The 46,967-nt window shown below is 63.1% G+C and carries 42 protein-coding genes and 3 pseudogenes; 17 read left to right on the top strand and 28 right to left on the bottom strand.

Annotated elements, in window-relative coordinates; genetic code table 11:
* Positions 1 to 277: pseudogene (locus NKJ94_RS28195) on the top strand (IS110 family RNA-guided transposase); the annotation flags it as partial.
* Between the two features lie 95 nt (positions 278 to 372).
* Here NKJ94_RS28195 and NKJ94_RS28190 read toward each other — a convergent pair.
* The 3 genes and pseudogenes from NKJ94_RS28190 to NKJ94_RS28180 form a co-directional block, all read right to left on the bottom strand.
* Positions 373 to 1,098, bottom strand: a pseudogene (locus tag NKJ94_RS28190) (DDE-type integrase/transposase/recombinase); the annotation flags it as partial.
* A gap of 429 nt (positions 1,099 to 1,527) precedes the next feature.
* Positions 1,528 to 2,412 (bottom strand): 3-hydroxyisobutyrate dehydrogenase, encoded by an 885-nt coding sequence (gene mmsB / locus NKJ94_RS28185; protein WP_352529795.1) that lies wholly within the window; start codon positions 2,410 to 2,412, stop codon positions 1,528 to 1,530.
* 25 nt (positions 2,413 to 2,437) lie between these two features.
* On the bottom strand, positions 2,438 to 3,604 hold the full coding sequence (locus tag NKJ94_RS28180; RefSeq protein ID WP_352529793.1) for an isobutyryl-CoA dehydrogenase: 1,167 nt from the start codon (positions 3,602 to 3,604) through the stop codon (positions 2,438 to 2,440).
* 137 nt (positions 3,605 to 3,741) lie between these two features.
* Here NKJ94_RS28180 and NKJ94_RS28175 point away from each other — a divergent pair, with 137 nt between their 5' ends.
* Both NKJ94_RS28175 and NKJ94_RS28170 read left to right on the top strand, forming a co-directional pair.
* Complete coding sequence (locus NKJ94_RS28175) at positions 3,742 to 4,356, top strand: dimethylsulfonioproprionate lyase family protein (RefSeq protein WP_352529791.1); 615 nt, start codon at positions 3,742 to 3,744, stop codon at positions 4,354 to 4,356.
* 1 nt (position 4,357) lies between these two features.
* Positions 4,358 to 5,827 (top strand): cobyric acid synthase, encoded by a 1,470-nt coding sequence (locus tag NKJ94_RS28170; RefSeq protein WP_352529789.1) that lies wholly within the window; start codon positions 4,358 to 4,360, stop codon positions 5,825 to 5,827.
* On the opposite strand, the pseudogene NKJ94_RS28165 reads toward NKJ94_RS28170, so the two are convergent.
* The 3 genes and pseudogenes from NKJ94_RS28165 to NKJ94_RS28155 form a co-directional block, all read right to left on the bottom strand.
* Positions 5,824 to 6,244, bottom strand: a pseudogene (locus tag NKJ94_RS28165) (VOC family protein). The gene NKJ94_RS28170 and the pseudogene NKJ94_RS28165 sit on opposite strands and share 4 nt — an antisense overlap.
* A gap of 73 nt (positions 6,245 to 6,317) precedes the next feature.
* Positions 6,318 to 7,169: a helix-turn-helix domain-containing protein gene (locus NKJ94_RS28160; protein WP_502904220.1), complete on the bottom strand. Its 852-nt coding sequence runs from the start codon at positions 7,167 to 7,169 to the stop codon at positions 6,318 to 6,320.
* 111 nt (positions 7,170 to 7,280) lie between these two features.
* Positions 7,281 to 7,451 (bottom strand): hypothetical protein, encoded by a 171-nt coding sequence (locus NKJ94_RS28155; protein WP_352451984.1) that lies wholly within the window; start codon positions 7,449 to 7,451, stop codon positions 7,281 to 7,283.
* Between the two features lie 200 nt (positions 7,452 to 7,651).
* Here NKJ94_RS28155 and NKJ94_RS28150 point away from each other — a divergent pair, with 200 nt between their 5' ends.
* Both NKJ94_RS28150 and NKJ94_RS28145 read left to right on the top strand, forming a co-directional pair.
* Positions 7,652 to 8,083 (top strand): TerB family tellurite resistance protein, encoded by a 432-nt coding sequence (locus tag NKJ94_RS28150; RefSeq protein ID WP_352529787.1) that lies wholly within the window; start codon positions 7,652 to 7,654, stop codon positions 8,081 to 8,083.
* 81 nt (positions 8,084 to 8,164) lie between these two features.
* The gene (locus tag NKJ94_RS28145) at positions 8,165 to 8,587 is read left to right on the top strand and encodes an NUDIX domain-containing protein (RefSeq protein WP_352529801.1); all 423 of its coding nucleotides are present in this window, start codon (positions 8,165 to 8,167) and stop codon (positions 8,585 to 8,587) included.
* Positions 8,588 to 8,644: 57 nt separating this feature from the next.
* On the opposite strand, the gene NKJ94_RS28140 is transcribed toward NKJ94_RS28145, so the two are convergent.
* The 6 genes from NKJ94_RS28140 to NKJ94_RS28115 form a co-directional block, all read right to left on the bottom strand.
* On the bottom strand, positions 8,645 to 9,397 hold the full coding sequence (locus tag NKJ94_RS28140) for a CPBP family intramembrane glutamic endopeptidase (protein WP_352529785.1): 753 nt from the start codon (positions 9,395 to 9,397) through the stop codon (positions 8,645 to 8,647).
* A gap of 52 nt (positions 9,398 to 9,449) precedes the next feature.
* A complete protein-coding gene (locus tag NKJ94_RS28135; RefSeq protein ID WP_352529783.1) occupies positions 9,450 to 11,072 on the bottom strand; it encodes an ABC transporter ATP-binding protein in 1,623 nt (540 codons plus the stop codon).
* Positions 11,069 to 11,938 carry an ABC transporter permease gene (locus NKJ94_RS28130; protein WP_352529781.1) on the bottom strand — a complete coding sequence of 290 codons (870 nt, stop codon included), beginning with the start codon at positions 11,936 to 11,938 and terminating at the stop codon, positions 11,069 to 11,071. Before NKJ94_RS28130 ends, NKJ94_RS28135 begins: the two co-directional genes overlap by 4 nt.
* Positions 11,935 to 12,882, bottom strand: a complete 948-nt coding sequence (locus tag NKJ94_RS28125) for an ABC transporter permease (RefSeq protein ID WP_352529779.1) — start codon at positions 12,880 to 12,882, stop codon at positions 11,935 to 11,937. Before NKJ94_RS28125 ends, NKJ94_RS28130 begins: the two co-directional genes overlap by 4 nt.
* A gap of 424 nt (positions 12,883 to 13,306) precedes the next feature.
* Positions 13,307 to 14,785 (bottom strand): ABC transporter substrate-binding protein, encoded by a 1,479-nt coding sequence (locus tag NKJ94_RS28120; protein WP_352529777.1) that lies wholly within the window; start codon positions 14,783 to 14,785, stop codon positions 13,307 to 13,309.
* A 130-nt stretch (positions 14,786 to 14,915) separates the two neighbouring features.
* Complete coding sequence (locus NKJ94_RS28115; RefSeq protein WP_352529775.1) at positions 14,916 to 16,205, bottom strand: acetylornithine deacetylase/succinyl-diaminopimelate desuccinylase family protein; 1,290 nt, start codon at positions 16,203 to 16,205, stop codon at positions 14,916 to 14,918.
* Between the two features lie 222 nt (positions 16,206 to 16,427).
* On the opposite strand from NKJ94_RS28115, the gene NKJ94_RS28110 reads away from it, so the two are divergent.
* Complete coding sequence (locus NKJ94_RS28110) at positions 16,428 to 16,856, top strand: L,D-transpeptidase (RefSeq protein ID WP_023676467.1); 429 nt, start codon at positions 16,428 to 16,430, stop codon at positions 16,854 to 16,856.
* A 143-nt stretch (positions 16,857 to 16,999) separates the two neighbouring features.
* Here NKJ94_RS28110 and NKJ94_RS28105 read toward each other — a convergent pair whose 3' ends face one another.
* The 8 genes from NKJ94_RS28105 to NKJ94_RS28070 form a co-directional block, all read right to left on the bottom strand.
* On the bottom strand, positions 17,000 to 17,992 hold the full coding sequence (locus NKJ94_RS28105) for a lipid A biosynthesis lauroyl acyltransferase (RefSeq protein WP_352529773.1): 993 nt from the start codon (positions 17,990 to 17,992) through the stop codon (positions 17,000 to 17,002).
* Between the two features lie 2 nt (positions 17,993 to 17,994).
* Positions 17,995 to 19,023, bottom strand: a complete 1,029-nt coding sequence (locus tag NKJ94_RS28100; RefSeq protein ID WP_352529771.1) for a zinc-binding dehydrogenase — start codon at positions 19,021 to 19,023, stop codon at positions 17,995 to 17,997.
* A gap of 84 nt (positions 19,024 to 19,107) precedes the next feature.
* Positions 19,108 to 20,397, bottom strand: a complete 1,290-nt coding sequence (locus tag NKJ94_RS28095) for a beta-ketoacyl-ACP synthase (RefSeq protein WP_352529769.1) — start codon at positions 20,395 to 20,397, stop codon at positions 19,108 to 19,110.
* A gap of 75 nt (positions 20,398 to 20,472) precedes the next feature.
* A complete protein-coding gene (locus NKJ94_RS28090; RefSeq protein WP_352529767.1) occupies positions 20,473 to 21,660 on the bottom strand; it encodes a beta-ketoacyl-ACP synthase in 1,188 nt (395 codons plus the stop codon).
* A 38-nt stretch (positions 21,661 to 21,698) separates the two neighbouring features.
* Positions 21,699 to 21,983, bottom strand: coding sequence for an acyl carrier protein (locus NKJ94_RS28085; protein ID WP_023719977.1), 285 nt, complete (start codon positions 21,981 to 21,983; stop codon positions 21,699 to 21,701).
* Between the two features lie 212 nt (positions 21,984 to 22,195).
* On the bottom strand, positions 22,196 to 22,744 hold the full coding sequence (locus tag NKJ94_RS28080) for a histidine phosphatase family protein (protein WP_352529765.1): 549 nt from the start codon (positions 22,742 to 22,744) through the stop codon (positions 22,196 to 22,198).
* A 106-nt stretch (positions 22,745 to 22,850) separates the two neighbouring features.
* Complete coding sequence (locus NKJ94_RS28075; protein WP_352529763.1) at positions 22,851 to 24,770, bottom strand: tetratricopeptide repeat protein; 1,920 nt, start codon at positions 24,768 to 24,770, stop codon at positions 22,851 to 22,853.
* Positions 24,664 to 25,860, bottom strand: a complete 1,197-nt coding sequence (locus tag NKJ94_RS28070; RefSeq protein ID WP_352529761.1) for a caspase family protein — start codon at positions 25,858 to 25,860, stop codon at positions 24,664 to 24,666. Before NKJ94_RS28070 ends, NKJ94_RS28075 begins: the two co-directional genes overlap by 107 nt.
* 151 nt (positions 25,861 to 26,011) lie before the next feature.
* On the opposite strand from NKJ94_RS28070, the gene NKJ94_RS28065 reads away from it, so the two are divergent.
* The 3 genes from NKJ94_RS28065 to NKJ94_RS28055 all read left to right on the top strand — a co-directional run bounded on the left by NKJ94_RS28065 (position 26,012) and on the right by NKJ94_RS28055 (position 29,852).
* A complete protein-coding gene (locus NKJ94_RS28065; protein ID WP_352529759.1) occupies positions 26,012 to 26,962 on the top strand; it encodes an AEC family transporter in 951 nt (316 codons plus the stop codon).
* A 326-nt stretch (positions 26,963 to 27,288) separates the two neighbouring features.
* Complete coding sequence (locus NKJ94_RS28060) at positions 27,289 to 28,746, top strand: NAD-dependent succinate-semialdehyde dehydrogenase (RefSeq protein ID WP_352529757.1); 1,458 nt, start codon at positions 27,289 to 27,291, stop codon at positions 28,744 to 28,746.
* An 80-nt stretch (positions 28,747 to 28,826) separates the two neighbouring features.
* On the top strand, positions 28,827 to 29,852 hold the full coding sequence (locus NKJ94_RS28055; RefSeq protein ID WP_352529755.1) for an aldose epimerase family protein: 1,026 nt from the start codon (positions 28,827 to 28,829) through the stop codon (positions 29,850 to 29,852).
* A gap of 117 nt (positions 29,853 to 29,969) precedes the next feature.
* On the opposite strand, the gene NKJ94_RS28050 is transcribed toward NKJ94_RS28055, so the two are convergent.
* The 5 genes from NKJ94_RS28050 to NKJ94_RS28030 form a co-directional block, all read right to left on the bottom strand.
* Positions 29,970 to 30,890 (bottom strand): phosphorylase family protein, encoded by a 921-nt coding sequence (locus NKJ94_RS28050; protein WP_352529753.1) that lies wholly within the window; start codon positions 30,888 to 30,890, stop codon positions 29,970 to 29,972.
* A gap of 14 nt (positions 30,891 to 30,904) precedes the next feature.
* The gene (locus NKJ94_RS28045) at positions 30,905 to 31,696 is read right to left on the bottom strand and encodes an ABC transporter permease (RefSeq protein ID WP_352529751.1); all 792 of its coding nucleotides are present in this window, start codon (positions 31,694 to 31,696) and stop codon (positions 30,905 to 30,907) included.
* Complete coding sequence (locus NKJ94_RS28040; protein ID WP_352529749.1) at positions 31,689 to 32,576, bottom strand: ABC transporter permease; 888 nt, start codon at positions 32,574 to 32,576, stop codon at positions 31,689 to 31,691. The genes NKJ94_RS28045 and NKJ94_RS28040 overlap by 8 nt, the downstream gene beginning before the upstream one ends.
* The gene (locus NKJ94_RS28035) at positions 32,573 to 33,610 is read right to left on the bottom strand and encodes an ABC transporter ATP-binding protein (RefSeq protein WP_352529799.1); all 1,038 of its coding nucleotides are present in this window, start codon (positions 33,608 to 33,610) and stop codon (positions 32,573 to 32,575) included. Before NKJ94_RS28035 ends, NKJ94_RS28040 begins: the two co-directional genes overlap by 4 nt.
* Before the next feature lie 131 nt (positions 33,611 to 33,741).
* Entirely contained in the window at positions 33,742 to 34,782 is a 1,041-nt protein-coding gene (locus tag NKJ94_RS28030) for an ABC transporter substrate-binding protein (RefSeq protein WP_352529747.1), read from the bottom strand.
* 147 nt (positions 34,783 to 34,929) lie between these two features.
* Here NKJ94_RS28030 and NKJ94_RS28025 point away from each other — a divergent pair, with 147 nt between their 5' ends.
* Entirely contained in the window at positions 34,930 to 35,979 is a 1,050-nt protein-coding gene (locus NKJ94_RS28025) for a LacI family DNA-binding transcriptional regulator (protein ID WP_352529745.1), read from the top strand.
* Between the two features lie 12 nt (positions 35,980 to 35,991).
* Here the strand turns inward: NKJ94_RS28025 and NKJ94_RS28020 are convergent, their stop codons facing one another.
* On the bottom strand, positions 35,992 to 36,576 hold the full coding sequence (locus NKJ94_RS28020) for a TetR/AcrR family transcriptional regulator (RefSeq protein ID WP_352529743.1): 585 nt from the start codon (positions 36,574 to 36,576) through the stop codon (positions 35,992 to 35,994).
* Positions 36,577 to 36,681: 105 nt separating this feature from the next.
* Here NKJ94_RS28020 and NKJ94_RS28015 point away from each other — a divergent pair, with 105 nt between their 5' ends.
* From NKJ94_RS28015 to NKJ94_RS28005, 3 genes are all read left to right on the top strand, one after another.
* The gene (locus NKJ94_RS28015) at positions 36,682 to 37,497 is read left to right on the top strand and encodes an oxidoreductase (RefSeq protein ID WP_352529741.1); all 816 of its coding nucleotides are present in this window, start codon (positions 36,682 to 36,684) and stop codon (positions 37,495 to 37,497) included.
* Between the two features lie 86 nt (positions 37,498 to 37,583).
* On the top strand, positions 37,584 to 38,450 hold the full coding sequence (locus NKJ94_RS28010; protein WP_352529739.1) for an alpha/beta fold hydrolase: 867 nt from the start codon (positions 37,584 to 37,586) through the stop codon (positions 38,448 to 38,450).
* Positions 38,451 to 38,538: 88 nt separating this feature from the next.
* Positions 38,539 to 39,540, top strand: coding sequence for an NADP-dependent oxidoreductase (locus NKJ94_RS28005; RefSeq protein WP_352529737.1), 1,002 nt, complete (start codon positions 38,539 to 38,541; stop codon positions 39,538 to 39,540).
* On the opposite strand, the gene NKJ94_RS28000 is transcribed toward NKJ94_RS28005, so the two are convergent.
* On the bottom strand, positions 39,533 to 40,462 hold the full coding sequence (locus NKJ94_RS28000) for a sugar kinase (RefSeq protein WP_352529735.1): 930 nt from the start codon (positions 40,460 to 40,462) through the stop codon (positions 39,533 to 39,535). The genes NKJ94_RS28005 and NKJ94_RS28000 overlap by 8 nt on opposite strands.
* Before the next feature lie 158 nt (positions 40,463 to 40,620).
* Here NKJ94_RS28000 and NKJ94_RS27995 point away from each other — a divergent pair, with 158 nt between their 5' ends.
* The 3 genes from NKJ94_RS27995 (at position 40,621) to NKJ94_RS27985 (ending at position 43,140) form a co-directional block, all read left to right on the top strand.
* Positions 40,621 to 41,067 carry a FixH family protein gene (locus NKJ94_RS27995; protein ID WP_352529797.1) on the top strand — a complete coding sequence of 149 codons (447 nt, stop codon included), beginning with the start codon at positions 40,621 to 40,623 and terminating at the stop codon, positions 41,065 to 41,067.
* A 7-nt stretch (positions 41,068 to 41,074) separates the two neighbouring features.
* Positions 41,075 to 42,274: a cytochrome-c peroxidase gene (locus NKJ94_RS27990; protein ID WP_352529733.1), complete on the top strand. Its 1,200-nt coding sequence runs from the start codon at positions 41,075 to 41,077 to the stop codon at positions 42,272 to 42,274.
* Positions 42,275 to 42,408: 134 nt separating this feature from the next.
* Positions 42,409 to 43,140: a cysteine hydrolase family protein gene (locus NKJ94_RS27985; RefSeq protein WP_352529731.1), complete on the top strand. Its 732-nt coding sequence runs from the start codon at positions 42,409 to 42,411 to the stop codon at positions 43,138 to 43,140.
* 21 nt (positions 43,141 to 43,161) lie between these two features.
* Here NKJ94_RS27985 and NKJ94_RS27980 read toward each other — a convergent pair whose 3' ends face one another.
* On the bottom strand, positions 43,162 to 43,614 hold the full coding sequence (locus NKJ94_RS27980; RefSeq protein WP_352529729.1) for an Lrp/AsnC family transcriptional regulator: 453 nt from the start codon (positions 43,612 to 43,614) through the stop codon (positions 43,162 to 43,164).
* A 162-nt stretch (positions 43,615 to 43,776) separates the two neighbouring features.
* Between NKJ94_RS27980 and putA the strand changes: the two genes are divergently transcribed.
* A partial coding sequence (gene putA / locus NKJ94_RS27975; protein WP_352529727.1) for a bifunctional proline dehydrogenase/L-glutamate gamma-semialdehyde dehydrogenase PutA occupies positions 43,777 to 46,967 on the top strand: 3,191 nt, incomplete at its 3' end.

The raw sequence follows: 46,967 nt of genomic DNA, 5'->3' as shown, positions 1-46,967 counted from the left end.
CGTGATCTGGCATCTGTTGATGAAGGGCGAGAGTTACGCGTGGGCTCGACCCTCCCTGCATGCCAAGAAGCTGCGCGATGTGGAACTCAAGGCCGGGAGCAAGGCCGTGCGCGGCCAAAAGGGGGCCGCGCACGCCTACAACATCAAGAGCCACCGGGAAGAAGAGCGCCGGTGGGTGGAGCAGGCCGAGAGCGCCTATGCACGCTTCGTCGCCGGTTGGAACCCGCGAGGCCCGAGAAAGGCGCGCACGGATGCCGCAAACGAGGTGCGACGATAGAAGCTGCGCGGCAGGGCTCTCACCTCGGACCCTGCTCTTCGCCACGCGGTCGTCCGTGCGCGACAGGAGAATAGCGCAGATTTATCAAAAAGGCTCTTGTCGATCACATCAGTGGTCCAGGGATGGTTGATCTTTGTGAGCCTGTGCTCGATGCCATGTTCGTCGCAGACGCCGTCGAAGATGTGCTCGAAGGCGTGCCGATCGCAGCTCCGGTTGGTGAACTGGATGCCGTTGTCGGTCAGAATGGTATGGATGGCATAGGGCACGGCCGCGATCAGATCCCGAAGGAACTGGGCCATCGCCATTTTGCCCGCCGTCTCGTGCAATTGCACATAAGCGAACTTGGACGTTCGATCGATGGCAACGAAGAGACGCAGCTTGCCCTCGGCGGTCTGCACCTCGGCGATGTCGATGTGGAAATAGCCGATCGGATAGGCTTTGAACTTGTTCTTGGCCGGCTTGTCAGCATCCAGCTGCGGCAGCCTCGAAATGCCATGACGCTGAAGGCAACGATGCAATGACGAGCGCGTCAGATGCGGGATCGTCGGCTGAAGCGCATGCAGACAATCATCCAGCGCCAGCAGCGTGTGCTTGCGAAAGGCGACGATGGCCGCTTCCTCTTCGAGGGACAGCACTGTCGACCTCGGCTCCTTCGGGCCGGTCGGAAGATCGGCGGTCGACGGCCGCTTCCGCCACTTCGCAACCGTCTTCTGATCGATGCCATAGCGCTTGGCCAGTGCCCTCAGGCTCTCTTGACTATGCTGTATTGCTCGACGGACCGCCTCTGTCGTCGTGGCGCGGCCGTGTAGAATCTGTCCCATAGCGCGTCCTTTGATTCGGACGACAATGGTGCGCCATCAAAGCCTGAGATCAAACACCTAGGCACTGCCGTCTATCCAGCTTTGGCGCACTAAGCCTGCCCTCACTCTCCCGGCCGGCAAAGCTCGTCCCTGCCGAGCGTGGCAAGACGCGCCAGGGCGATCGCCTCATTGTCCTTGAAGAACGCGAAACGCAAAAACCGCGCTCCATCGGAACGCGGCTTTGCCAGATACGCATGGCGCTTCGCCAACTAAACACTTGCGAAACTTAAGGGCTCCGGTACGCGAGACCTGATCCGGAGCGCCGGGCGGGTGTCCGCCTCGCCATCCGTTTTAAACGCACATCGTTACTGCAGGGTTAGCAAGAGCTTAAGCAAACCTAAATTTGTCGACTTTCCGCTTTGGGCAGATCGAAAACTACGAAATTGGAGCTTACGCCGGGTCACCACGGAGGAAATTGATGATGCCGGAAAAATCCGCACCAGCATTGCCTTGTGCGTTAAACAGCGCATAGAGCTGGGCTGCCTCGGCGCCGAGCGGCGTTACCGCACCGGCGCTCTGCGCGGCCTCCTGCGACAGTTTCAGGTCCTTCAGCATCAGCGCTGCGGCAAACCCCGGCTTGTAGCCGTTGTTGGCGGGCGATGTCGGCACCGGGCCGGGCACCGGGCAGTAGGTGGTCAGCGACCAGCACTGGCCGGACGAGGTCGAGGCGACGTCGAACAGCGCCTGGTGCGACAGGCCGAGCTTTTCCGCCAGCACGAAGGCCTCGGCAACGCCGATCATCGAAATGCCCAAAATCATGTTGTTGCAGATCTTCGCCGCCTGTCCGGCGCCGTCGTCGCCGCAATGAACGATGCGGCCGGCCATCGGCTTGAGGATTGGTTCGGCCTTGGCGAAGGCTTCCTTCGAACCGCCGGCCATGAAGGTCAGCGTGCCGGCCGCCGCACCGCCGGTGCCGCCGGAGACCGGCGCGTCGATCGTCAGCAACCCGTGCTTGGCGGCGATGGCATGGGCTTTTCGGGCCGACTCGACATCGATGGTCGAGGAATCGATGAACAGCGCGCCTTTTTTCGCCTTGGGCGCGATGTCTGCGTAAACCGACAGAACATGCTTGCCGGCCGGCAACATGGTGATGACCGCATCGGCATCCCTCACCGCCGCAACGGCATTGGCCATGATGACGACGCCGTGCTCCCTGGCGATGACGAGGTTCTCCGGCACCAGGTCGAAGCCGTGCACGGCATATCCGGCCTTGACCAGGTTGGCGGCCATCGGATTTCCCATATTGCCGAGGCCGATGAAGGCGATGGTGGTCATCGTTTTCTCCCGGTGTTTGCTGGCCTCAGCGGCCGATCAGGGCGCGAGCGATGATGACGCGCATGATCTCGTTGGTGCCTTCGAGGATCTGGTGGACGCGCAGGTCCCGCACCAGCTTCTCGATGCCGTAATCGTGCAGGTAACCATAGCCGCCATGCAGCTGCAGGGCATCGTTGGCGACGTTGAAGCCGGTGTCGGTGACGAAGCGCTTGGCCATCGCCGACCATTTTCCGGCATCCGGCGCCTTGCGGTCCAGCTTTGAGGCGGCGGTGTAGAGGAATATGCGTGCTGCCTGCAGTTCGGTCTCCATGTCGGCGAGCTTGAACTGCAGCGCCTGGAACTGATTGATCTTCGACCCGAAAGCCTTGCGCTCGGCCGTGTAGGCGAGCGCCTTGTCGAGCGCCGATTGCGCGCCGCCGAGCGAACAGGCGGCGATGTTCAACCGGCCGCCGTCGAGCCCGGCCATGGCGATGCCGAAGCCGGCGCCTTCGGCCGACAAAAGGTTTCCGGCCGGCACCTTGCAATCCTCGAAGACGACCTGGCGGGTCGACTGCATGTGCCAGCCCATCTTGTGCTCGTTGGCGCCGAAAGAAAGGCCGGGCGCATCGTTCGGCACGACGAAGGTGGAAATTCCCTTCGGCCCGTCGGCGCCGGTGCGCGCCATGACGACATAAAGGTCGCTGTCGCCGGCACCGGAGATGAACTGCTTGGCGCCGTTCAGCACATAATCGCCGCCGGTCCTTGTCGCGCGCGTCTTCAGCGCCGCCGCATCCGAGCCCGAGCCCGGCTCGGTCAGGCAGTAGCTTGCCAGCCATTCCATTGAGGTCAGTTTGGGCAGGAAGCGCCGGCGCTGTTCGTCGCTGCCGAAGCGGTCGATCATCGATGCCACCATGTTGTGGATCGAGATGAAGGCGGAAAACGCCGGATCGGCACGCGAAAGCGCCTCGAAGATCAGCACGGCGTCGAGCCGGCCGAGCCCCGAGCCGCCGACATCGTCGCGGACATAGATGCCGCCAAGACCGAGCGGACCTGTCTCGCGGATCACGTCGGCCGGGAAATGCTTGTTGCGGTCCCAGTCGAGTGCGTTCGGCGCGACACGGTCGGCGGCGAAGGCCTCGGCCATCTCCTGTATGGCGCGCTGGTCCTCGTTGAGTTCGAACTGGCTGGTGCTCGCATCGACAGCGGCGTCCATGGCGTGCTCCCTGACGTTTCCGGCCTGCTGGCCTGTCGTTTTTGGCTTTGCGCGCCGTCCAATCTAGACCAATGATGCCGCCGCGCAACCCGACCGTCTGCGCAGCCGCTGTGCGCGAATGCGCTTTGGAGAAAAGTGTGACGACAAATTTCGACGAACTGCTTGGGCGCTTCCATGCCTATCTCGAAACGGTCGATGATGGGCTGGTGCGCGACGCCGTGGCCCGGATCGGCTGGGACATGCCGGGCCGGCCGCTCGAACCGCATGCACTGCCTTGTCTCGTCCAGCTCGACCGTATCGTCGAACTCGCTCCCGCTGTCGCCAAGCCGCTGGCGCGGCTGGTTGCGGAGCGGCGAGGCGATCTGCGCTGGGGCCAGACCTATAGCGAGGCGGATTTCGGCGCGACATTCATGGAGAATTATGGCTGGCTGGAGGTGTTCGGCACGCGTGGCCATTTCGTCAACGATGAGGTCGCGGCCGGCTTGCTGATCCTCGGACCCGACATCGTCTACCCCGATCATCATCACGTCGCCGAGGAGATCTACATTCCGCTGACCGGCGCTACCGAATGGCGCATGGGTGACGGCGGCTTCCGCGTTCGAGCGGCGGGCGAGGTGATCCACCATGCCCCTGATGTCAGCCACGCCATGCGCACCGGCAAAGAGCCGCTGCTGGCGCTCTATCTGTGGCGCGGCGGGCCGCTGGCAGCCAAGTCGACGATCACCGGAACCGTTGCGCAGGGCAGGAGCTGATATGGCCAAAGCGATCATGCTGCAGGGCACGGGTTCGGATGTCGGCAAGACGGTGCTCGTTGCCGGTCTCTGCCGCGCGGCGACGAAGCGCGGCTTGAAAGTGCGGCCGTTCAAGCCGCAGAACATGTCGAACAACGCCGCCGTCGCCGATATTCCCGGCGATTCAGGCGGCGGCGAGATCGGCCGCGCGCAATGGCTGCAGGCGATCGCCTGCGGCGTGGCGCCGACCATCCATATGAACCCGGTGCTGCTCAAACCGCAGACCGATGTCGGCGCGCAGGTCATCGTGCAGGGCAAGGTGTTCGGCGAAGCGCGGGCACGCGACTACCAGGCGCTGAAGGGTCGGCTGATGGACGCGGTGCTGGACTCCTGGGCGAAGGTCGGCGAGGGCGCCGATCTGGTCATCGTCGAGGGCGCCGGCTCGCCGGCCGAGATCAATCTCAGGAGCCGCGACATTGCCAATATGGGCTTTGCGACGCGCGCCGGCGTGCCGGTGATCCTGGTCGGCGACATCGATCGCGGCGGCGTCATCGCCTCGGTCGCCGGCACGCATCTGATCCTGCCGGATGAGGACCGGCGCATGATTGCCGGCTATCTCATCAACAAGTTCCGCGGCGACGTCTCGCTGTTCGACGACGGCATCAAGGCGATCGAAAAATTTACCGGCTGGCGCTGTTTTGGCGTCGTGCCGTGGTTGAAGGCGGCGGCGCGGCTGCCGTCGGAAGATTCCGTCGTGCTCGAACGATTGGCGTCCGGCGAGAAGCGCGCGCTGAAGGTCGCCGTGCCGGTGCTCTCGCGCATCGCCAATTTCGACGACCTCGACCCGCTCAAGGCCGAACCGCAGGTCGAGGTGGTGTTCGTGCCGCCTGGCCAACGCTTGCCGCAGGATGCAGGTCTGGTGGTCATTCCCGGCTCCAAGTCGACGATCGGCGACCTCCTGAAATTCCGCGAGAACGGCTGGGATCGCGACCTTGCCGCGCATAGGAAACGAGGTGGCCATATTGTCGGCATCTGCGGCGGCTTCCAGATGCTCGGCCATATAGTGCGCGATCCTGACGGCATTGAGGGCAGCGTTACCGAGACACAGGGCCTCGGCCTGCTCGACGTCGAAACGGTGATGGAGCCGGAAAAGACGGTGCGCAATGTCAGTGCGCGCTCGGTGCCGTTCGCCCTGCCGCTCGAGGGCTACGAGATCCATCTCGGCCGCACCACCGGTCCGGACACGCTGCGGCCATCCGCAATCATCAACGGTGCCGACGATGGCGCCATCTCCGCCGACGGCAAGGTATCAGGCACCTATATGCACGGGCTGTTTTCCGCTGACGCCTTCCGGGCGAAATTCCTGGAAAGCCTCGGCGTCAAAGGCGGCGGCATCGACTACCGCGCCGAGGTCGAACGGGCACTGGACGAGATCGCAGCCGAACTGGAAACCCACCTCGACTGCGACGCGATTTTTGGGCAGGCGCGCTAGCCGGCGGGCTCGTCAGCCTTCGGCCAGTAGGTGCCGAGCGACCAGACATTGCCTTCCGGATCGCGGCAGATGAACTCGCGGCTGCCATAATCGCGGTCGGTGAGTTCTTCCAGAATCTCGGCGCCGGCCGCTTTTGCGCGAGCGTATGCCGCGTCGGCGTCAGCGACGGCGACATAGATCGACCTGCCGCCGCCCGAGCCGGGCGCGCCGACCATCTTGCCATAGGTGTCATCGCGTGCCGTGCCGAGCATGATGATCGAGGAGCCGAATGCGAGTTCGGCGTGGTGCACCACGTCGCCTTCGCCATAGCGGGCGCGGACGCTGAAGCCGAAGGCCCCGCAGCCAATCGATCATCTTGCCGGCATTCCTGTAGCGCAGCGCCGGATAGAGCCGCGGTGGTTCGGTGGTGTTCGGCATGGCTGATCTCCTTTAATGGGTTGGTCGATTAACCCAGTCTGGGCGAAGGCCGGTCGCGCGTCTTGAAGAAATGTTACCTCGCGCCAAGCGCCGTCGGCGTTGTGCCGGCAAGGTCGCGGAACTCGCGCACCAGATGCGCCTGGTCGGCATAGCCGCAGTCGGCGGCGATGTCGGCCCAATCGCTGTTGGCCTGCCTCGACAGGCCAAGCGCATGGTTGAAGCGGACAATTCGCGACAGCGTTTTTGGGCCGGTTCCGATCGCGTCCGAAAATTTTCCGGCAAGATGCTTGCGGCTCCAGCCAAGTTTTTCGGCCAGTGTCGAGATGCGGGTCCGGCCGCCCGTCGTGACGATCGTCTCATAGGCCCAGGCTATTTCGGCTTGAGTGCGGTCCGCGGTTGCCAACCGGTCCGCGACGAATGCCTCGGCGATGGCAAAGCGTGTGCTCCAATCCGGCGCATTGCCAAGCCTTTCGCGAAGCGCGATGCCTTCAACGCCAAGCACATCGTCCAGGCCGACCATGCGGTCGGTCAGCTCGCTCATCGGCCGGCCGAAGAACCGACGGGCGCCGAGCGGGGTGAAATTGATCTGCACACAGCAGGCGCCGCCGAAGGATTCGATCACCACCGGCCCGGCATAAAGGCCGGCGGCAAAACTGGCGAAGCGGTCGTTGTCGCTGGGGTTTTTGCCGAGCCCAATGGCAAAGGGTTCCGCAAAGCTGATGACCAGTGGCACGGTCAGGGAGGCATATTCGACGGCGCGGAAATGGCCTGGCATGGTTTCGCGAAAGCCGCATATGTCGGTGACGGCGCCCTGAAGCCGATGGCTGGGCGCGCGCCGCACCATCTCGAAGCGATCGAGGCCTGGCTCGAACCGATCGAGGCCTGGACTGTCGTGGCGGCTGCCGTCGTCGCTGTCGGCGGGCATGCGCTTTCCTTCCGCCAGGCGACTTTAACAGACCATCCTTCAGAATCAAAAGCGCCCGGCTTTTGGCCGGGCGCTCCGAGTTGCCTGAGATTCTGAGTTCTCTGGTTGTGTTTAAGCGCCGCGCATCAGACAGCCGGCGGCCAGCACGATGTAGGCGATGACGACAATCCACACGGCAGCCAAAGGGATGAACGCAAGAACGCCAAGCGCGGCGAGAACGCCGATGATGGCGATAACAAGGGATATGATGAAAATAAGCTGGGTAGGCGCACTGAGATTCATGTTCGGTCCCTCCTCAACATGATTCGTACAGCGGCATACTATCAGGCGCGTGGTCACACACCAATGAGCACACGCAGCGGGTCGCCGGATTGGCCAGCAGTTTTCCGGCGAGAAAATATGGCGGGTTCCACCACGCGCACCCCGTTTGCGCCAGGCCGATTCCGCGCTACCTATCTCCGGACGAATCGGAGGGGACGCTGATGGCGATGGGATTGCTGGACCAGATACGCTCGATCTTCGACGGCGACCCCGGCGTGCGCAAGGTGGCGGACGATCCGGTGCTGTCGGCGGAGTTGCTGATGCTGTTCCGCATGATCCTGGCCGACGGTTCGGTCAGCGAAAGCGAGATGACCGCCTTCAGGCGTATCTGCCGTGAAGCTTTCGGCATTCCCGAAACCAGCATCGACAGCGTCATCGAATACCTCAACGAGTTCGGCTACGAGACCAACGGCTCGCAGGCCATTGCGCAGTTCCGCGACCTCGACGTCGAGCGGCGCAAGCTGCTCGCCCGCCACATGGCGGAAGTCGCCAAGGCCGACTCGCAGCTTGCCGGGAACGAGATGCGGCTTCTTCGCCGCACGCTCGACCTGCTCGACATCAGCCCGGTCGATTTGGTCAAGCCACAAGACTGAGACATCGTGTGCTAACGATTTGCTGACGCCGACAGCTATCCGGGACGACTGCGGGAGCTGATCGGCGATCGTCTGGTGCTGATGCCCGATGCGCGGATCGCCATCGAGGGCGCCGATGGTCGCATCCTGCTGCAGAAACGGACCGATTTTGGTGTTTGGGGTCTGCCGGGCGGCAATGCTGAGGAAGGGGAGAACCTGGAAACGGTGGTAAGCCGGGAGGTAGCCGAGGAAACCGGGCTGATCGTCAGCGGCATCGAGCCGTTCGGGTTTGGCTGCGACCCGCAATATGAAACATTCCTGTTTCCGAATGGTGATCGAGCCCAGTTCTTCGCGCTGATCTTGCATACGCGCTCCTTTGAAGGCGAGCCGGCCGTTATCGATAACGAGAGCAGCGCCGTCGGCTGGTTCGCGGTCGACGGCTTGCCCGAAATGCTGCCCAATATGGCGCGCAGCATCGACGCCTATCTCCGGTTCAAGGCCACCGGGCAATTCCAGATGATCTGAGGGGCCTCAAACCTGTTCCTGCACCGCCGTACAATCGCGCGGTGCAGGTCTGGGGCGCTAGGCAAGCCCGAATGCTAGGACCAGGAAGCCCATTGCACCGAACCCGGCGTGGATAACGATCCCGGCCCATGTGCTGCGACGCCGCTGGACAATGTAGGGCAGGAGCAACGTGATCGGCACAAGGGTCAACAGGACTTGCCAAGGGAAGGCAGCGTGGAACAACAACCACAGGGTCCCATTGACCAGCCAAGCCCGCCTCCCGAAGGCAACCTCTTGCCGCGGCAGTGCGACACCCCGCCAGACAAACTCTTCCCCAACGATGTTCAGCACAAAAAACGGCAGCCACGCGCCGAGAATCCAGTACCGGCCGGGACCTAGCGGCTCGAAAGCCATGAACGAGGGATGAATATTCTTCCCGTCTTGCAGCATCCGGAGCGCGGTGCCGATGCCGCCGGTCAGCGCGCTGACAGCCGCCAGCCCGCCAACAGCCCAGAGCCAGTCGCCGCCATTCATCGGGCGAAGCCACAGCCGCGCGCCCAACGAACCCAGCCTTCCTGGACGCCGTTCTCGATACAACAGCAGGGCAGCCGTGAGGAGCAGGGGGCCAAAAAGGATGATGCTTGCGGCCAAGAACCACATCACCACAGTCTCAGCCCCGGTGGCGGAGACGAACGCTGGGACTGCTACCCGCGTTGTCAGGAACAGCAGCAGAGCACCCGCCCCGAACAGCTCAGCAGAGCCGCCCAGGCCCAGCGGCGGAACCCGATTGGGCTCGGGCCCTTCGCACCTTTCAAAACTGTTGGCTGTCAATGGCCATTCTCCCGCCCGTACGCCGACGAATAAGCCGTGCCACAAAGCTGCTCTAACCCTGCTCCTGCATCTTTTTCGCAATGGCCCGATGCAAATCGGGAGCGGCGGCGACCAGCGCCTTGGCCGCCTCGGACTGCGGGTGGTCGAGCACTTCGCTCGTCCTGCCGCGCTCGACGATCTTGCCGTCATGCATGACCATCACTTCGTCGGTGATGGCGCGGACGACGGTCAGATCATGGGTGATGAACAGATAGGCGATGCCGAGCTTCTGGTTGAGCTCGGCGAACAGGTCGAGGATCTGGGCGCGGATCGAGACGTCGAGCGCCGAGACCGGCTCGTCGGCGACGACCAGCTTCGGCCGGGTGATGATGGCGCGGGCGATCGACAGGCGCTGGCGCTGGCCACCCGAAAACTCGTGCGGATACTTGTCCATGTCGCTTGGTGAGAGGCCGACCTCGTGCAGCGCATGCGCCACCATCTCGCGCCGCGCGGCGGGCGGCGGCTTCTTCTCCAGCACATGCAGCGGCTCGGCCACCAATCTTTCGACCTTCTGGCGTGGGTCGAACGAGCCATACGGGTCCTGGAACACGACCTGCATGTCGCGCCGTGCCGGCTTCAGCTCCGCCTCGCTCTTGCCGGTGAGGGTGTCGCCGCGGAAGCGGATCGTTCCGGCGGTCGGCTTGTCCAGTGCCAGAACCATGCGGGCGAGGGTCGACTTGCCGCAGCCGGAACGGCCGACGAGCGCCACCGACTGACCGGGCGCCATCGAGAAGGAGACATCGTCGACGGCACGGATGGGAGCAGCGCGTTTCAACAGCGATATGCGGCGTCCCGGATAATCGCGCGTCAAATTGTCGACTTGGAGCAGGGGTTTGCCTTGGCCGACCTCATGTGTTCGGGCGCGCGCCGGCACATGCATCGAGGCCTGCGCCAGTTGGCGCGTGTAGGGATGGAGTTGTTCGGACAGCGTGCGCGCCGTGTCGCCGGCCTCCATCACCTCGCCGTGGCGCAGGATGGTGATGCGGTCCGCCATCTCGGTCACCACAGCGAGGTCATGTGAGATCAGCAGCAGGCCCATGCGGTTTTCCGCTACGAGGTCGCGCAGCAGGTCGAGGATCTGCGCCTGCAGCACCACGTCGAGCGCGGTCGTCGGCTCATCGGCGATCAGCAGCTTGGGTTTTAGCGCACAGGCGATGGCGATGACGACGCGCTGGCGCTGGCCCCCGGAAAGCTCGTGCGGATAGCGCGACAAAGGGAACTGCGCCGCCGGCAAGCCGACCCGGTCGAGCATTTTTCGCGCCCGTTCCTCTGCGTACGCGCGGCTCGCCCTGGTGTGCCAGCGAATACCCTCGGCAACCTGCTCGCCGATGGTCTTAACCGGGTTGAGCGCCGTCATCGGCTCCTGGAACACCATGCCGATGTCGTCGCCGCGCAGCGCGCACATCTGATCCTCGCTCGCCGCCAGGATATCGATGCCGTCGAAGGTGACGCGTCCGGTGGCGTGCGCCGTCCAGGGCAGTAGCTGCATCACGGTGAGCGCCGTCATCGACTTGCCGGAGCCGGATTCGCCGACCAGCCCCATCACTTCGCCCGGCGCGACGGAAAGCTCGACGTCTCTGAGGATACGGGTGCCGCCGATGGTCAGCGACAGCTTGTCGATTTCGAGCAGGCTCATCGCTGCCGCCGCGATTTCGGATCGAGAATGTCGGCAATGCCGTCACCAAGGAGGTTCAAGCCAAGCACGGTGATGACGATCGCCATGCCGGGAAAGATCGCCATCCACGGCGCCACCACCATGCGGGTCTGGGCGTCGAACAGCATGCGGCCCCAGCTCGGCATCGGCGGCTGCGTGCCCAGCCCGACATAGGAAAGCCCGGCTTCGGCCAATATGCCCAGCGCGAACTGGATGGTGCCTTGTACCAGGAGCAGCGTGGCGATGTTGGGTAGCACATGTTCGATGCTGATCAGCGTCCTGCTCTTGCCGGCGGCGCGGGCGGCGAGGATGAATTCGCGGGGCCAGATCGCCAGGGCGCCGGCCCGGGCGACGCGCGCGAATACCGGGATGTTGAAGATGCCGATGGCAATGATGGCGTTGAACGCGCCCGGCCCGAAGATGGCGGTGATCATAATTGCCGAAAGCAGCGCCGGAAAGGCGAAGACCAGGTCGTTCAGCCGCATCAGCACGTCGTCGGCGGTGCCGCCGCGCGCCGCGGCAAAGGCGCCGAGCGGCACGCCGATGCCCATGCCGATGCCGACCGCCACCAGCGCCACGGCAATCGAGTTGCGGGCGCCGACCATGATCATCGACAGGATGTCGCGACCGAAATGGTCGGTGCCGAACCAGTGCGCCAGCGATGGCGCCTGGGTCTTGTCGGAAATGACCAGCTTGGTGACGTCGTAAGGCGTCCAGAAGAAGGAAAGGATGGCGACCGCGGCCACCAGTGCGGTGATGACGAAGCCGGCAAGGAACGAACGGTTTTTGAACGCCTTGGCCAGGATGCCGGCAAGGTTCTCGTCGGGGATGTCGATGTGCAGCGTCATTGCCGGCCTCTCAGGCGCGGATCGACCACCGCATAGGAGAGATCGACAACGAAATTGACGACGATGACGGCGGCGACCAGCAACATGACGACGCTCTCGACCACGATCAGGTCACGCTGGTTGATCGCCTGGAACACCAGCCGCCCGAGGCCGGGCAAATAGAAGACGTTTTCGATGATGATGGTGCCGGCAAGCAGGAAGGCGAATTGCAGGCCTAAAATGGTGACCACCGGGATCATGGCGTTGCGCAGTGCGTGCCGCCATAAGACAAGACGATAGGGCAGGCCCTTGGCGCGGGCGGTGCGGATGTAGTCCTCGTTCAGCACTTCGATCAGCGCCGAGCGGGTGACCCGGGCAAGGATCGCCGCCTGCGGCAGAGCGAGGGCGATTGCCGGCAGGAGTAGCGATTTCAGCGCCGGCCAGACGCCGGCGCTCCAGCCGGGAAAACCGCCCGCCGGCACCAACCGCAGCCAGACGGCGAAGAAATAGATCAGCATCAGCGCGAACCAGAAATTGGGCACGGCGACGCCAAGCTGTGCGGCACCCATCGCGATCGTGTCGCCGGCGCGGCCGCTTCGGCTGGCGGAAAACAGTCCGACCGGAATGGCAATGGCGGTGGACAACGCCAGCGCCATCAGCGTCAGCGGCAGCGAGACGACGAGGCGCTCGCGGACCAGATCGATGACCGGCACCGAATAGGTGTAGGAACGGCCGAAATCGAGGCTCATCAAGCCGCCGGCCCAATGCAGGTAGCGCAGCACGACGGGAGCGTTGAGGCCCATCTGGTTGCGCAGCAATTCGACCTGATCGGCGCTCGCGTTCAGGCCAAGCATCAGCCGCGCCGGGTCGCCGGGAATGATCTCCAGCACGGCAAAAACTACCATCGAGGCCAGAACCAGCGTGACGACGGCGATGACGAGGCGCTTGAAGAGGTAGGCGGTCATCGCACACGGACCGCTGCGTTGCCTGTCGCGGAGACCAGGTGACAGTGCTCTTTCACGCCCGTCTCTGTCCTACCGGACGCTACGGGTCTCGGCAGGGCAGTCGCTTCAGACAAAAGGTAGCGCTCGACCGGCCAATAGTCGAAGTCGGCGCCGCCCCTCATCTGCCTGCCGGCATCTTCTCCCCGTATAGAGACGGGGAGAAGGGGGCTGGCCGCAACCTCAGCACCCTTTCTGCACCGCTGAAGATTGGCGAAATCCTTTGCGAGGGCGTTCTTCTCCCCGTCACTATACGGGGAGAAGATGCCAGCAGGCAGATGAGGGGCAGCGCAGACCTGAAGCGATTGCCCTGCGGCTCGGGCCAAGCAGCCCGGCAGGGCAGAGGGGGGCGCGAAGGAGTGCAACTTTCGCCTATCTGCCCAGCGGCTCAATCCGTCCACTTCACCTTGGTCAGGTCGTTGGCCTGGATCGGGGCGTTTTCCCACAGGCCCTGCAGTTTAGCGTCCCAGACGCCGACCTTCGGCAGTTCGTAGAGGAAGCCGACCACGGCGTCATCGGCCAGGACCTTCTGCGCCTCGCCGAGCAGTGTCGTGCGCTTGGCTTCATCCGAGGTAAGGTTCAACTCGTCGATGATCTTGTCGAAGGCCGGGTTGTCGTAGTTGAAGTAATAGTCCTTGCGCGAATAGATATCGATGTCGTTGGGCTCGGTGTGGGAAACGATGGTCAGGTCGTAATCCTTCTTGGTGAAGACCTGGTCCAGCCATTGCGCCCATTCGACCGGGATGATCTCGAGATCGATGCCGATTTCGCGAAGCTCGGAGGCGATGATCTCGCCGCCAAGCCGCGCATAGGAGGGCGGCGGCAGCTTCAGCGTCGCCTTGAAGCCATTCTCCAGGCCGGCTTCCTTCAGCAACTCCTTGGCCTTCGCCACATTGTGCGGGTAGAGGCCGGTGAGGTCGACATAGGCCTTGCTGGCGGGCGACATGTGCGAGCCGATCGGCACGCCGAGGCCGGCCGAGGCGCCGTCGATGATCGCCTTGCGATCGAGTGCAAAGGAAATAGCCTGCCTTACCTGCAGCTTGTCGAAGGGCGGCTTCTTGTTGTTGATCGACAGGATGGTTTCACCTTCGGTCGAGCCGATCACCACCTTGAAGCGTGGGTCGTCCTTGACCTGGGCGACGCTGTCGGGATCGAAGAACGGAAAGGCCTGGATGTCGCCCGACAGCAATGCCGGAACGGCGGCGGCGGCATCCGGAACGATGCGGAACTCGGCCTTGTCGAGGAATACCGGTGCGCCCCAGTAATTGTCCGACTTGACCAGCGTGATCGACGAACCCTTGGCCCAGTTCTGGAACTTGAACGGGCCGGTGCCAACAGGTTTTTCCTTGTTGGTGTCGGCTGTCTCAGGCGCGACGATCACCGCGTCGCCCCAGCCCATATTGTAGAGGAAGGAGCCTTGCGGTTTCTTCAGCGTGACCTTCACCGTGGCGGGATCGACGACCTCGACCTTGTCGATAGCGGCGAACAGGCCCTTTTGCGCGTTGACGGAATTGTCGGCGCGGGCACGGTCGAGCGAGAATTTCACATCGTCGGCGTTGAAGTCGGTGCCGTCATGGAATTTCACACCGGTATGCAGCTTGAAGGTGTAGACCTTGCCGTCGTCGGAAATACTCCAGCTTTCGGCGAGATCAGGCAGCACTTCGCCGTTCGGGCCGATGCGGGTCAGGCCCTCGAAGACATTGGCATAGAGCACCTCGTCGATCGCCGCCGCGGCACCCGCTGTCGGATCGAGATGCGGGGGTTCGAGCGGAATGCCGATGACCAGATCGGTGCGCGCGGCCATCGCCGAGGTCCCGGCGGCCAAGGCCAACGCCGCAGCGGCCAGAATGGTTTTCCACAATTTCATCGTGCAACTCCCCATATGCTAAAACAGGTGCTCAAACCCGGCGGATAGAAGCGTGAATTTGCCGCCGAGTAAATTGCGTTTCGTACCGTCCGCCGACGCCGGGAGGAATGTTTTTCCGCCCGCGCCCGGATCATCGCGGGCCGGCGCCCCTCAGCAGAACGCCGAGGCCGATCGCCATCACCTTTGCCGAGTCCAGCATATCGGCAATGCCGACCCATTCGTCGGGCCGGTGGGCGAGGTCGAGAATGCCGGGGCCATAGGCGATGCAGTCATAGATGTGGCCGATGCGGGCGATGTGCTTCTGGTCGTAGGTGCCGGGCGAAATCACGTAATCCGGTTCGCGGTCGAATATCTCCATGATGCCTTGCGCGACCGCCTTAACCACCGGCGCGTCGCGCTCGGTCATCAGCGGCAGCACCTCCATCAGGTCGCGGATTTCGTAGTCGAACTTTTTGCGCTCGCGCTTCAGCCGTTCGAGGATATCGGTCACCTCGCTCTTGACCGTAGCGAGATCCTCTTCGAGCAGGAAGCGGCGGTCGATGGTCAGCCGGCAGGAATCGGGCACGTTGGGCGAGGGCAGGCCGGGCCGGAAATCCTCGGTCTGGCCGCCATGGATCGAGTTGATGTTCATGGTCGAGCGTTTTGCGCCTTCGGGCACGACCGGCATGCGCGTCATTTTGCGGTCGAGCGCCGGAAACAATTCGTCCTCGAAGGCCCGCAGCACGGCGCCCATATGGCGCACCGCATTGTCGCCGAGGAACGGCATCGAGCCGTGCGCGATCTCGCCCTTGGTCTCGATCTCCGCCCACCAGACGCCGCGATGGCCAAGGCAGATGCGATCCTTGTTGAGCGGCTCGGGAATGATGACGTGGTCGACCTTCGGCCTGGAGAAATAGCCGAGCTTGGCCAGATGCGCGACGCCGCCAAAGCCGCCGGACTCCTCGTCGACCGTGCCTGAAATCTCGATGGCGCCGGGAAAATCGGGAAAGACCTCCATGAAGGCTTCAGCGGCGATGATCGAGGCGGCAAGCCCGCCTTTCATGTCGCAAGCGCCGCGGCCGTAGACCTTGCCATCCCTGACGATGCCGGCGAACGGATCGAGGCTCCAGCCGTCGCCGGGCTCGACGACGTCGATATGCGAATTGAAGTGCACGCAAGCACCCGGCGCCCGGCCATCGAAGCGGGCGACGACGTTGACGCGCGGGTAACGGTCAGTGTCGCCAGGCGTGCCCTCGGCACGGATGAATTCGATCTCAAAACCACGCTTCTTCAGCCGCGCGCCGATATATTCGGCACATGGCCGATAGGCTTCGCCGGGCGGATTGATGGTCGGAAAGCGGATCAGATCCGCAGTCAGTGCAACCAGATCATCGGCTCGGTCATCGATAGCCTTGAGGAGCCGTTCGTTCGGTTCGTTCATTCGGCGAATTGAGCAGCGGATGAGGGGGTTTTGCAAGCCCGATGGCGAATTGCCAGGCGATTGCGTGTCGTTACGGCAACTATTGCGGGAAATCGTTCAAATTCGCTGCTTTGGATTGGTGAAATCGTCAGGGAGTAGGTGTTAGCTCGCTGGCTTGCCATCAAAACACTGGAGAACAGCGTGAGGGCAGGCAGGCAAGGGGCATCAAAGGGGTTTGATTGCATGAAAAACACTGTTCTCATGGCAGCGGCATTGATGGCGATGCTGTTCGGTTCGTCGTTCGAGAGCCGCGCGGCCAGCCTGGTCGCGAACATCGATATTTCCTCACAGACGATGACGGTAAGATACGGGCTTTCGTATTACCGGTGGAGCGTTTCCACCGCCCGCAAAGGCTACATCACGCCACGCGGCAGCTATCGTCCACAGCGGACGGCCCGGATGTGGTATTCGCGCAAATACGACATGTCGCCGATGCCCTATTCGGTGTTCTTCCGCGGCGGCTATGCCATCCACGGCACCGGCGCGATCCGGCAATTGGGGCGCCCGGCATCGCATGGCTGTGTGCGCCTCCACCCCAGCAACGCCGCCGCGTTCTATTCGATGGTGCGCAAGGCCGGCTTCGGCAATACGCGGATCCTCGTGACGAATTAGGGCCTGCTCCTCGATCCGCAACAAAAAACCCGCCGGAGCGGCGGGTTCGTCGGGGCCAAATAGCACCATAGCGAAATTAGTAGCATAGCTGCCGGCACAAAGCAAGAACAAAATAAGGCTTGCGCCCAAAAAAGATGGTGCGCTCAGGCGGCTTTGTCGCGCATTGTCGCCGGCCGACGCTTTTTGCGGCCGCTGATCTCCCAGCGCTTGTGGAACCACATCCACTGGCCGGGGTCTTCGCGCACCCAGCGCTCGACCACGTCGTTGAGAAGCTGGGTGGTGGCGGGGACGTCGACACTGCCGCCGGCGGTGCGCGGCAAGGTGAGCTTGTCCTCGATCTCGAGCCGGAAACGATTGTTCGGCAGGCGCACGCAGCGCGCCGGATAGACATCGCAGTCATAGTGCCGCGCCAGGGTGCCGAGAACCCGGTTGCTCTCGCAGGGGCGGCCGAAGAACGTCGTTTCGAGCCCGCCCGTGAATTTCTGGTCGACCAGCACGCCGATATTGCCGCCTTTCTCGAGGACGGCCGCAAGCGCGAACGAGGCGCCGGTCGAAGACGGCAGCAGCGATCCCATGCTCGAGCGGCGGGTCGAGAGGATGTAGTCGGCTAGGTAAGGATTGTTGGGCGGGCGAAACAGTGCCGTGATGTTCATGCCGAAAGTGGCGGCCGCGACAGGCAGCAGCTCGAAATTGCCGAGATGCCCGGTAAAGACGATATGCGGCTTGTCCTCGCCGGCGATGCGCACGAAATGCTGCTCGCCCTTGACCTCGACGCGGCCCGGCTTTGTCGCAACGGGATCATAGTCGAATAGGGCATCGAGGAAGATATATTCGGCGGCGAGGCGAGCCATGTTGCCCCACATATCGGAAGCGATCGCCTCGATCTCGGCATCGCTTTTTTCCGGATAGGCCTTGCGCAGATTGTCGACAGCAACTTGATGGCGCTGCACCCAAGGGCCGATGCGGCGGGCGGCGCGGTCGGCGAAATTGAGCGCCCGGTCGGGCGGCAGCAGCCGCAGCGCGGAGATGATGATCATCGCAACCCGCGCGACCAGCCAGTAGTTGAACTGGCGAAGCCGCCTGCCATAGCGGAATCCCAGGTCCCTGCGGATCTTCCTGAAAGCGTTGCCGATCATTCTCAGCCGACGCGCAGGATGATCTTGCCGAACACGTCGCGGCCCTCCATGCGCTTCAGCGCGGCATCGATGCCTTCGAAGCCGACCTCGGTGTCGATCACCGGCGCCACCAGACCTGCCGCCATCTTCTGCATGGCGTCCGCCATATTTTCCATGCGGCAGCCGAAGGAGCCGAGCAGCTTCAGCTGCTGCTGGAACAGCTGCATCAAATTGATCTGCGTCGACACGCCGGAGGTCGAGCCGCAAGTGACCAGCCGTCCACCGCGCTTCAGGCACAGCATCGAGGCGGCAAAGGTGTCGGCGCCGACATGCTCGAACACCACGTCGACGCCCTTCTTCTTCGTCAGCTTGCGCACGACGCCTTCGAAGCGGTCCTCGCGGTAGTTGATGACGTGGTCGGCGCCGAGCGCCTTTGCCTTGTCGATCTTGTCGTTCGAGCCGACGGTGGTGATGACCGTGCAGCCCGTCTTCTTGGCCAGCTGAATCGCGGCGGAGCCGATGCCGGAGCCGCCGGCATGGACGAGGATCGTCTCGCCGGGCTGCAGCCGGGCATTGTCGAACAGCATATGCTCGACCGTGCCGAAGGTGACCGGCGCCACCGCCGCGCCGATCTCGCTCACGCCGGGCGGAGCGGGGACCAGAAGACGCGCCGGCAGGTTGATCTTTTCCTGCGCAAAGCCGTCGAGATGGAAGCCGTGAACGCCCGAAACATGCTCGCAGAGATTGTCGCGGCCTTCGCGGCAGGCGCGGCAAAGACCGCAGGTGCGGGCGCCATAGATCGACACCAATTGCCCGGGCACAAGGCTGGAAACGCCGGGGCCGACCGCCTCGACCTCGCCGGAGGCCTCGGCGCCGACGACCAACGGCAGCTTGCGCTTGGCGAAGGCCATGCCGCGCCAGCCCCAGACATCGATGTGGTTCAGCGCCACGGCCTTGATGCGCAGCGTCACCTCGCCGAGCGAAGGCGGCGGCGGTGGCGGCAGGCCCACCGTTTCAAGCCGGCGATCCTCGATAAGTTGCAATGCGCGCATGCCAGATCCCAGGTTGCGCATGACCCGAGAATCGTTTCGGAAAGGACCATGCGCACGACAACAGTGCTAGAGCGGAACGGTCGCTTAGACTGGTTCCCGCGCCATGACAAGGCAGGTGTTCTGGCCGCCGAAGCCGAAGGAGTTCGACAGGACCGTGCCGACCTCGGCGTTGCGCTTGGTGTTCGGCACCACGTCGAGCACGATCGCCGGGTCGGGATTGTCGTAGTTGATGGTCGGCGGAATGACGCTTTCGCGCATCGTCATCAGCGAAAATGCAGCCTCGACAGCACCGGCTGCCGATAGGGTATGGCCGATCATCGACTTGTTCGACGAGACCGGCATTGAGCCGATCCGCTCGCCGAACACCGTCGCTAGCGACAAATGCTCCATCTTGTCGTTTTCGGGCGTCGAGGTGCCATGGGCGTTGACATAATCGATCCCGTCCTTGTTCAAGCCGGCATCGGCAAGGGCGGCGCGCACCGCCGCGATCGCCGGCGAACCGTCCGGCTTGGAGCGGGTGCGATGGAAATCGTCGGCCTTTTCGCCGCAGCCGCGCAATATGCCGAGAATGGTGGCGCCGCGGGCAAGTGCTGCCTCCAGCGATTCCAGCACAAGGGCGCCCGAGCCCTCGGCGAGCACGAAGCCGTCGCGATCCTTGGAGAACGGCTTGGATGCCTTTTCGGGGATGTCGTTGTGGGTGGAGAGCGCGGACAGAAGCGAGAAGCGGATCAGCGCTTCGGCGGTGGCCGAACCGTCGGCACCGATCGACAGCGCTCTGTCGCATTCGCCGCGGCGGATCGCCTCGACGCCGAGCTGGATCGCCGTGGCGCCCGAAGCGCAGGCGGTCGACAGCGTGATCGGCAGGCCGCGCGTGCCGAAACGGTCGGCAAGCCGGTCGGCGATCGAACCGAACTGGGTGGTCTCGAAGATGTCGAGTTCCTTGAGGCCACGCGCCACCCGCAGCAGCCTCTCGGCGCCGGCGTCGTGCCTGTCTGAATTATTGGGCTTGTCGGAATTGTAGAGCGAAAAGCGCTCGCTCCAGTCGAGCTCGACTGGCGGCGAAGCGAGGAAAAGCGGTCCGCCGAACTCGCCGGCATCGAGGCCGGCCTCCGACGTCGCTTCCTGGGCGGCGGTTTCGGCGAGCTCATAGGTGAGGGGACTGGCGCCCTTAGAACTCGACGGCAGGAAATCGACCATGCCGGAGATGCGGGTGTTGAGATGATCGACCGGGAAGCGGGTGATCGGATGGATGCCGGATTTGCCTGATGTCAGCGCCGCCCAATTGTCGGCCTTGCCGACGCCGAGCGACGTCACCACGCCGATGCCGGTGACGGCGACGATCGGCCTGCCCATGTGGTCGTTCAGATTGGCCATTTGTTGTCCAAAAACCTGTTTCTCTTGGAGCATCGGATCGCCCGAAAACCGCGTCACACTTTTCGGTCCGATGCTCTAGGCGGCTTTGATCAGCGCCATGCCCTCGAATTGGTGATAGCCGATGGCCGTTGCAAGGACGGTCCGCGGAACGCTGTCAAACGGCTTTTCGATGGTGGCATCAAAGACAGGGTAGGCGGCCTTGCGGTCGACGGCCAGTGCCGCCAGCGCCACGGCGAACGGGAACTGCGCTTCCTTCATGTGGCCGGTCAGCGTCGAAAAGCCGCGTGCGGCGATCGCCGGATTGGCATCAAGCGCGGCTTTCTCGGCCGCGGTCGCGGCATGGGCGCCCGAAGCGCCGGAGATTGCCAGCAGCTCGCCATTCGGCAATGCGGCCTGCTTCAGCAGCGTGGCGATCTCGCCATCGAGTTCGCCCCGCCGGCGCCTGGCGCGGCCGGACAGGACCGGGCCGAGTTCCGCATAGATCTTCCGGCCACGGCTTGTCGCGTGCTCGCGCTGCTCCAGGACGAGAAACGCGCCGCCGGATCCGGTCACCACGCCGCCGCCATCGGCACCTTGCCTCTGCCAGACCGGCCGCCACGGACCGCGATGCAGGTAGCCGGCCAGTTCATAGCCGAGCAGCATGTCGGAATGTTCGGTCTGGAAAGCGCCGCCGACCAGTATATGCGTCGACTGGCCGGAGCGGATGCGCGCGGCCGCCGTCTCGACTGCGGCGACGCCCGCACCTTCCTCGCCCATGAAGGTACGCGAGGAGCCGGTCACCTTGTGGACGATCGAGATGTTGCCGGCGAGCAGGTTGGAAAGCTGCGCCAGAAACAGCGTCGGGCGCAATTCGGTGGTCAGCTTCTCGTTGAGCAGCACGTCGCGGTCGTTGCGGCTTTCCGATGCCGCGAGAATGGCCGCGTCGACTGCCTCGTCGCGTTCGCCGCCGCCGGCGGCCACCACCATGTCCATGGTCGCGCAGAGTTCGTCATTGCCCTTGATGCCGGCATCGTCGAGAGCAAGGCCGGCTGCATAGGTGCCCAGCCTCTGCCAGGTCTCCATCTGCCGCTGGTCGCCACGCTTGGCGATCTGCAGGTTCCAATCGATCTCCGGCAGCGGATGGACTGTATAGGGCGAGAAGCGCAAAGCCTCCAGAACCGGCTCAAGGCGCGGCTGGACAAGCTTTTGCCAATGCGCATCCGGACCCTCGCCCAGCGACGAGACAAGGCCGATGCCTGATATGACGACGTCGTGGGGATTCATGGGCGGCTGTTGTCGGTCGGGCGCGTCAAGCGCTGTGCTCAGGTGGCGTTCTTGGCGGCGACGAGCGCGTCGATCTTGGCGCACAGGTTCTTCATGACGAAATAGTCGTCGGTCGAAGCCTTGCCGTCGTTGACCTCCTGCGTCCACTTTTCCAGCGGCACCTTGATGCCGAATTCCTTGTCGATGGCAAAGACGATGTCGAGGAAGTCGAGGCTGTCGATGCCGAGATCGTCGATGGTGTGGCTTTCGGGCGTGATCGTCTCGATATCGATCTCGCTGGTGTCGGCGATGATCTTGGCGACTTTATCGAACGTGGTGGACAAGGGCTTTTCCTTCGATTGCGGGCGGAATCTGTCCGCATGTGTTTGGCGCTGTCTAATCGGTTTTTCCGGGCAGGAAAAGGCCTGATACGCCGGGCGCAGATGGGATGGCTGCCCAGGCAGAGCAAGATGAGATCGGAATCCAACCACGGCTTCTCGCAGCAGTGGCATTTCGGCAACAGCTATCTCGCTCGACGTGGGGAGCGACTGACCCCTCAGAACGTAACGCGGCCGAGCACGCGCAGGCCGTCGCCTTGCGGCTCGACGACCACGGCTTCGCCTTCGCGCGGCGAGATGCCGGTCAATTCCTTGATGTTTTCGAGATGCGTGACCATGACCAGATTGTCGGAGCCGGAATAGCCGCGGATCTCGGCCAGGATCGCGGCGATCTGAGCGGCCTTCTCCTTTTGGTCGGTCTTCAGCAGGTCAAGCGGTGCAAACGGCTCCGGCTCGCTTTCGAAAGCTATGCGGGCGGTCTCGAGGCAGCGGCAATAGCGGCTGGACAGAACGCGTTCGATGGGTGCCGCGCGGGCGCCAAACAGCGCGCCGATCTTGCGCGCCTGCTGCTTGCCGCGCTCCGAGAGATTGACCTGGGTCGCGCATTTGCCGAGGTCGAAATTGGCCGCATCGGTGGTGCCGGTGACCATGGCATGGCGAAGCAGGACCACATGTCCGCCGTCGCGCAGCAGCGCCCAGCCGGACTCCGTCGCACGGGCTGTGGCGGGAACGGCAAGCAACAGCAGCGCCAGCACAAATCGAAGCATCAGACGTCCTTTTCGGGTGACCGGTAGGTAGGTCCCCGGTGACCGGCATATAGGGACGGCAAAGCGGGCTGAAAAACAAGCTGAGCGCAACCTATGGCCGAAACGCCTATCTCTTCGCCATTTGCTTCTTCACGAGGTCGATCTTCTGGTCGGTCAGCGGGATGGGGAGTGTGTAGCCGGCTTCGGTAAAGCCCTGCTTGGCGTTCTCGAAAAATTCGATCGCCTTTTGATAGTCGGCATTGCCGCCGCCATAGCTGCCGCGGTTCCAGTGGACGTCGCCGAGATTGTTCTGCTCGAAGGCCCATTGCATCGGCTGGCTTTCGCGGGTGAAGACTTTGAGCGTCGCCTCGAAGGCGGCTTCGGCGTCGTCCAGATATTTGCCGGTGCGTTCGAGATTGCCGAGATTGATCAGGCTCATGCCGATGCCGTTCTGCGCGTTTGCCCAATCGACGGGCGCGGTTTCGAAGGTCAGTACCTCCAGTGCCGCCCGGCGCGCGGCGATCGAAGCGGCCAGTTTGCCGGGATCGGCCTCGCTCATGCTCAGCCACTGCAGCGCCGAGCCGAGGCCGGCCTGCGCCAGCGCCCATTGCCGCGGCGTCGCCTCGCGCTTGTATTCGCGCAGTGCGTCGCGATAGGCCTCGATTGCCTCCTCGTAGTGCATCGGCTTGTCGGTCACGCCGCCGAGCAGTTGCAGCGTGTTGCCGAGATTGTAGTGGGTCATCGCCCAGTCGAGCGGAAACTCCTTCTTGGTGTAGACGCGCCGTGCCGCCCGGTATGCGGCGGCCGATTGCTCAAGCTTGGCAGCATCGCGGGTGCGCTGGCCGAGCGTCTGGTAGATCGAGCCGAGATTGTTCTCCGCTGAAGCCCAATCCGTCGGAAAACGCTGGCGGGTGAAGATGGTCAGCGCGTCGCCATAGGCGGCAGCCGCCTCTTCGAGCAGGCCGGTGCCGAGTTCGAAACGGGCAGCACTGCTCAGCGCATTGCCGAGATTGAGACGGCTGGTCGCCCACGAGACCGGAAAGCTGTCGCGGGTTCGGATCCCGAGCGCAGCACGGAAGGCGTCGGCCGCCTCGTCGATTTTCGCCTCGTCGTTGCGTTGCGTGCCGAGCGTGACCAGCGTGTTGCCGAGATTGTTCTGAACCATCGCCCACTGAACGGGAGCTTTTTCGCGCGTGTATTCTTCCAGCGCCAGCCGGTAGGCGGCCTCGGCCTCGGCCAGGCGCTCGCCATTCGCTTCGCGTTCCGAAACTGCGTAAAGCGCAAGGCCAAGGTTGTTTTGCGAAGCGGCCCAGTCCAGCGGGACCTTTTCGCGCGGGCGCTTCTCCAGCGTGGCGCGCATCGCCACCACCGCCTCGTTCAGGCGTTTCGGGTCGCTCTCGCGTTCGCCGATCTTCAGCAGCACATTGGCCAGATTGTTCTGGGCGGCGGCCCAGTTGAGGTCGTCCTTCTCGCGCTCGAACACAGCAAGGGAATCGCGAAAGATTTTCGCGGCCTGTTCCAGCCGGTCGGTTTCACGCTCGCGGTCGCCGATCGTCTGCAACACCACCGCCATGTTGTTGCGAGTGATCGCCCAGTCGCGGTTCTGCTCGCCATTGGGGATGAAGTTCAGGATGACGCGGTAGGCGTCGATGGCACGCTGCAGCGCTTGCCTGTCGCCAGTGGCGCTGCCATGGGCATTGAGCGCCTCCGCCTCCTGGTTCTTGTAGTTCCAGCGCAGCTTGTCGTCCCATTTCTCGACCAGCGAGAAGGCCTTGCCGTAGTCGTTGGCGGCAGACAGATAGTCGAAGACCAGCGCCGAGGCGTCGGCGCGCCTGGCATAGATCGCCGCGTCGGCGATGCGCTTCTGCTTGACCAATTCCTCTGCCTGATCGACCACGCCGTTGGCCTGCTCGACCCGGCCCACCGCCTGGTCGAGGAAGTTACGCGCCGTGACGATGGCGCCCTGACCGATGGCCTTGTCGGCCGAGGCGACGAGGCGGCTGATCTCGGGGTCGTCGGTGCGCAGCGCGTCGCGCTCGGAGAACATCTTCTTCAGGCGCTCGGCCTGGGCGTCGAGCAGCTTTTGCAGGTCGGTTGGAGTCCTCGGGCATCTTTTCGGTGCCGAGCGCCCTCAGCACGCCGTAGAGCGCGTCGAGCGGCACGCCGTCCTGCAGCGAGGCCAATTCCACCTGTGCGCGCTTGGGGTGCGGCAGGTCGGCAATGGTCAGCAGCAATTGCCGCCGCTCCCCGGTGATAAGCCCGTCGTCGCCGGTCGGTTCCTGCGGTGCTACGCCGAAATAGAGCAGCCGGCGCAGGCTTTCATTGACCCATGGCCGCTGCTTCGCCTTGGTGTCGAGATAGACCTCCTCGGTCACCATGCGCATGACCGAGCCGAACTCGGTGCCCTTCATCGCCGCGAGATGGCGCAGAAGCGCTGCCGCATAAGGGCTGTTTTCGCCGACGATGCCGTCGAGTGCCGGCCGCCCCGGCTCGGCGGCAAAGCCGATCACCGTTCCCAGATTTTCGCTCGCGGGTGCGTCGGCGAGCGCCCTGGCGCCGCGCACCGGTTCCAGCCCGCCGGCGCTTATCGGCGAAGCCGAGGCGGTTGGCGCCCGGCGCAGCACCGCATCCGGCGGAAACGGGTTGGTGCGGCAGGCATCGAGCAGCATGATCGCCACCGGCACGGTCTGCTTCAATTCGTCCATGACGGCGGAAATCGGCACCAGGGCCTGGTCGGCGTCCTTCAGCGAAGCAATATTGGCGTCGACCGGCACCAGGTAATTCTCGCCGCCGGCCTCAATGCCGTGGCCGGAATAGTAGATCAAGGCGACGTCGGCGTCCTCGGCATCCTCGGCGAAACGCTCGAGGTCGCGCTTCAGTTTTGCCGTATCGCGGTCGGTGACGCTGCGCGCGTCGAAGCCGAGATCGGCCAGCATCATGGCGATGTCGCGGGCGTCGTTGGCGGGGTTGGGAAGAGCCGCTATGTGCTGGTATTTCGACTGGCCGACAATCAGCGCCACGCCCTTGAGGCTTGCCGGCTCCGCGCGAAGCAAGGTCGTGACCAGGCAGAGCAGGGCGGCTCCGAAAGCCGTCAGCCATCCCTGCTTGAAGAAGTGCCGATTTCCGACAGCGCCCATTCGCCGCGTGTCCCCCCTACAGCCCTGTATAGCGCTGCCATCGGACCATGAGCAAATTCGGGCAAGATCCGTGCGGCCGGATTGTTTGGCCGGGACATTCGTCAGGGTAGGGCGATTGCGCCGCGATCAGGGCTCGCCTATCACGGGAAAAATGTCTCCGCTCACCGAAACCGTCCTCTTCGTCTTCAGTCTCGTCGCACTCGGCTATCTTGCCGGGCTCACCGGCTATTTGAAGCCGGCGAGCGGCGAGGGCGTATCCGAATTCGCCATCAACGTGGCAATGCCGCTTTTGCTGTTCCAGACCATGGTAAAGGCGGATTTCCATGGCGTGGCGCCATGGTCGTTATGGGGCTGCTATTTCACGGCGGTCGCGCTCACCTGGGCCATCGGTCACCTGGTGACCACGCGCATCTTCGGGCGGGACGCCCGCGCCGGCGTGGTCGGCGGCGTGTCGTCGTCCTATTCCAATGTCGTCCTGCTCGGCGCTCCATTCATCATCGGCGTGTTCGGGCCAGCCGGGTTCGAAGTGCTGTCGCTGCTCGTTTCCATTCACCTGCCGGTGATGATGATGGCCTCGATCATCCTGTTCGAAATGTTCGGCCGCGGCGGCAGCGAGCCTGTGCATCCGCTTCGTGTCATCACGAGCTTTCTCAGGAGGGTATTCATCAACCCGCTGATCATCGGCATACTGGCCGGGCTGGCGTGGCGCTTCACCGGTGCGCCGCTGCCGGTGCTTGCGACGCGGCTGAGCGACGCGCTGGCCGGCACGGCCGCCCCGGTGGCGCTGTTCGCCATGGGGCTCAGCCTGCGCCGTTTCGGCATCTCCGGCAATGTCCGCCCGGCGCTGGCGCTGTCGGCGCTGAAACTGTTCCTTATGCCGGCGCTGGTTCTTGGCCTGGTCTGGCTGATCGGCCTGCCGCCATTGACCGCCAAGGTGGCGGTGGTGGTGGCGGCGCTGCCGTCCGGCATCAACTCCTATCTCATCGCCGTGCAGTTCAACACCGGCCAGGCGCTGGCATCGAACCAGATGACCATCGCCACCGCCAGCGCGGTGGTCACCACGGCGTTTTGGCTGACAGCGGTCGTCCATGTTTTTGGGTAGGGTATGTCGATATTCAGGTGATGCCGGCCTGCGAATGGCGGGTTCCTGCGCTTCCGGTACTCACGGACCCAAATGTCCGCTCCGTTCCGGTTCTCGGAACCCACCCTTCTCGGCGCGGCCTGACCTGAATCTCAACATACCCTGGAGCCATGCACCCAACTTGCCGGGATCGCTCTCGCTTTGGCTGGCCCAAACCCTATATGCCATCTTGTGATTGCTTGCGGGGCTTGCCCTGGGCTAAGAGCAGTGGCTCTAGCGATGCTATCGCGCACGTCCATTCACGAAATCAGCGACCGGCCCGCCAGGTGCCGAACGGAGGCGAGATCATGCTTCAGAAAACCAGCCATTTCATGCGGCAGGCCAATCTCATCAATGGCGAATGGGTGCAGGCCGATTCGGGCCAGACGGTCGACGTCAACAATCCTGCCACCGGCCTCAAGATCGGCACCGTGCCGAAATCGGGCAAGGCCGAGACCCGCCGCGCCATCGAAGCCGCCGACGCTGCCTTCAAGACATGGCGCAAGACCACCGCGCTCGAACGCTCGAAGCTGTTGCGCAAGCTGCATGACGCGATGATGGACAATCAGGACGTGCTGGCCGAACTGCTGACCATCGAGCAGGGCAAGTCGCTGTTCGAATCGAAGGGCGAGATCGGCTCGGCCGCGTCCTACATATTGTGGTTCGCCGAAGAGGGCCGCCGCACCTATGGCGACGTCGTGCCGTCGCCCTGGGCGGACCGCCGCATTCTGGTGACCAAGGAGCCGGTCGGCGTCATCGCCGCCATCACACCATGGAATTTTCCATCCTCGATGCTGGCCCGCAAGCTCGGTCCGGCGCTTGCCGCCGGCTGTACCGCCGTGGTCAAGCCGGCGTCGCAGACGCCTTACTCCGGCCTTGCCTGGGGCGCGCTTGCCGAGGAAGTCGGCTTCCCCAAAGGCGTAATCAATATCCTGACCGGCGCTGCCGGTGAGATCGGCGACGAGATCTGTGCCAACCCGCTGGTCAAGAAGATCACCTTCACCGGCTCGACGGAGGTCGGCAAGATCCTGATCCAGAAGTCGTCGGTGACCGTCAAGAAAGTGTCGATGGAGCTCGGCGGCAACGCGCCGTTCATCGTCTTCGACGACGCCGATCTCGAGCGAGCCGTCGCCGGCGCCATCACCGCCAAATACCGCAATTCCGGCCAGACCTGCGTCTGCACCAACCGCTTCCTGGTGCAGGCCGGCATCTATGACCAGTTCGTCGAAAAGCTGGCTACTGCGAGTAACGGGCTGAAGGTCGGTTCCGGCCTCGAGGACGGTGTCCAGCAGGGACCGCTGATCGATGAGAAGGCGGTGGAGAAGGTCGAGGAGCTGATTGCCGACGCTACCGCCAAGGGCGGCAAGGTCGTCGCCGGCGGCAAGCGCCACGCGCTCGGCGGCTCGTTCTTCCAGCCGACGGTGATCGCCAATGCGACGCCGAAGATGCGCTTCATGAAGGAAGAAATCTTCGGCCCGGTAGCGCCGGTATTCAAGTTCGAGACCGAGGAAGAGGCCGTAGCACTCGCCAACGACACCGAGTTCGGCCTGGCCTGCTATTTCTACACCGGCGATCTCGGCCGCGCCTTCCGGGTCATGGAAGGGCTGAAATACGGCATGGTCGGCGTCAATGAAGGGCTCATCACCACCCCTGAAGCGCCGTTCGGCGGCGTCAAGGAATCGGGCCTCGGCAAGGAAGGCGGCCATCAGGGCATCGAGGATTATCTCGACACCAAATATGTCTGCATCGGCGGACTTGGTCTCTAGAAGCCTGATGCGGTAATACCGAAAACGATCCTGGGCCGCTTCGAAAGGCCAGGCTGGCATCGATCAATGAACTTGCGAGCATGGCAATGAAGGACGGCGAGGTTTTCGGCACGACGCAGGCGGGCGAGGCCGTCCGCCGCTTCACCATCCGTGGCGGCGGCCTCACCGCCAACATCATCGGGCTGGGTGCGATCATCCAGGATCTGCGTCTGGCCGGGCACGACGCGCCGCTGGTGCTCGGCTATGATCGTTTCGAGCACTATGAGACGGACACCGCCTTCTTCGGCACCATCGTCGGGCGCTATGCCAATCGTATCCGCGACGGCCGCTTCACTCTCGCCGGGAAACGCTACCAGACCGAGCGTAATTTCCTCGAAAAGCACACGCTGCATGGCGGTTCGCAAGGTTTTTCGCGCCGGGCCTGGGCGGTTTCGCTGCATGGCAGGGATTTTGTCACACTGACCCTGCACGACCCGGACGGCACGATGGGCTTTCCCGGCGCGCTCGACGTGACCTGCACCTACCGGCTCAAGATCCCCGGCACGCTCAGCGTCGAACTGACCGCCACCTGCGAGGAGCCGACGCTCTGCAATCTCACCCAGCATTCCTATTTCAACCTGGACGACGGCGGCGCCGGCGACATTCTCGATCACCGGTTGATGCTGAATGCCGGCGCCTATCTGCCGGTCGACGCGGATCTCATTCCGACAGGCACGGTAAAGCCGGTCGACGGCACACCTTTCGACTTTCGCCAGGCGCGGCCGCTGCGCATGGAGACCGAGGGCGAGCAACTCCCCTACGACCAGAATTTCTGCCTTGCCTCGACGCGCGGGCCGCTGAAGCAGGCGTCGTGGGCGCAAGGCGCGAATTCCGGCGTCGAGATGGAGCTCTGGACGACCGAGCCGGGCGTCCAGCTCTATACCGGCCAGTATCTGGCGCCGTCCTCGCCTGGACTGGGCGGACGCCAGTACAAGGCGTTTTCAGGCTTCTGCCTGGAGCCGCAAATCTGGCCGGATGCGCCCAACCGGCCCTATTTCCCGCAAGCCACGCTGTGGCCGGGCCAGATCTATCATCACGTGACGGAATACCGGTTCAGGCTGCCTTAGCGCTGGAGTGCCCCTGCCGAAGCGTACGACTCGAGCGTCGCAAACACGCCCAATGCAGCGCCCTCGGGATTCTTGGTCGGTGGCAGAGCTTCAGCTATCCGGCGCACAAAGGTCGTCTCAGAACCGGCTGGAGCGTTCTTTCGGCTGAGGCGACTTCAAGCCCTGACAGGAGCATTCCGAATCAGCGGGAAGTCGCGCGGCGGTTTCCAGCGCGACCCGCGAGGCTGTCATGGACAGATTGGGCAACACGTCCTCCTGCAGCAATTTCTGGCGATTGCGATCCATATAGTCGTTGAAGCCCGCCGTCACGAACGCGCAAGGCACGAAACACGCGCCGATCTCGCGCGACAAGGTCGCCTCAGGGGCGATGGAATGGTTGAGTACATCCGCCCCCATGCCCCGATATGCCAAGGCTTCGGCAGGCGTTGTCAGCCGGGGCCCATAACAATGGGCAGCCACCAACTGCTGTTCGATGCCATAAACGCGGCATTCGGCTGGCCAATAACGGCGGGCCGTTTCGACCAGAACCGCTGCACATCTTGGACACACGATTTGCTTGCCCGAACAGTCAAAGCTCTGACGGTCAGGAAGCAGTGAAAACGGGGTCTGCGTCAGTTCAATGATATCGGCGGTCACCACCATGTCGCCCGGCTGGATCGCCTTGTTGACGGCGCCTACAGTCGAGCAGGCGAGAACTTGCCGTACACCCGCCCGCATCAATACCCAGAACGCGCGGCGATGGCAGGAATGGTCGATACGGTCGCGGGGATTGCCGTGCGAATACATGCACAGCGCGCGTTTTGCTCTCCCTTCCGCTGTGATCGACGCATCGAACTCGAGCAGCTTCCAGTTGTCGGTGCGACCGAAAGGTGTTTCAAAACTCATGTCGCGCCGCAAGGTGCGCACACCATCGAATTCGACATCTTCCGGGAAGGCAAGCCCCCAGTTTGCCGACCCGGTGATGATGGCCAACCCTACCTGAGGGATGTCCGTCGAATGATCCGTCAGATCGTCGGCTGCATGGTAATTGGTGGGCATGTTTCCAGTCTCGGTCAGGATTTTTGGCGAAGGGTCACAATCAGGACCACGGCCACGACGATGACGGTCCACAATGTCGAGATCGCCGCAATGGTCGGATCGATCTGATCGCGCAGCGACAGGAACATAAGCTTCGGCATCGTGCTATTGCGACCACTTGCGATGAAGATCGAAATCACAGACTCGTCGAGCGAAGTCAGGAACGCCATCAATGTCGCTGACAGCAAGCTGATCCGAAGTTGCGGAACGATGATTCCGCCAATGGACCTGGCCCAGTTTGCACCGAGGCTGCGCGCCGCCTGAACCTGGTTCCAGTCAAAACGGGCCAACGCGGGCAATAACACAATGCACGCGACCGGAACGGCCAGCACCACATGTCCGACCAGCACACCGAATAGCGTTCCGATCAGATGTTGTGCAGCCAACACAAAGAAGAGACCGATCGCAAGCAGGATACCTGGGGTGATCGAGGGGGTCAGCAGGACGCTCTGGATGGCCGCAGCGGCCTTTCCGCCCAGCCGATTCATTGAAATGCAGGCGAGCAGCGCGAAAGGCACCGCGATCAACGCCGTCAACGTCCCAAGGATCAAACTCGTTCTGAGCGCGGCCATCCACGTTGCCGAGCCGAAGAAGTTCTCGTACCAGCGCAACGAGTAGGCGTGCGGCGGAAACTCGAGGAGATTCGACGCCGAAAAGGAAAGCGGCACCACCACGAGCGTCGGCAGCATCAGAAATGCCATGACAAGAGCGGCAAAGCTCCAGAGCAAAATGCGGGCGAGCCTGTTTTGCGGATAGGCTTCAAGCATGGGAGGCTTCCACGGTGTTCTGGGCCACCAGACGGCGTGCCGCCAGCAACATCACACCGATCAGCGCCATAAGAACGAGGAGCAGAATGCCCAGGACGCTTGCCGACCCCCAGTCCTGAAAGGTCGATAGTGTACGCTCGATCCGGGTAGAGAGCGGATTTACCTTGCCGCCGCCAAGCACCGCCGGCGTGATGAAAAAACCTATGGCGTAGATGAGGACGATGATCGAACCCGAGAAGATGCCGCCCGTCGAAAGCGGCATAATGACTGTGCGGATGACCTGCCTGAGGGTGGCTCCCATGCTCGCTGCCGCGCGAATGAGATTTGGGTCGATATCGCGCATCGCAGCATAAACAGGCAGCAGAAAGAGTGGCAGCATGTAGTGCACCATGCCGATCAGCGTTCCCGTGAAGTTGTAGACCAGCGGCAATGGCTCCGCCGTCAGGCCTGAACCGGTCAACGCCGCGTTGATCAGGCCATCGCGCCGCAAGAGCACGAGCCAACCATAGGTACGCACCAGAATAGAGGTCCACAGCGGCAGCATGACGAACGCCATGAGCACGTTGGCCACCCTTGGTCTGATGCTGGCCAGAGCCAGCGCCAGAGGAGTGCCGAGAAGAATGCAGGCCGCCAGCGTACCCAAGGACAGTTCGAGGGTCGTGACGAGCGCCGACCATGTCAGTCCGCTCGAAAGGACCTTCTGGTAATTGCCGACGGTGTACTCACCCCCGGTGGTCAGGAATGATTGCCGGATGATCCAAAGGATGGGCAGTATCGCCGCCAGCCCAACGATGAACAGCGCCGGGAGCGAAAGTGAAAGAAAAAACCGCCGCTCGCGCCGTGCGTCCGCCGCGAGCGCCGGATCCCGGACGACGGTCACGCCGTCGCTCCCGGTATCGCGTGAACCTTCGCTGCTGGTGCATATGCGGTCATCCGCTGACCGGCGGCAAGCTCGGCGCAGCCGCCGGCCAGCGCTGCCGGAATGCAGACAAGAACCTCTTGCCCACCGTCAAGCGCCAGCGTCAAAAGCCAGTTCTCGCCGCGGAACGCTTTGGTGCGCAGTATTCCTTCGAGAGCCACTCCGTCTCCCCCGACGAGCTTCGCATCAAGATGGAAGCTTTCGGCGCGGATCACCAGAGTTTCGCGTGATGGTTCGGCGCCATCGATTCTGCGCGCCGAGCCTGGCGCCACAATGTTAGCCTCGCCCATGAACTCCGCGACGAAGCGGGTCGATGGACGATCATAAATCCGCTGCGGCGTATCTATCTGCTGGATGCGGCCAGAGTTCATCACCGCAATCCGGTCAGACATAATCAACGCTTCGCGCTGATCGTGGGTCACATAGATTGTGGTGATCCTTAGATGGTCATGCAGACGCCGGATCTCATACTGCATGGTCTCGCGCAGATTCTTGTCGAGCGCCGACAGCGGCTCGTCCATCAACATCACGCGCGGTTCGAAGACGATAGCCCGCGCCAATGCCACCCGTTGACGTTGGCCGCCGGATAGTGCGGCAACATTGCGCTCCGCCAGGCCATCCAGCTTCACGCGGGCCAAGGTGTCAAGGGCCCGCTGACGCGCCTCCGCTCTCGGTACCTTGCGCAGCACCAGCGGATACGCGACATTCGCCAGGACGTTCATGTGCGGAAACAGGGCGTAATTCTGGAATACTATGCCGATGTCTCGTTTGTTGGGCGGCAGGCGGGTGATGTCTCGATCGCCCAAGAGAAGTTTACCGGAATCCGGCCGGACAAAACCGGCCAGAGCCATGAGTAACGTGGTCTTGCCAGATCCCGATGGCCCTAACAGCGTGAGGAATTCGCCAGCCTGAATGTCGAGCGAAACATCATCCAGTGCGACGTAGGACCCGTAAGCCTTGTGCACGCTTTCGATGGTGATCGCGAGCGACTTCATCATGTGCTCCAGCCTTAAAGCGCGTCGCGTTCGACCGGCCTCACGCGACACGCTTTAGGTTCTTGTTTTCATGCATGTCGTTGTCGCAAAAGCGCTGCACACTTTTGCGCGACATGCATTAGAGCTGAGAGTCAGCGGGCCATCATTTCATCGAAGGCTCTTTGGGCGGCCTCGCCGTTCTTGACCCACCATTCTGAATTCGAAAACACCGAAGTGCCAGCATTTTCAGGCGCGGTCGCAAGTGTCTCCAGACGGTCCTCGGGAATAAGGCCACCCTCATATGCCGCAGGATTGACTGGGCCATAGGCAATGAAATCGGTCAGCTTCGCAACGCGCGCGGGCTGCGTCATCGCTGCGATGAGCTTCATCGCGGCTTCCTTGTTCGGCGCTCCCTTCGGCACCCCAAGACAGTCCGTGCCGATGACCGAACCCTTGAACGTGTAGTCAGCCGCGCCGCCATCTGCTTTCACGGTTTGGGCGCGTCCGTTCCAGGTAATGACCAAATCCGCCTCACCGTCTTTCAGCAACTGCGCGGACTGGGCGCCCGAGGTCCACCAGACGGCGACATTTGGTTTGATCGCTTCAAGCCGCTTGATGGCACGCTCTAGCCCTTCCGGGGTGCTGAGCACGGAATAGACGTCCGCCGGTGCCACGCCATCGGAGAGAAGCGCGATCTCGATCGAGTCTTGCGCATTGGCGCGCAACGCGCGACGGCCAGAAAATTTGGCAACATCCCAGAATTCCGCCCACGTCTTCGGCGGGTTCTCGCCATAGGTCTTGGTGTTCCACGACATGACGGTGCCATAGGAATCGAACGGATAGCAGTAGTCGGACTTTGCACCCTCCGGCACGGATTTCGGATCGATGATCTTGTAGTCGAGCGGCTCCAGCAGCGATTGTGCGGCAGCCTGGGCCCCTTCCGGCGAACCCAGGTGGACGATGTCGGTCGTGACTGCACCCGAGGTAACCTGCATCTTCAGGGCGGCCAGGCCGTCGCTCTGCGTCTCCTCGCGGACATCATAGCCAAGCTCTTTTGCAGCCGGCCCCCACATGGCCTCCTTGATGGCGTTGCCATAATCGCCACCTGCGGTCGTGATGGTGACCGTCTGCGCATGGACGGGCAGGGCAGCCGAGATTGCGAATGCTGTTAAGGAAATGCGTAGCCAGGACATAGGTTCTCCTCCCCAACTTTTATGGAATATCGCTTGAAAGAGCCATTATTTTGTAATCGTAACGTTACGATTGCATCTGAATACGCTAGAGTCAAGCTGCTTCCCATGGGAGTTTGGATTGACCGGGATGTCGAATTCGGTAACGCTATGGCGGTCAGCAAATCAGCCGGCGCTTTCGCAAATGAAGTCGGGCGAACAATGGCCAATCTAAAGCAGATCGCCGCGGAACTTTCCCTGTCGGTGACCACGGTGTCCCGCGCTCTGAAGGATGGGCCGGAAGTGCAGCCCTCGACCATAGCCCGCGTCAAGGAGGCGGCTAAGCGGGTCGGCTATTTACCAAATCATCATGGTCGCGCGCTCAAAACCGGTCGAACGCAGACGCTGACGGCGGTACTCCCGATGGAGACACGAGACCATCTGTCCGATCTGTTGAAGCTTCCTTTAATCGAAGGCATGACGCTGGCGGCGCGGCAAGCCGGCTATAGTCTGTCCATCTATTCCACCACTCCCGACGACGATCCCGTTGAGAGTGTGCAGCGGCAGCTTCAGGCGCGCAGCGCAGACGGCCTGGTCATCACGCGCCTGGTGTCGGCTGATCCGCGCGTCAAGCTGCTGCTGGATCAACGCATGCCATTCGTCGCGTTTGGAAGAACCGACCTGGATGTCGCGTATCCCTATGTCGATGTAGACAATGAACAGATTGCCTACGAGGCGACCCGGCGGCTCATGGATAAGGGCTGTCGACGCATTGCGCTGCAACTTCTCGTTCCGGAGGACCAGGCGAGTGCCATGCGTCTTTCCGGGTATGGAAGGGCAATGGCCGAGGCCGGTATTCCGATCGACCAATCGCTGATCGGTCATGGCATGTTCACCATGGAATCGAGCGCAGGCTGGTTCGATCGCTTGCTGGCGTCATCAGATCCGCCAACGGGCTTGGCGTGCGCCAACGAACTGGGCCTTCTGGGAGCGTTGCACGCTCTCGGCAAGCGGGGTCTTACACCAGGCCGCGATGTTCACATCGTCACCCGTGACAGCACGCGGCTGGCACGCTTCCTGCCCGCAAAGATCGGAGTTCATTCCGTGGATATGACGGGTGTTGGACGCAAACTTATCGAAGTCCTGGAGAGCCGGATCATCAATCCGCTTGGGCCGGTGGAGACAGTCTTGGTGCAAGGCAGATTCGAGCCGGCCGAATAATCCGGGCTGCCCTCAGGAGGCCACCTCGTCTTGAACCGCCCGGATCATCGCCTTTGCGGCATCTGCTCCCGCCGCTAGGATACGATCCGACAATTCCGTTCCTTTCACGGCGCGCGCGAGTTGAAGCGCGCCGATGAGCGTTGCAAACATGCCCAACGCAGCGCCCTCGGGATCCTCGGTCGGCGGCAGAGCTTCGGCGATCTGGCGCACCAGGGATTGAACGCGCTCGGCATAGAGGGCCCGCGTTTCAGGCGGCTGCCGCGCTATTTCCGGCAACAACGCGGCCGAAGCGCAGCCCTTTCCAGGATTGTCCCGGTGCTCGGCCGATAGATATGCCCCTATGGCCATTTCCGGGCCGCCGGCGGCCAACGCTTCCTGCACTTGATGCGACTGCGCGTCCAGGGCCGCCGCCACGCTTTCACGGACGAGCTCCGCCTTGGACTGGAAGTGCGGATAGAAGGCGCCGTTCGTCAGCCCGGCGTCGCTCATGATGGTTGCCAGCCCGGACGCCGCGATGCCGTCAGATCGAAAACGTTCGGCGGCGACCTCCATGATCCGGCTGCGTGACGCGTCCTTTCGCCCCTTTTCGTAGCGCATATCTTTCTTTCCTGTCCTGCTATTGCATTATGCTCATAATCTGATATTACGACCATAATTCAATTCGTGGAAATAAGCTAGACCTCTCGAACCTGGAACATCAAAATGAATGGGAATTCTGAAAAAACCGCAATCGTGACCGGAGCCTCCTCGGGCATCGGCCGCGCCAGCGCCGAGGCCTTGGCGCGGGCGGGGTTCACTGTCTTCGGGACAAGTCGCCGCAAGACCAGTAATGGCCCGAATGGAGTGACCATGCTGGCATGCGACGTGACCGATGATGCGGCCGTCAATGCGCTCGTTGCCACCGTGCTGGCGCAGACCGGCCGGATCGACCTCCTGGTCAACAATGCCGGTGTCGGTCTGCTAGGAGGCGCCGAGGAATCCTCGGTCGCACAGGTACAAGCCCTGTTCGACGTCAATCTGTTCGGCGTCATCCGCATGACCAATGCGATATTGCCGTCGATGCGGCGGCGCGGCCAAGGGCGCATCATCAATATCGGCTCCATTCTGGGATTGGTACCCGCGCCATACTCAGCTCATTACTCGGCAGTCAAGCACGCGCTCGAAGGCTATTCTGAATCGCTCGACCACGAGGTGCGCGCCTTCAACGTCCGCGTCTCTGTCATCGAGCCGGCATTCGTCCGCACCGTCTTCGACCAGAACGGCATCGAGCCGGATTCGCTGTTGAAGGAATACGATCGGGCTCGAGCCGGGTTCAAGGCGCTGCTGGGCGATGTGATGCCCAAAGCCGATCGGCCGGAAGTGGTGGCGGATGTGGTCGTCAAGGCGGCGACCGATGCCAGTCCGCGACGGCGTTATACCGCCGGCAAGGCAGCGCGCCAGGTCAGCCTGTTGCGCCGCTTTGCCCCCGCGGGGATTTTCGACAAGAGCCTGCGCAAGCAGTTCCGCTTGCCGGTCTGAACAACAGCGAGCCAGCGGATTTCACGCACATGCGACTAGCAGCCACAACGCATTTGGTCAGGCCCTACGAGACGGAGGCGCCAAGCATGACACATACATCCAATCGATCGCCGCGTTCGGCGGCATTGTTCCAGGACGCGCCAACGCGCTCGGTCGATGTCGGCGGCACAGCCTTTGCCTACCGGGAACTCGGGCCCAGAACGGGCGTGCCGGTGGTCCTGCTCAACCATCTGGCTGCTCAGCTGGACAATTTTGATCCGCGCATCGTCGATGGCCTCGCTGCGACCCGGCGGGTGATTGCCTTCGACAATCGTGGCATCGGCGCTTCGGGTGGCAAGACTCCGTCGACCATTTCCGGCATGGCACGGGATGCGGTCGCCTTCATCCGGGCGCTGGGGTTCGAAGAAGTCGACCTCTTCGGCTTTTCACTCGGCGGTTTCGTGGCGCAGCAGATTGTGCTGACTGAGCCTGAGCTTGTGCGCAAACTCATACTGGCTGGCACAGGCCCGGCCGGTGGCGAAGGGATCGACAAGGTGACGCCGCTGACGATCGTGGACATGATCAAGGGCGCGCTGACTTTGCGGGATCCGAAATACTATCTCTTCTTCACAAGGACGCCGAATGGGCGCCGCGCCGCAAACGCATTTCTGCAACGGCTGAAAGAGCGCCGGACCAACCGGGACAAGGCGGTATCGCTGAGCGCGTTCGGCGCGCAACTCAAGGCGATCAAGGCCTATGGACTGCAGGCGCCGCAAGATCTGAGCGCCATCCGCATTCCCACTTTGGTTGCGAACGGCGACCAGGACAGGATGGTGCCGAGCAGCAATACCTACGATCTCGCCGGGCGTATCCCGGGGGCGCATCTGGTTATCTACCCGGATGCCGGGCATGGCGGGGTCTTTCAGAACCATGCCGATTTTGTCCCGAAAGCCCTGTCCTTCCTCGAGGACTGAGGCCTTTCCGCAGGGCGGCTATGCAGCTGAAAACGTTCGGCTTGTTTCGTCCCGGAACACCAACAGACATTTTTAGAAAGTAACTGCCATGAAGGCATTCGTTGTCGATAAGCATAATAAAAAGGGCATTCTGCGGCTGGCCGAGATGCCGGAGCCGGAGCTCCAGGACAGCGATGTCCTGGTCGAGGTCCATGCCGCAGGGGTGAACCTGCTCGATTCCAAGATCAGAACCGGAGAATTCAAGCTCATCCTGCCTTATCGCCGACCCTTCATCCTGGGCCACGACGTGGCTGGGAAGGTTATCCGCGTGGGATCGAAAGTCCGCAAGTTCAAAGGCGGCGACGATGTTTATGCGCGGCCGCGCGATGGCCGGATTGGGACTTTCGCCGAATTCATCGCCGTGAACGAAGCCGACGTGGCCTTGAAGCCTGAGAATCTCAGCATGGAGGAGGCGGCCTCGATTCCCCTGGTCGGTCTCACCGCCTGGCAGACGCTCATTGAAAGGGCAAACCTGAAGAAGGGACAGAAGGTCTTCATTCAGGCTGGTTCCGGCGGCGTGGGAACATTCGCCATTCAGTTGGCCAAGCACCTCGGCGCGACCATTGCGACAACAGCGAGCGCAGCGAGTGCCGATCTGGTCAAAGGTCTCGGCGCCGATGTTGTCGTCGACTACAGGAAAGATGACTTCGAGAAAGTTCTGTCGGGCTACGATGTCGTCTTGAACAGTCAGGACGCCAAAACACTCGAAAAATCCCTGAGCGTGCTGAAACCGGGTGGGAAGCTCATCTCCATCTCCGGTCCACCGGATCCCGAGTTTGCCAGGGAAAAGGGACTGAATTTAATGCTGAGGCTGGTGCTGCGCTTTCTGAGCCGCGGTATCCGGGCCAAATCCAAGCGCCGTGGCGTGAGGTTTTCGTTCCTTTTCATGTTGGCGCAGGGCGATCAGCTGAGCAAGATCACCTCCCTCATCGAATCCGGCGCGATCCGCCCGGTTGTGGATCGGGTCTTTCCATTCGAAGCGACCAATGAGGCTCTGGCTTATGTCGAAACAGGACGCGCCAAGGGCAAGGTCGTCATCAAGGTCAGATAGCAATTCCTTCGAAAGCTGCCCTCAACGTCTCGAACGGCGCCAGGGCGCCGCGCACCTGCACGACGGCGGCGGCGACGCGATGGGCACGCTGCACCGCTTCTTCCGGGGCATGGCCGGCAAGGCGGGCGGCGAGATAGGCGCCGTTGAAGGAATCGCCGGCGCCGGTGGTGTCGAGGGGGGCGGCGACATGCACCGCCTGCACCGATTGCAAGCTGCCGTTCCGGGCGATCAGCGCCGGTTCCTCGCCGTTCTTGACGACGACTTCGCCGGCCAGCTTTCGCAGCCGTTCGGCGGTTGCGTGCGGTGCTGCGTCCCCGAACAGCATCTGCTCGTCGGGAAAAGTCGGCAGCGCGATGTCGGCGACGGCAAGCGCCTCGAGCATGGCGGCCTGCGCTTCCTCGTGTTGGCGCCACAGCCGCGGCCGGTAATTGGGATCGAAGGCGATCAGCGACCCGGCCGCCCGCGCTTTGGCCACGGCCGTCAGCAATGTCTTGCGCGCATTGTCGTCGAGGATTGCCAAGGTTATACCGGAAAAATAGACAAGCGCTTGGTTTTCAAGGCTTTTCGCCAAAGCGGCTGGGTCCGAAGCGAGCTGCCTCGCGGCTGCATCGGCGCGCCAATAGGTGAATGAGCGTTCGGCGCCGGTCAGCGTGATTGCGTAGAGGCCGGGGCGGGCGCCCGGTATGACCGGGCTGGCGCCGATGCCAATGCCGTTTTCAGCAAGGAATTTGATCTGGTCGCGCGAGAACGGGTCGTCGCCGAACGCCGATACATAGGTCGCCGGCCGCTCGCCGCTCAAGGCATGCAGCGCCCACAAGGTATTGAACGTGTCGCCGGCAAAGCCCATGCGCCAGTTCGGCCCGGCCTGGCCCGAAAGCTCGAGCATGCACTCGCCGATCGAGGCGACGCCATTTCCTGCCATGAAGTTCTCCTCCATCCCTGCGATTGCGGTGCTGTAGCTTTTTGCGATCGGCAGCGCCATGCTTGGCGCTGGCGGATTCTTGCGCTGGGCGCGATTTCCCACAGGGGCGTGGGACGCGATCCGCTCAGCGAAACGTTATTCGCAGAACAGGAATGGGTTTGGCATCGTTATGGCGTTATCTTCTTGGAGGCCTCGGCCTGGCTGCCTTGCTCGCCGGCGTGCTGGCCGTCGTCTATCTGACGGCGCCGCATGCGCCGCAGCGCAGCTCGGACGTAGGCCGTTCCAAGACGACGGCGAACAAGCTGTTCGTGGCGACTTTCGAGCCCGAGAAGGGCGTCATTCGGCAGGGCGAACTGGAATCCTGGCTGCTGACACTGAAAACCGTCGAGGGTGCGCCGGTGGAAGGTGCTGCAATCACGATTTCCGGCGGCATGCCGCAGCACATGCACGGTCTGCCGACCAGCCCGCAGGCTACCGATTACCTCGGCGAGGGACGCTATCGCATCGACGGGGTGAAATTCACGATGAGCGGATGGTGGCAGCTGCACTTTGCCATCTCGGCCGCGGCCGGTTCGGACACGGTCGTCTTCAACGTGGTGCTGTGAGCCACAGATGAGCCAGCTTTCCAGTCTTCTCGCGTTGGTGATGGTGGCGGTGCTTGTCGGCTGCGGCAGGCCGGAATTTTCCGACGCCGAAAAGCAGACCATCGCCTCGCTGGCGCTGTCGAGACTGCCGTCGCTGAAGCCGGACACCACCAATCGCTTCGCCGATGTGCCGGCAGCCGCCGCACTTGGCTCGACGCTGTTTTTCGACACGGGGATGAGCGGCGACGGCACCGTATCCTGCTCGACCTGCCACAAGATCGACCGGCAGTTCCAGGACGACCTGCCGCAAGCCGTCGGCGTCGGCCGCACCAACCGGCGCACCATGCCGCTGGCCGGCGTCGCGCATGATCCCTGGTTCTTCTGGGACGGGCGGCGCGACAGCCTGTGGGCGCAGGCGCTGACCCCGCTCGAAAATCCGCTGGAGCAGGCTGGCAACCGCGCCGCCTTCGCGCATTACATCAGGGCCCGCTTCGGCGAGCGCTACGAGCGTATCTTCGGGCCGCTGCCCGACCTTTCCGGCGTGCCGGCCAATGCCAGTCCGCTCGGCACCGATGCCGAGAAGGCGGCCTGGAATGCCATGCCGGAGGCGCAGGCCGAGGAGGTCAATCGCGTCTTCGCCAATATCGGCAAGGCGATCGCCGCCTTCGAGCGCTCGATCGCGCCGCCGCAGACGCGCTTTGACCGCTTTGCCATTGATCTCGCGGCGGGCGCCGAGCCGCAAGGCGATGCCGCCTTTTCGCCAGACGAAATCCTCGGCCTGAAATTGTTCATCGGCAAGGCCAATTGCGTGACGTGCCATAACGGCCCGCGTTTTACCGACGGCAGCTTCCACAACACCGGCGTGCCGCCGGTCGTGGGTCTGCCGCCGGATCGCGGCCGCGTCGACGCGGTGGCGCAGGTCGAGGCCGATCCGTTCAACTGTTTCGGCGCCTTTCGCGACGGCGACGCCGATGCCTGCCGCGAGTTGCGTTTCATGGTCAAGGCCGGGCCGGAACTCGTCCGCGCGTATAAGACGCCGTCGCTGCGGGGTGCCGCCACCCGGCCGCCCTATATGCATGCCGGGCAGTTTTCTTCGCTGGACGAGGTCGTGGCGCATTATTCGAAGGCGCCGGCGAGTGTCGAAGGCGTGTCCGAAGTCCACCCGCTGCAGCTTTCGGATCGCGAGCGGGCGGCGCTGGTGGCGTTCCTGAAGACGCTGGCGGAGTGAGGTTTGGACTTGTCTGCGGCAAGCAGTTTCTAGGCCGCCAAAGCAACGATGTAGACGATTGTTGACACGATGCAGCGTCGCTGATCATGATAACCAAGGCGCAAAGTGCGATCCCTCAGGTGTGGGAGGATGAAATGCAGCCACTTGTCATCGACGCAAAGCCTCAACCTGTTTCAGTTGACCCCGCCAAGACTGCAGTTCTCGTCGTGGACATGCAGAATGACTTCGGCTCGAAAGGTGGGATGTTCGACAGAGCCGGCATCGACATTTCCGGGATTCAACGGGCTGTCCGCCCTACTGCAAGTGTAATAGCGGCCGCTCGCAAATCGAGACTGCCCGTCATTTATCTGAAGATGGGATATCATTCTGACCTTTCGGATCTCGGGACATCGGATGCCCCCAATCGTGTCCGACATCTCCAGATCTTTGGCGTCGGTGAGAACATGACAGCGCCGGATGGCGGCGAGAGCCGGATTCTGATCCGTGACACTTGGGGAACAGATATCGTCAATGACCTGAAGCCGGAGGCAGGGGATGTCGTCCTCTACAAAACCCGATTCAGCGGTTTCTACGAGACCGAACTCGATGCGGTCCTGAAGACCGCAGGCGTCAAACACCTGATCGTGACAGGGTGCACGACTAGCGTTTGTGTAGAGTCGACCATTCGGGATGCCTTTTTCAGGGATTATCACTGCATATTGCTGACGGACTGCACCAGCGAGCCCATCGCGTCGGATGCTCCCAGGAGCAATCATGACGCCTCGATAACGCTCGTGCAGACGCTCTTTGGATGGACGTCGGCGTCCGACCATTTCCTGAGGGCGATCGAGGAGCAATTTCAGGAGCGCCTTCAACGAGCCGGATAAACTGGCGAAGCCATTGAGCGGCTAGCGATCCTTCACCGTCTCCATGGCGACGAAGGTCGAGGTCTGGGCGACGTGCGGCAAAGCGGAGATGCGCTCGCCGAGCACGCGGCGGTAGGCGGCGATGTCGGTGGTGCAGACCTTCAGCAGATAGTCGAAGCTCGACGCCATCATGTGGCACTGCTCGATCTCCGGCACCGCCTGCACGGCGCGGTTGAAGGCGTCGAGCGCGGCCGAGCGGGTGTCGGACAGTTTCACCTGGACGAAGGCGACATGGCCTTCGCCCATGCGCTCGCGGTCGATGATCGCCTGGTAGCCCCTGATAAAGCCGTCCTTCTCCAACCGCTTCACCCGCGCCTGCACCGGCGTCTTCGACAGGCCGACTTTTGCCGCCAGTTCCGACATGGAAAGCCGGCCATTGCTACCCAACGCCGACAGGATGTTCCTGTCGATGCGGTCCAATTGGTCTTCTGTCATCAGATTTCCAGGCAAATCGGAGATAAACTGGCCAAACAGTAGATCAATCGACCTGTCCTGTCGATTTCTTTGGACCGACCGAAATCCCTACTTATGTTAGCTTGCGCCATTCGGTCCGGTGACCGCCGGCCCGCTCCCGTACGCTCGTTCTACAGGACCGCCATGCCAGCGCTCGACGCCATCCGCCAGCAGATCCGTGCCAATTATTTGCCTGACGAGGACCAGTCGGTGAAGCGGCTGGCCGAGGCAGCCGGGCTGTCCGTGCAAGACCGCAAGGCGATTTCGGCCCGTGCCGCCGATCTGGTGCGGGCGGTGCGCGGCTCGTCCGATCCGCGGCTGATGGAAGTGTTCCTGTCGGCCTACGGCCTCTCGACCAAGGAGGGCGTGGCGCTGATGTGCCTGGCCGAAGCGCTGCTGCGGGTGCCCGACACAGAGACGATGGACGACCTCATCGCCGACAAGATCGCGCCGCACGACTGGTCGGCGCATTCGGGCGGCTCGAGCTCGATCTTCATCAATGCGTCGACCTGGGCGCTGATGCTGACCGGCCGCGTGCTTGATGAAGGCGAGGGCGGCATCGAAAGCACGCTGCGCGCCATGGTGCGCCGGCTGGGCGAGCCGGTCATCCGCAAGGCAGTCGCCGCCGCCATGCGCGAAATGGGCGAGCAATTCGTGATCGGCCGCACGATCGCCGAGGCCGTCAGGCGCGGCCGGCCGATGACGCAGAAGGGCTATCTCTATTCCTTCGACATGCTGGGCGAGGCGGCCCGCACCGAGGCCGACGCATTGCGCTATCTCAAGGCCTATGCCGACGCCATCTCCTCGCTCGATGCCGGCGCCAACGGCCCCGACATCCGCCAGAACCACGGCATCTCGGTCAAGCTGTCGGCGCTGCATCCGCGCTATGAGGTGACGCAGAAGGAAACGATGCTGCCTGTCATGGCCGAGCGGCTGTTGTCGCTGGCGCTGGCGGCGCGCCATTCGCGCATGGGGCTCAACATCGATGCCGAGGAGGCCGACCGCCTCGATTTGTCGCTCGACGTGATCGGGCGGGTGCTGGCTGAGCCGGAGCTTGCCGGCTGGAACGGCTTTGGCGTCGTCGTGCAGGCCTACGGGCCGCGCGCCGCCTTCGTCATCGACTGGCTCTATGCGCTGGCCAGGAAATACGACCGCACGATCATGGTGCGGCTGGTCAAGGGCGCCTATTGGGACACCGAGATCAAGCGGGCGCAGACGCTCGGGCTCGACGGCTATCCGGTCTTTACCCGCAAGGCCAACACCGACGTGTCCTACCTGGCCTGCGCCAAGAAGCTGTTGTCGATGACCGACCGCATCTATCCGCAGTTCGCTACCCACAACGCCCACACCGTCGCCGCCATCCTGTCGATGACGACGGACCGCGATACATTCGAGTTCCAGCGGCTGCATGGCATGGGCGAGGCGCTGCATGAGACGGTGCGGCGGGCCGAAGGCACGCGCTGCCGCATCTACGCGCCGGTCGGCGCGCATTCCGACCTGCTTGCCTACCTGGTCCGCCGGCTGCTCGAAAACGGCGCCAATTCCTCTTTCGTCCACCAGCTTACCGATGAGGAGGTCGAGCCCGAGGACATTGCCCGCGACCCGCTCGAAACGGTGGAGAAACAAGGCCCCGCCGCCAATCCGGCGATCGTTCCGCCGTCGGCGATCTTTGGCCCCAGCCGACGCAATTCCAAGGGCTTCGATATCACCGACACGCTGACGCTGGCTGCGATCGACAAGGCCAGGGCTGAGTTCGCCGGCCCGGACTGCTGGCACGCCAAGCCGATCAGCCGCGCGGCGGGCTATGGCAAGCAGCGTCCGGTCGTCGACCCGGCGAAGCCTTCGGAAGTGGTCGGCACGGTCAGCGAGGCCGGCGCCAAGCAGGTCGCGACAGCCGTGCGCTTCGCTGTTGAGGCACAGCCGGCATGGGCAAGGCGCCCGGTCGCCGAGCGCGCCGCCATCCTCAACCGCGCCGCCGATCTCTACGAGGCGAACGCCGTCGAGTTCTTTGCGCTTGCCGCCCGCGAGGCCGGCAAATCGCTGGCCGACGGCGTCGCCGAGGTGCGCGAGGCGGTCGACTTCCTGCGCTACTATGCTGCCGAGGCAGCCAATGCCGAAGTCGGAACGGAGGCGCGCGGCGCCATCGCCTGCATCTCGCCGTGGAACTTTCCGCTGGCCATCTTCACCGGCCAGATTGCGGCGGCACTCGTCACCGGCAATTCGGTCATCGCCAAACCTGCCGAGCAGACACCGCTGATCGCCTTCCGCGCCGTCGAACTGCTGCGCCAGGCCGGCGTGCCAGAAGACGTCATCCAGCTTCTGCCCGGCGACGGTCCCTCGGTCGGCGGCCCGCTGACCGCCGATCCACGCATTGCCGGCGTCTGCTTCACCGGCTCGACCGAGGTCGCCAAGCTGATCGAAAAGCAGCTGGCCGAGACTGCAACGCCCGATGCCATGCTGATCGCCGAGACCGGCGGCCTCAACGCCATGATCGTCGATTCCACCGCATTGCCCGAACAGGCGGTGCGCGACATCCTCGCCTCCGCCTTCCAGAGCGCCGGCCAGCGCTGCTCGGCCTTGCGCATTCTCTACGTGCAGAAGGACGTCGAGAAGAAGATGCTGGCGATGCTGAAGGGGGCGATGGAAGCGCTCAGCCTCGGCGATCCGTGGCGGATCTCGACCGATGTCGGCCCGGTCATCGACGACGAGGCGCAAGCGTCGATTCGCGACTATTGCACGAAAATGGGCCTGCAGGGCCGGCTGATCGCCAAGCTCGAAGCGCCGAAGGACGGCCGCTTCGTCGCCCCGCACGTCTTTCGGGTCAAGGGCATCGAAGAGTTGGAGCGCGAGGTGTTCGGCCCGGTGCTGCATGTCGCCACCTTCGATGCCGACGAGATCGATGCGGTGATCGCCGCGATCAATCGCAAGGGCTATGGCCTGACCTTCGGCCTGCACACCCGCATCGAAGGCCGCGCCCAGCATTTCGTCGACGGCATCCATGCCGGCAACATCTACGTCAACCGCAACCAGATCGGCGCCGTGGTCGGCGCGCAGCCGTTCGGCGGCGAGGGGCTTTCCGGCACCGGGCCGAAGGCTGGCGGTCCGCATTATCTCAGGCGCTTCCGCAAGGGGCCGGAGGCCGGCACCCATCTTGCCGAAGGCCGCAATGTGACGGCGACCGAGCTCGCCGACAATCTGCCGGACCCGGCGCTTGGCGGCTGGTCGACGCGGCCGGATCGCGTCGCCATCCTGAGGAAACATCTGCGCGGCAAGGGTGCCGCGGCCATCGGCACTGCCGCCGGCATCGATTTCGGGCAGGTCGACCTGCCCGAAAT

Source organism: Mesorhizobium sp. M0060 (assembly GCF_040323155.1).
Classification (GTDB): domain Bacteria; phylum Pseudomonadota; class Alphaproteobacteria; order Rhizobiales; family Rhizobiaceae; genus Mesorhizobium.
The sequence above is the reverse complement of the archived record's forward strand: the minus strand, read 5'-3'. Positions and strand labels throughout refer to the sequence as shown.

Coding starts and splice junctions, on each gene's coding strand:
- NKJ94_RS28070 (WP_352529761.1), bottom strand. CDS start 25,860: ATGGGCGCTGTCGGAAATCGGCACTTCTTCAAGCAGGGATGGCTGACG.
- NKJ94_RS28120 (WP_352529777.1), bottom strand. CDS start 14,785: ATGAAATTGTGGAAAACCATTCTGGCCGCTGCGGCGTTGGCCTTGGCC.
- NKJ94_RS28115 (WP_352529775.1), bottom strand. CDS start 16,205: ATGAACGAACCGAACGAACGGCTCCTCAAGGCTATCGATGACCGAGCC.
- NKJ94_RS28035 (WP_352529799.1), bottom strand. CDS start 33,610: ATGAAGTCGCTCGCGATCACCATCGAAAGCGTGCACAAGGCTTACGGG.
- NKJ94_RS28145 (WP_352529801.1), top strand. CDS start 8,165: ATGCCCGATGCGCGGATCGCCATCGAGGGCGCCGATGGTCGCATCCTG.
- NKJ94_RS28170 (WP_352529789.1), top strand. CDS start 4,358: ATGGCCAAAGCGATCATGCTGCAGGGCACGGGTTCGGATGTCGGCAAG.
- NKJ94_RS28105 (WP_352529773.1), bottom strand. CDS start 17,992: ATGATCGGCAACGCTTTCAGGAAGATCCGCAGGGACCTGGGATTCCGC.
- NKJ94_RS28060 (WP_352529757.1), top strand. CDS start 27,289: ATGCTTCAGAAAACCAGCCATTTCATGCGGCAGGCCAATCTCATCAAT.
- NKJ94_RS27985 (WP_352529731.1), top strand. CDS start 42,409: ATGCAGCCACTTGTCATCGACGCAAAGCCTCAACCTGTTTCAGTTGAC.
- NKJ94_RS28150 (WP_352529787.1), top strand. CDS start 7,652: ATGGCGATGGGATTGCTGGACCAGATACGCTCGATCTTCGACGGCGAC.
- NKJ94_RS28080 (WP_352529765.1), bottom strand. CDS start 22,744: ATGCTTCGATTTGTGCTGGCGCTGCTGTTGCTTGCCGTTCCCGCCACA.
- NKJ94_RS28055 (WP_352529755.1), top strand. CDS start 28,827: ATGGCAATGAAGGACGGCGAGGTTTTCGGCACGACGCAGGCGGGCGAG.
- NKJ94_RS28125 (WP_352529779.1), bottom strand. CDS start 12,882: ATGACCGCCTACCTCTTCAAGCGCCTCGTCATCGCCGTCGTCACGCTG.
- NKJ94_RS28160 (WP_502904220.1), bottom strand. CDS start 7,169: ATGCCCGCCGACAGCGACGACGGCAGCCGCCACGACAGTCCAGGCCTC.
- NKJ94_RS28030 (WP_352529747.1), bottom strand. CDS start 34,782: ATGTCCTGGCTACGCATTTCCTTAACAGCATTCGCAATCTCGGCTGCC.
- NKJ94_RS28045 (WP_352529751.1), bottom strand. CDS start 31,696: ATGCTTGAAGCCTATCCGCAAAACAGGCTCGCCCGCATTTTGCTCTGG.
- NKJ94_RS28015 (WP_352529741.1), top strand. CDS start 36,682: ATGAATGGGAATTCTGAAAAAACCGCAATCGTGACCGGAGCCTCCTCG.
- NKJ94_RS28005 (WP_352529737.1), top strand. CDS start 38,539: ATGAAGGCATTCGTTGTCGATAAGCATAATAAAAAGGGCATTCTGCGG.
- NKJ94_RS28135 (WP_352529783.1), bottom strand. CDS start 11,072: ATGAGCCTGCTCGAAATCGACAAGCTGTCGCTGACCATCGGCGGCACC.
- NKJ94_RS28155 (WP_352451984.1), bottom strand. CDS start 7,451: ATGAATCTCAGTGCGCCTACCCAGCTTATTTTCATCATATCCCTTGTT.
- NKJ94_RS28090 (WP_352529767.1), bottom strand. CDS start 21,660: ATGAATCCCCACGACGTCGTCATATCAGGCATCGGCCTTGTCTCGTCG.
- NKJ94_RS28095 (WP_352529769.1), bottom strand. CDS start 20,397: ATGGCCAATCTGAACGACCACATGGGCAGGCCGATCGTCGCCGTCACC.
- NKJ94_RS28025 (WP_352529745.1), top strand. CDS start 34,930: ATGGCGGTCAGCAAATCAGCCGGCGCTTTCGCAAATGAAGTCGGGCGA.
- NKJ94_RS28180 (WP_352529793.1), bottom strand. CDS start 3,604: ATGGACGCCGCTGTCGATGCGAGCACCAGCCAGTTCGAACTCAACGAG.
- NKJ94_RS28075 (WP_352529763.1), bottom strand. CDS start 24,770: ATGTTCTCCGAGCGCGACGCGCTGCGCACCGACGACCCCGAGATCAGC.
- NKJ94_RS28130 (WP_352529781.1), bottom strand. CDS start 11,938: ATGACGCTGCACATCGACATCCCCGACGAGAACCTTGCCGGCATCCTG.
- NKJ94_RS28065 (WP_352529759.1), top strand. CDS start 26,012: ATGTCTCCGCTCACCGAAACCGTCCTCTTCGTCTTCAGTCTCGTCGCA.
- NKJ94_RS27990 (WP_352529733.1), top strand. CDS start 41,075: ATGAGCCAGCTTTCCAGTCTTCTCGCGTTGGTGATGGTGGCGGTGCTT.
- NKJ94_RS28000 (WP_352529735.1), bottom strand. CDS start 40,462: ATGGCAGGAAATGGCGTCGCCTCGATCGGCGAGTGCATGCTCGAGCTT.
- mmsB (WP_352529795.1), bottom strand. CDS start 2,412: ATGACCACCATCGCCTTCATCGGCCTCGGCAATATGGGAAATCCGATG.
- NKJ94_RS28020 (WP_352529743.1), bottom strand. CDS start 36,576: ATGCGCTACGAAAAGGGGCGAAAGGACGCGTCACGCAGCCGGATCATG.
- NKJ94_RS27980 (WP_352529729.1), bottom strand. CDS start 43,614: ATGACAGAAGACCAATTGGACCGCATCGACAGGAACATCCTGTCGGCG.
- NKJ94_RS28010 (WP_352529739.1), top strand. CDS start 37,584: ATGACACATACATCCAATCGATCGCCGCGTTCGGCGGCATTGTTCCAG.
- NKJ94_RS28050 (WP_352529753.1), bottom strand. CDS start 30,890: ATGCCCACCAATTACCATGCAGCCGACGATCTGACGGATCATTCGACG.
- NKJ94_RS28100 (WP_352529771.1), bottom strand. CDS start 19,023: ATGCGCGCATTGCAACTTATCGAGGATCGCCGGCTTGAAACGGTGGGC.
- NKJ94_RS28110 (WP_023676467.1), top strand. CDS start 16,428: ATGAAAAACACTGTTCTCATGGCAGCGGCATTGATGGCGATGCTGTTC.